53 protein-coding genes (2 of these 53 cut by a window edge) are annotated in these 55,202 nt (G+C 73.2%); 26 read left to right on the plus strand and 27 right to left on the minus strand.

Annotated elements, in window-relative coordinates:
* Window positions 1-79 carry the start of a DedA family protein gene (locus BM076_RS22885; RefSeq protein ID WP_093715542.1) on the minus strand. 668 nt of this gene lie to the left of the window's left edge, so only the first 79 of its 747 coding nucleotides appear in the window; the start codon lies at window positions 77-79; the stop codon falls past the left edge of the window.
* Window positions 80-192: 113 nt separating this feature from the next.
* Between BM076_RS22885 and BM076_RS22890 the strand changes: the two genes are divergently transcribed.
* The gene (locus BM076_RS22890; protein WP_093715543.1) at window positions 193-606 is read left to right on the plus strand and encodes a BlaI/MecI/CopY family transcriptional regulator; all 414 of its coding nucleotides are present in this window, start codon (window positions 193-195) and stop codon (window positions 604-606) included.
* Window positions 603-1,523, plus strand: coding sequence for a M56 family metallopeptidase (locus BM076_RS22895; RefSeq protein WP_093715544.1), 921 nt, complete (start codon window positions 603-605; stop codon window positions 1,521-1,523). The genes BM076_RS22890 and BM076_RS22895 overlap by 4 nt, the downstream gene beginning before the upstream one ends.
* A gap of 216 nt (window positions 1,524-1,739) precedes the next feature.
* On the opposite strand, the gene BM076_RS22900 is transcribed toward BM076_RS22895, so the two are convergent.
* From BM076_RS22900 to BM076_RS22925, 6 genes are all read right to left on the minus strand, one after another.
* Entirely contained in the window at window positions 1,740-2,108 is a 369-nt protein-coding gene (locus BM076_RS22900; RefSeq protein ID WP_093715545.1) for a hypothetical protein, read from the minus strand.
* Entirely contained in the window at window positions 2,105-2,470 is a 366-nt protein-coding gene (locus BM076_RS22905; RefSeq protein ID WP_093715546.1) for a VOC family protein, read from the minus strand. Before BM076_RS22905 ends, BM076_RS22900 begins: the two co-directional genes overlap by 4 nt.
* Before the next feature lie 42 nt (window positions 2,471-2,512).
* Entirely contained in the window at window positions 2,513-7,429 is a 4,917-nt protein-coding gene (locus BM076_RS22910; protein WP_177246563.1) for a DNA repair ATPase, read from the minus strand.
* A 46-nt stretch (window positions 7,430-7,475) separates the two neighbouring features.
* The gene (locus BM076_RS22915) at window positions 7,476-9,635 is read right to left on the minus strand and encodes a hypothetical protein (RefSeq protein ID WP_093715548.1); all 2,160 of its coding nucleotides are present in this window, start codon (window positions 9,633-9,635) and stop codon (window positions 7,476-7,478) included.
* An 89-nt stretch (window positions 9,636-9,724) separates the two neighbouring features.
* On the minus strand, window positions 9,725-10,489 hold the full coding sequence (locus BM076_RS22920) for a hypothetical protein (protein WP_093715549.1): 765 nt from the start codon (window positions 10,487-10,489) through the stop codon (window positions 9,725-9,727).
* Between the two features lie 220 nt (window positions 10,490-10,709).
* Window positions 10,710-11,255: a YceI family protein gene (locus BM076_RS22925; protein WP_093715550.1), complete on the minus strand. Its 546-nt coding sequence runs from the start codon at window positions 11,253-11,255 to the stop codon at window positions 10,710-10,712.
* A gap of 97 nt (window positions 11,256-11,352) precedes the next feature.
* On the opposite strand from BM076_RS22925, the gene BM076_RS22930 reads away from it, so the two are divergent.
* Window positions 11,353-12,018 carry a MarR family winged helix-turn-helix transcriptional regulator gene (locus BM076_RS22930; RefSeq protein WP_093715631.1) on the plus strand — a complete coding sequence of 222 codons (666 nt, stop codon included), beginning with the start codon at window positions 11,353-11,355 and terminating at the stop codon, window positions 12,016-12,018.
* Window positions 12,019-12,136: 118 nt separating this feature from the next.
* Window positions 12,137-12,703 (plus strand): hypothetical protein, encoded by a 567-nt coding sequence (locus BM076_RS22935; RefSeq protein WP_143120614.1) that lies wholly within the window; start codon window positions 12,137-12,139, stop codon window positions 12,701-12,703.
* Here the strand turns inward: BM076_RS22935 and BM076_RS22940 are convergent.
* The 5 genes from BM076_RS22940 to BM076_RS22960 form a co-directional block, all read right to left on the minus strand.
* Complete coding sequence (locus BM076_RS22940) at window positions 12,700-13,809, minus strand: PucR family transcriptional regulator (protein ID WP_407640695.1); 1,110 nt, start codon at window positions 13,807-13,809, stop codon at window positions 12,700-12,702. The genes BM076_RS22935 and BM076_RS22940 overlap by 4 nt on opposite strands.
* A gap of 256 nt (window positions 13,810-14,065) precedes the next feature.
* Window positions 14,066-14,347: a Sec-independent protein translocase subunit TatA gene (gene tatA, locus BM076_RS22945; RefSeq protein WP_093715553.1), complete on the minus strand. Its 282-nt coding sequence runs from the start codon at window positions 14,345-14,347 to the stop codon at window positions 14,066-14,068.
* Between the two features lie 203 nt (window positions 14,348-14,550).
* Window positions 14,551-15,438 carry a hypothetical protein gene (locus BM076_RS22950; RefSeq protein ID WP_093715554.1) on the minus strand — a complete coding sequence of 296 codons (888 nt, stop codon included), beginning with the start codon at window positions 15,436-15,438 and terminating at the stop codon, window positions 14,551-14,553.
* Between the two features lie 94 nt (window positions 15,439-15,532).
* Window positions 15,533-16,042, minus strand: a complete 510-nt coding sequence (locus BM076_RS22955; RefSeq protein ID WP_093715555.1) for a SigE family RNA polymerase sigma factor — start codon at window positions 16,040-16,042, stop codon at window positions 15,533-15,535.
* 87 nt (window positions 16,043-16,129) lie between these two features.
* Window positions 16,130-16,585, minus strand: a complete 456-nt coding sequence (locus BM076_RS22960) for a GtrA domain-containing protein (RefSeq protein WP_093715556.1) — start codon at window positions 16,583-16,585, stop codon at window positions 16,130-16,132.
* 553 nt (window positions 16,586-17,138) lie between these two features.
* Between BM076_RS22960 and BM076_RS22965 the strand changes: the two genes are divergently transcribed.
* Window positions 17,139-19,973, plus strand: coding sequence for an AfsR/SARP family transcriptional regulator (locus tag BM076_RS22965; RefSeq protein WP_093715557.1), 2,835 nt, complete (start codon window positions 17,139-17,141; stop codon window positions 19,971-19,973).
* A 7-nt stretch (window positions 19,974-19,980) separates the two neighbouring features.
* On the opposite strand, the gene BM076_RS22970 is transcribed toward BM076_RS22965, so the two are convergent.
* Window positions 19,981-20,247, minus strand: coding sequence for a DUF6295 family protein (locus BM076_RS22970; protein ID WP_093715558.1), 267 nt, complete (start codon window positions 20,245-20,247; stop codon window positions 19,981-19,983).
* A gap of 4 nt (window positions 20,248-20,251) precedes the next feature.
* The gene (locus BM076_RS22975; protein WP_093715559.1) at window positions 20,252-21,007 is read right to left on the minus strand and encodes a dienelactone hydrolase family protein; all 756 of its coding nucleotides are present in this window, start codon (window positions 21,005-21,007) and stop codon (window positions 20,252-20,254) included.
* Window positions 21,008-21,055: 48 nt separating this feature from the next.
* Between BM076_RS22975 and BM076_RS22980 the strand changes: the two genes are divergently transcribed.
* Together BM076_RS22980 and BM076_RS22985 are read left to right on the plus strand one after the other, a co-directional pair.
* The gene (locus tag BM076_RS22980) at window positions 21,056-21,553 is read left to right on the plus strand and encodes a MarR family winged helix-turn-helix transcriptional regulator (RefSeq protein ID WP_093715560.1); all 498 of its coding nucleotides are present in this window, start codon (window positions 21,056-21,058) and stop codon (window positions 21,551-21,553) included.
* 127 nt (window positions 21,554-21,680) lie between these two features.
* Window positions 21,681-23,339 (plus strand): MFS transporter, encoded by a 1,659-nt coding sequence (locus tag BM076_RS22985; protein WP_093715632.1) that lies wholly within the window; start codon window positions 21,681-21,683, stop codon window positions 23,337-23,339.
* Here the strand turns inward: BM076_RS22985 and BM076_RS22990 are convergent.
* The 3 genes from BM076_RS22990 to BM076_RS23000 all read right to left on the minus strand — a co-directional run bounded on the left by BM076_RS22990 (window position 23,311) and on the right by BM076_RS23000 (window position 25,062).
* Window positions 23,311-23,685: a hypothetical protein gene (locus BM076_RS22990; protein WP_093715561.1), complete on the minus strand. Its 375-nt coding sequence runs from the start codon at window positions 23,683-23,685 to the stop codon at window positions 23,311-23,313. The genes BM076_RS22985 and BM076_RS22990 overlap by 29 nt on opposite strands.
* A gap of 175 nt (window positions 23,686-23,860) precedes the next feature.
* On the minus strand, window positions 23,861-24,478 hold the full coding sequence (locus BM076_RS22995) for a GNAT family N-acetyltransferase (protein WP_218160109.1): 618 nt from the start codon (window positions 24,476-24,478) through the stop codon (window positions 23,861-23,863).
* Between the two features lie 134 nt (window positions 24,479-24,612).
* The gene (locus BM076_RS23000) at window positions 24,613-25,062 is read right to left on the minus strand and encodes an SPW repeat protein (RefSeq protein ID WP_177246564.1); all 450 of its coding nucleotides are present in this window, start codon (window positions 25,060-25,062) and stop codon (window positions 24,613-24,615) included.
* Window positions 25,063-25,395: 333 nt separating this feature from the next.
* Between BM076_RS23000 and BM076_RS23005 the strand changes: the two genes are divergently transcribed.
* The 3 genes from BM076_RS23005 to BM076_RS23015 are packed head-to-tail and all read left to right on the plus strand — an operon-like array spanning window position 25,396 to window position 27,804.
* A complete protein-coding gene (locus tag BM076_RS23005; protein WP_143120615.1) occupies window positions 25,396-25,917 on the plus strand; it encodes a hypothetical protein in 522 nt (173 codons plus the stop codon).
* A gap of 16 nt (window positions 25,918-25,933) precedes the next feature.
* Window positions 25,934-27,118 carry a sensor histidine kinase gene (locus BM076_RS23010; protein WP_093715563.1) on the plus strand — a complete coding sequence of 395 codons (1,185 nt, stop codon included), beginning with the start codon at window positions 25,934-25,936 and terminating at the stop codon, window positions 27,116-27,118.
* A complete protein-coding gene (locus BM076_RS23015; RefSeq protein WP_245796233.1) occupies window positions 27,115-27,804 on the plus strand; it encodes a response regulator in 690 nt (229 codons plus the stop codon). The genes BM076_RS23010 and BM076_RS23015 overlap by 4 nt, the downstream gene beginning before the upstream one ends.
* A gap of 25 nt (window positions 27,805-27,829) precedes the next feature.
* On the opposite strand, the gene BM076_RS23020 is transcribed toward BM076_RS23015, so the two are convergent.
* On the minus strand, window positions 27,830-28,273 hold the full coding sequence (locus BM076_RS23020) for a MarR family winged helix-turn-helix transcriptional regulator (protein ID WP_093715564.1): 444 nt from the start codon (window positions 28,271-28,273) through the stop codon (window positions 27,830-27,832).
* Between the two features lie 291 nt (window positions 28,274-28,564).
* On the opposite strand from BM076_RS23020, the gene BM076_RS23025 reads away from it, so the two are divergent.
* On the plus strand, window positions 28,565-29,845 hold the full coding sequence (locus BM076_RS23025; protein ID WP_093715635.1) for an MFS transporter: 1,281 nt from the start codon (window positions 28,565-28,567) through the stop codon (window positions 29,843-29,845).
* 6 nt (window positions 29,846-29,851) lie between these two features.
* On the opposite strand, the gene BM076_RS23030 is transcribed toward BM076_RS23025, so the two are convergent.
* Window positions 29,852-30,484, minus strand: coding sequence for a dihydrofolate reductase family protein (locus tag BM076_RS23030; RefSeq protein WP_093715565.1), 633 nt, complete (start codon window positions 30,482-30,484; stop codon window positions 29,852-29,854).
* A 132-nt stretch (window positions 30,485-30,616) separates the two neighbouring features.
* Here BM076_RS23030 and BM076_RS23035 point away from each other — a divergent pair, with 132 nt between their 5' ends.
* The gene (locus BM076_RS23035) at window positions 30,617-31,318 is read left to right on the plus strand and encodes a TetR/AcrR family transcriptional regulator (RefSeq protein ID WP_093715566.1); all 702 of its coding nucleotides are present in this window, start codon (window positions 30,617-30,619) and stop codon (window positions 31,316-31,318) included.
* A gap of 28 nt (window positions 31,319-31,346) precedes the next feature.
* On the opposite strand, the gene BM076_RS23040 is transcribed toward BM076_RS23035, so the two are convergent.
* Together BM076_RS23040 and BM076_RS23045 are read right to left on the minus strand one after the other, a co-directional pair.
* Entirely contained in the window at window positions 31,347-32,270 is a 924-nt protein-coding gene (locus BM076_RS23040) for an SDR family NAD(P)-dependent oxidoreductase (protein WP_093715567.1), read from the minus strand.
* 45 nt (window positions 32,271-32,315) lie between these two features.
* Complete coding sequence (locus BM076_RS23045) at window positions 32,316-33,065, minus strand: SDR family oxidoreductase (protein ID WP_093715568.1); 750 nt, start codon at window positions 33,063-33,065, stop codon at window positions 32,316-32,318.
* Between the two features lie 224 nt (window positions 33,066-33,289).
* On the opposite strand from BM076_RS23045, the gene BM076_RS36755 reads away from it, so the two are divergent.
* The 4 genes from BM076_RS36755 to BM076_RS23065 all read left to right on the plus strand — a co-directional run bounded on the left by BM076_RS36755 (window position 33,290) and on the right by BM076_RS23065 (window position 39,162).
* Complete coding sequence (locus tag BM076_RS36755; protein WP_093715569.1) at window positions 33,290-33,742, plus strand: hypothetical protein; 453 nt, start codon at window positions 33,290-33,292, stop codon at window positions 33,740-33,742.
* Between the two features lie 5 nt (window positions 33,743-33,747).
* Window positions 33,748-36,513: a caspase family protein gene (locus tag BM076_RS23055; RefSeq protein ID WP_093715570.1), complete on the plus strand. Its 2,766-nt coding sequence runs from the start codon at window positions 33,748-33,750 to the stop codon at window positions 36,511-36,513.
* Complete coding sequence (locus tag BM076_RS23060) at window positions 36,510-37,922, plus strand: extracellular solute-binding protein (RefSeq protein WP_245796234.1); 1,413 nt, start codon at window positions 36,510-36,512, stop codon at window positions 37,920-37,922. The genes BM076_RS23055 and BM076_RS23060 overlap by 4 nt, the downstream gene beginning before the upstream one ends.
* 112 nt (window positions 37,923-38,034) lie before the next feature.
* A complete protein-coding gene (locus BM076_RS23065; RefSeq protein ID WP_143120616.1) occupies window positions 38,035-39,162 on the plus strand; it encodes an alpha/beta hydrolase in 1,128 nt (375 codons plus the stop codon).
* 7 nt (window positions 39,163-39,169) lie between these two features.
* Here BM076_RS23065 and BM076_RS23070 read toward each other — a convergent pair whose 3' ends face one another.
* From BM076_RS23070 to BM076_RS23080, 3 genes are all read right to left on the minus strand, one after another.
* Entirely contained in the window at window positions 39,170-40,201 is a 1,032-nt protein-coding gene (locus BM076_RS23070) for an SDR family oxidoreductase (protein WP_093715573.1), read from the minus strand.
* Between the two features lie 74 nt (window positions 40,202-40,275).
* Window positions 40,276-40,773, minus strand: a complete 498-nt coding sequence (locus BM076_RS23075; protein WP_093715574.1) for a GNAT family N-acetyltransferase — start codon at window positions 40,771-40,773, stop codon at window positions 40,276-40,278.
* Between the two features lie 22 nt (window positions 40,774-40,795).
* Window positions 40,796-41,560, minus strand: a complete 765-nt coding sequence (locus tag BM076_RS23080; RefSeq protein ID WP_093715575.1) for a TetR/AcrR family transcriptional regulator — start codon at window positions 41,558-41,560, stop codon at window positions 40,796-40,798.
* A gap of 147 nt (window positions 41,561-41,707) precedes the next feature.
* On the opposite strand from BM076_RS23080, the gene BM076_RS23085 reads away from it, so the two are divergent.
* Both BM076_RS23085 and BM076_RS23090 read left to right on the plus strand, forming a co-directional pair.
* Window positions 41,708-42,790: a medium chain dehydrogenase/reductase family protein gene (locus BM076_RS23085; protein WP_093715576.1), complete on the plus strand. Its 1,083-nt coding sequence runs from the start codon at window positions 41,708-41,710 to the stop codon at window positions 42,788-42,790.
* 158 nt (window positions 42,791-42,948) lie between these two features.
* On the plus strand, window positions 42,949-43,584 hold the full coding sequence (locus tag BM076_RS23090; RefSeq protein ID WP_245796235.1) for a CYTH domain-containing protein: 636 nt from the start codon (window positions 42,949-42,951) through the stop codon (window positions 43,582-43,584).
* Between the two features lie 18 nt (window positions 43,585-43,602).
* On the opposite strand, the gene BM076_RS23095 is transcribed toward BM076_RS23090, so the two are convergent.
* Entirely contained in the window at window positions 43,603-44,241 is a 639-nt protein-coding gene (locus BM076_RS23095; protein ID WP_093715577.1) for a TetR/AcrR family transcriptional regulator, read from the minus strand.
* A 149-nt stretch (window positions 44,242-44,390) separates the two neighbouring features.
* Between BM076_RS23095 and BM076_RS23100 the strand changes: the two genes are divergently transcribed.
* The 5 genes from BM076_RS23100 (at window position 44,391) to BM076_RS23120 (ending at window position 49,163) form a co-directional block, all read left to right on the plus strand.
* Window positions 44,391-45,413, plus strand: a complete 1,023-nt coding sequence (locus tag BM076_RS23100) for an aldo/keto reductase (RefSeq protein WP_093715578.1) — start codon at window positions 44,391-44,393, stop codon at window positions 45,411-45,413.
* Window positions 45,414-45,986: 573 nt separating this feature from the next.
* Window positions 45,987-46,634 carry a hypothetical protein gene (locus BM076_RS23105; protein ID WP_143120617.1) on the plus strand — a complete coding sequence of 216 codons (648 nt, stop codon included), beginning with the start codon at window positions 45,987-45,989 and terminating at the stop codon, window positions 46,632-46,634.
* A gap of 125 nt (window positions 46,635-46,759) precedes the next feature.
* Window positions 46,760-47,437: a hypothetical protein gene (locus BM076_RS23110; RefSeq protein WP_143120618.1), complete on the plus strand. Its 678-nt coding sequence runs from the start codon at window positions 46,760-46,762 to the stop codon at window positions 47,435-47,437.
* Window positions 47,434-48,366, plus strand: a complete 933-nt coding sequence (locus tag BM076_RS23115) for an ABC transporter ATP-binding protein (protein ID WP_093715581.1) — start codon at window positions 47,434-47,436, stop codon at window positions 48,364-48,366. The genes BM076_RS23110 and BM076_RS23115 overlap by 4 nt, the downstream gene beginning before the upstream one ends.
* Window positions 48,363-49,163, plus strand: a complete 801-nt coding sequence (locus tag BM076_RS23120; RefSeq protein WP_093715582.1) for a hypothetical protein — start codon at window positions 48,363-48,365, stop codon at window positions 49,161-49,163. Before BM076_RS23115 ends, BM076_RS23120 begins: the two co-directional genes overlap by 4 nt.
* A 124-nt stretch (window positions 49,164-49,287) precedes the next feature.
* Here the strand turns inward: BM076_RS23120 and BM076_RS23125 are convergent, their stop codons facing one another.
* Window positions 49,288-49,758, minus strand: coding sequence for an ATP-binding protein (locus BM076_RS23125; RefSeq protein WP_093715583.1), 471 nt, complete (start codon window positions 49,756-49,758; stop codon window positions 49,288-49,290).
* Between the two features lie 158 nt (window positions 49,759-49,916).
* Between BM076_RS23125 and BM076_RS23130 the strand changes: the two genes are divergently transcribed.
* The 3 genes from BM076_RS23130 to BM076_RS23140 all read left to right on the plus strand — a co-directional run bounded on the left by BM076_RS23130 (window position 49,917) and on the right by BM076_RS23140 (window position 52,079).
* Complete coding sequence (locus BM076_RS23130) at window positions 49,917-50,786, plus strand: helix-turn-helix domain-containing protein (RefSeq protein ID WP_093715584.1); 870 nt, start codon at window positions 49,917-49,919, stop codon at window positions 50,784-50,786.
* Window positions 50,783-51,088: a DUF397 domain-containing protein gene (locus tag BM076_RS23135; RefSeq protein ID WP_093715585.1), complete on the plus strand. Its 306-nt coding sequence runs from the start codon at window positions 50,783-50,785 to the stop codon at window positions 51,086-51,088. Before BM076_RS23130 ends, BM076_RS23135 begins: the two co-directional genes overlap by 4 nt.
* Window positions 51,089-51,176: 88 nt before the next feature.
* Window positions 51,177-52,079, plus strand: a complete 903-nt coding sequence (locus BM076_RS23140; protein ID WP_093715586.1) for a TIGR03619 family F420-dependent LLM class oxidoreductase — start codon at window positions 51,177-51,179, stop codon at window positions 52,077-52,079.
* Window positions 52,080-52,104: 25 nt separating this feature from the next.
* On the opposite strand, the gene BM076_RS36175 is transcribed toward BM076_RS23140, so the two are convergent.
* On the minus strand, window positions 52,105-55,202 hold the 3' portion of the coding sequence (locus BM076_RS36175) for a helix-turn-helix transcriptional regulator (protein ID WP_177246565.1). The gene runs 172 nt beyond the window's last position; only the last 3,098 of its 3,270 coding nucleotides appear in the window; its start codon lies off the right edge, out of view — the gene reads right to left on this strand; it ends in the stop codon at window positions 52,105-52,107.

Here is a 55,202-nt window from a genome sequence, read left to right on the forward strand (position 1 = left end):
GCAGGGAGGTCGCGTCGAGGACGTTGACGGCCTGGTGGACGGCATGGTGCGCGACCGGATCGAACGCGGGCAGGGGCATGGCGGTGGGGCCCTCCCATAATGGGTTCCGGGGTGCCGCGCGGGCACCCGTCCGACTACAGTTGTGTAGTCGGTCTACAGAACTGTAGACGAACGAGCGGGAAGGGGCGTTCCATGACGGAGGCCAATGCGTCGGCCCGCCGGCCTTCGGGTGAACTCGAAGCGAGCGTGCTGGCCGCCCTGTGGGCGGCCGACGGCCGCGCGCTGACCCCGGCCGACGTGCAGCGCGACCTGGGCACCGCCCTCGCCCGCACCACCGTCACCACGATCCTCGCCCGGCTGTACGAGAAGGGGTCCGTCAGCCGCACCCGGGCCGGCCGCGGCTACGCGTACCTGCCGGTCCAGGACTCCCCCGGCCTGGCCGCCCGCCGCATGCGCACCGAACTGGACAAGTCCGGCGAGGACGACCGCGGCACCGTCCTGGCCCGCTTCGTCTCCCAGCTCGGCCCGGACGACGAGCGGCTGCTGCGGGAGCTGCTGGCCGGGGCCGAGGAGGCGCCTCCGGCGGAAGGCGGTGAGGTCTCGTGAACTACACCGTGTGGGTGCCGCTGGTCCTGCCGCTGCTCGCCGTGCCCGCGGCGCGGCGCCTCGCCGAGGCACTGCCGCCGCGGCTCGCGGCCTGGCTGCTCGCCGGGACCGCCGTCGCGCTCGCCGCGTGCAGCACCGTCGCGCTGCTGCTGCTCGCCGGGGCGGGCGCGCTGCGGCTGCCGCCGGTCGCCGCGCTCGGGCACTTCGAACTGCCCGTCGTCGGCGACCAGGTGACGGTCGCCGCCGCGTGCGTGGCTGCGGTGCTGCTCGCCGTCGTCGTCACCGCGCTCGTACGGACCGCGCGCCGGCACCTCGTACTCGCCGCCCGGGCGCGGCGCGATGCCGTCGCCGCCGGGACGGCGGCCGGCGACCTCACCGTGCTCCAGGACCCCGGGCCCGACGCGTACGCCCTGCCCGGGCGGCCCGGGCGGATCGTCGTCACCACCGGCATGCTGCGGGCCCTCGGGGCCGCCGAGCGGGAGGCGCTGCTCGCGCACGAACGCGCGCATCTCGCCGGGCGGCACCACCTCTTCCTCGCCGCCTTCGCGCTCGCCCGGTCCTGCCACCCCGCGCTGCGGGCCCTGCGCGGGCCGCTGTCCTACGCGCTCGAACGGTGGGCCGACGAGGCCGCCGCCGCGGCGGTCGGCGACCGGCGGCTGGCCGCCCGGGCGATCGGACGGGCCGCCCTGGCCTCCCGGCCCGGTGCGCCCCGGCCGCACGCCGCGCTCCCCGCCACCACCGGGCCCGTCCCGCGGCGCGTCGCGGCTCTGCTCACCCTTCCCCCGGCCCGGGCCCCGCGCGCGCCGCGCACCATAGCCCTCGTCCTCGCCTCCTGCCTCACCCTCTCCGCCGCCTGCGCCCTCGAGGCCGCGCACGATCTCCACGGCTCCATCGAACTCGCCCAGGGCGAGCGCTAGGGCGTGTCTTGTGGATCAGGCCGGATCAGGGAGCGGGGTCTGGTGCGTGTGATCGCAAGGCGGAGGAGGGAGGCGACGCGGTGGGGGCACCCCCACGCCGGAGGCTGTGGGGGAGTCGTCGACCGACGACAACGCGGCGAGCGCGCGTGCCAGGGCACGCGACCCCGGCAAGATCCACAAGACACGCCCTAGCCCTCCGGTCAGGGCGACCGTTTTTCAGGACGCGCCCTTTGAACCCGCGGCGGCCTCCAACTCCTCCGCCCGCCGGGCCAGTTCCGCCGCGATGGCGTCCCAGTCGGGGCCGTGCATGAAGAGACTGTGGCCGGCCTCGCGGAGCAGTTCGGGGTCGTCCGGGCGCTGGAGCAGGGCCAGGCGGTAGGCGAGATTGCGGATCCAGACCGGCAGATTGCCGTCGACGAGCTGCGGCGACAGCTCGTGGAGCATCGCGACGATCGCGTCCGCGTCGGCGAAGGTCAGCTCCTCGACGAAGAACTGCTCAAGGTGCTCCGCGTCGCACTCCGGCGTCGGCCGGTACTCGTCCCCGTACACGCACCGGGCGTGCTCGGTCAGCGTGCCGTGCCTCATCCCAACGGCCCGCGCTCGACACAGAATTCGTTGCCCTCCGGATCCGCCATGGTGACCCAGCCCGTGCCGTCGGGGCGGCGGTGGTCGGCGACGACCGTGGCGCCGAGATCGGCGATACGGGCGACCTCGGCGTCGCGCGGGCGGTCCTGGGGCTGGAGGTCGAGGTGGACGCGGTTCTTGACGGTCTTCGCGTCGGGCACGGTGACGAAGAGCAGCGCCGCCCCGTCCGCGCGCACCAGCGCCTCGGGGTCGCCCGGGAAGTCGTCCTCGGCGAGGCTGCCGTCGAGGACGGCGGCCCAGAAGGTGCCGAGACGGTAGGCGTCGGAGCAGTCGATCGTGGTGTGCCGCACGGAGGAAGCCATGCGGCACACCCTCGGCCACCTGGGGCGGCACTGTCCAGCGACTTATTCCCGTCGTTCCCGCAGGCCCGCGCGGAGGGCGGCGAATTGGCGGAGGGCGGATTCGGCGCCCGCGGCGAGGGTTTGGGCCTCGGTGCGGTAGTGGTCGTCGATCAGGGTGTCGAGTTCGGCGGTGGTGAGGGTGGGGTGGATGCGGGCGGCGAGGCGGGTCATCGTGCGGTAGGAGCCCTGGAGGAGGAAGGGGGGTTCGGTGCGGTCGGCGTCGGCGCGGCCCGCGGAGGCGATGTAGGCGGCGTTGACGGCCAGGACCGTGGCGCGGGCGCGCAGCAGGTGGCGCAGGACGGTGGTCATGGCGTCGCGTTCCGCGGCCGGGTAGGGGTGGGTGAGGTCGTCGGGGCGGGCGGTGGGGTCGTCCTCGGCAAGGCGGACGAGGAGTTCGAGGTCGGCGCGGTCGCGGCCGGCGAGCGGGGCCAGGGTCTCGTTGGCGGTGAGGGCGTTCTCGATGTAGCTGAGCGCGAAGAGGGCCTCGCGGCCGGTCAGGACGGAGCCGAGGTTCCAGACGTCGGCGCGGTTGGCGAGCATGTCGGGGACCCGGAAGAGCCGGCCGGACTCGGTGTACGGGTTGCCCGCCATGCAGACGGCGAAGCGCTTGCCGCGCAGGTCGTACGTGCCCGCCGCGCCCTCGACGCGGCGCTGCGCGTCGCAGAGCGTGATGAATTTCTGTAGGAGTTCGGGCGAGGTGTGCTGGATGTCGTCCAGGTGCAGCAGGGCGTTGGAGCCCAGCTCCAGCGCGAAGTTGATCTTCTCGACCTCGCGGCGCGATGTCGCGTCGGGCGCCCGCTCGGGGTCGAGCGAGGTAACGCCGCTGCCGAGCGCGGGCCCGTCCACGGTGACCAGGGCGAGGCCGAGCCGGGCGGCGACGTACTGGATCAGTGAGGTCTTGCCGTAGCCGGGCGGCGACATCAGCATCAACAGGCCGCCGGACGGCCCGAATTGGCGGTCGAGATTGTCGCCGATCAGCGGCAGCAGCACCTCGTCGACCAGCCGGTTGCGGACGAAGCCGGTGAGCGGGCGCGGCCGGTACGCGGCCAGCCCGAGCCGGTCCCGCTCGGCGTCCACCACGGCGGTGCGGTGCCGCTGGTACGTGCGGTACGCGGGCACCTCCTCGGCCCGGAAGCGACGCACCCGCGCCAGGGTCTCGTCCAGGCGTACGGCCATGCGCCGGCCGGTGATCCGCGGGTGGGTGCCGAGCAGTCCGGTCACGGTGGCGCCGACGGCGGCGTCCGAGTCGTACACGGCGAGGTCGGCGCCGCGGACGAACGAGGCGGCGGCCTCGGCGAGTTCGCCGTCGTCCGGCGCCTCGGGCTCCCCCGAGGTGAAGGTGCCCAGCCAGCCGGCGGTGAGCTGCCAGCGCGCGCCCAGGTCGTCGCCGAGCGCCGCCAGGTCGTCCAGGAATTCCTTGTACGGCACGGCCTGCGGCCCCCCGAGCGCCGCGACGAACCGCTCCCGCAGCGCCCGCGCCGCCGCTCCCCCGACGAACCCGGGCCGGTCGGCGGCGAGTTCGGCGACGAGGTAGCCGGCGGCGGCGTCCGCGAGCCCGGAAGGGTCGGCACCGACCGCCGCGCCGGACCCCGCGGACCCGCCGAGGTCAACGCCGCCAAGGCCCACGCCACCGCCGAATCCGGGCGCGTCACCGAGACCCGTCCGTGCCGCGAAGTCCCGTACGCCCGCGCCGATTTCGGCGGTCAGCCCGGCGAGCGCGGACAGCGCGGCCCCGGCCTGACCCGTACGGCCGAAGGCGGTGGCCGCGCGGGTCAGGGAGCGGGCGCGGGTGGTCCAGGCGGCGCGGGCGGACGGGGTGGCGCCGTGGGCCCAGAAGAGCTGGGCGAGGGCGCGCGCGGCGGGCGGGTGGCGGAGCAGGCCGGCCGCCGCGTCCAGGTCGTGGAGCGCGGTGAGCAGCAGGACCGCGTCATGGTCGTGGACGCCGCGCTCGTAGCCCTCGTCGAGCCGGGCCGCGGCGGCGTCCGCGACCCGCGCGGGGATGTCGTCGAGCGGTCCCGAGGCGTCCAGCAGCAGGGTCGCGGCGAGGTATTCGGCGCGGTAGAGGTCGGGCGACTCGGAGACCAGCGGCCGGTCCCAGAAGCGGCGGGTGGCGGCGAAGGCGGGATCGGTGACCGGCGCCAGGTAGTCGGTGCCGGAGACGGTGAAGGCGAGGCCGCCGTCGTGCGGGACGAGCGCGAGGTCCAGCGGCTGGGTGTTGACGGCGAACTTGTGCCTGCCGAGCCGGATGACGGCGCCGCCGGCCTCGTAGAGGTCGAGCCGGTCGCGCAGCGAACGGTCCGCGTCCTGCCGGGCGGCGGCGAGTGCCGCCTCGGCCTCTGCCGCCCGTGCCGGATCGCCCAGCTCTCGCAACTGCCCGGCGATCCGCCGGTGTTGTGCGGCCATCGGGTCGGACGCGAAGTAGGTGTTGACGTCGTCGAGGGTGGCCAGCTCGGCGGCCCGGCGGCGGACCCCGGCCAGGACGCGCTCGGCGGAGGCGGCCAACCGCTGTGCCCGCTGGGCGCGTTCGTCGGCGAGCGCCTGCTTGCGGGCGGCGAAGGTCTGGTGGATCTCCTCGCGGCGCGCGTCGAGCGCGGCCAGCCGTGCCTCGTCGGCGGCGAAGCGGGTGGCCAGGTTCTCGACCGCGACCAGCAGCCGGCCGAGCTGTTCCTCGCACCGCTCGGGGGTGTCGGCGGCGGCCAGGGCCCCGCTGACGCTCTGCGCCAACAGGGTGCTCTCGGCGGCGAATTCGTCGGCGCTCTCGGCGGCGGCCAGCTCCTTGCGGCGGGCGTCGAGGACGGCCCGCGCCTGGTTGACGGCGCCGAGCACATCGGCGACGGCGGCCAGGATCGCGGTGCGGACGGTGGCGTCGGCGATCTCCAGGCCGCCGACGGTCTCGGTGACGGTGCCGAGCCCGGCGGCCTGGTCGTCCAGGGCGGCGCCGATGCCCGCCGCGTCGGCGGCCGAGCCGATGGCGGCGGCCTCGGCCGCGGTGGCGGCGACCCGCTCCCGGTAGGCGTCGAAGGCGTGCGCGTCGGCGAAGTACCCGGCCGCCCGGTTCGCGGCCTGCGCGAGGTCGGCGGTCAGGTCGGCGGCGAGCGTGTCGAGCCGCGCGGTGTCCGCGTACCGCAGCTCCCGCAGGGACATCAACCGGCCCTGCGAGCGGCGCAGTTCGGTGAGCCGCCGCACCCATTCGTCGGCCGAGCGGGCGGTCTCGCCGCGCGCCTGCCGGACCTGGGCGGCGATCCGGGCGGCGGCCTCGTCCACGGCTTCCGCGGCGCGCGCGGTCAGCTCGCGGACCCGGGCGTATTCGGCGAGCACCTGCCGTGCGGTGTCCCGCAGTTCGGTCAGCGGCGGCACCAAGTCACCGCTCTGGGCGGCCACTTCGGCGTCGCCGAGCCAATGGTGCCGGTCCAGCACCCTTTCGCACTCGACGGCCAGCGCCTCGTAGCCGGGCAGGGCGGGCGCGGCCTCCAGGGCGCGCGCGGTGCGGGCGAGCGACAGGGTGTCGGCGACGGCCCGTACGAGGTCGGGGTTGCCGATACGGTCCAGCGGCCCGCCGCCGGCCGGCCGCGCGGCGGCGTACGCGTCGGACTGGAAGGGTGTGCTCCAGCGCTGCACGGCGTGCACGCGGGCGGGTTCGCCGCCGTCGGCCGGGCGCAGCGTCAGCAGGGTGCCGTCCTCGTACAGCGCGCAGCCCTGGACGTGCAGCGGCGCGGCGGCCTCCTTGCGGATCAGGTTGTACGGCAGGAGCAGGCGCCGTCCGTCGGCCGCGGCGTGGAAGACGTACAGCATGTCCTCGCCGGTCGCGGAGCGCACGATCCGCTCGAACTCCAGTGACTCCGGGCCGGTTTCGTACGCGCGGGTCTCGTACGCGCGGATGCCGCCGCCGGCGAGCGCGTAGCCGCCGGGGAAGACCACGCCCTGGTCGTCGGGGAGCCGCAGGCACGCCTGGCCGAGGGCGTCGAGGCGTTCGGCCTCGCCGGTCCTGGTGTTGACCGCGAAGTGCCGGTCGGTGTCCTCGCGGTACGGGCGGATGCGCAGCAGCATCAGCGGGCCGACGGTGGCGTGCGCGACCTCGGCGTCGGCGAGCGCCTGGAGCGCGTCCTCGACGGGCTCCTCGTAACGGGTGTCCCCGGTGGCGAGGGTGAGGGTGCCGCCAGTGGTGGCGACGGTGACGGTGCCGCCGTCGGCGGCGGTCAGCGCGAGGTGCGGGTGCCGGCCCGGCACCTGGTCCTCGCGGGTCGCCGCCGTCCAACTCACCTCGTACGCACCGGCGTCGGCGTCCGCGTCGGCCCACTCCTCGCGCGCGGTCCCCTCGTACGTACAGCTCCCGTCGGCGGCGACCCGCCAACTCACCGCGCGTACGTCGCCGTTGCCGGGCCCGGTCCGGAAGACGGCGAGCAGCCGGCCCTCGGCGACGCGCAGCCGCAGCACCCGCGTCTCGCGGTAGTAGCGGTACAGCTCGCCGAATTCGCGGACGAAGGCGGGGTCGTCGAGCAGGCCGGCCGGCCCGCCCTTCGGGAGGGGGTCCGGGGCGCCCGACCCGGCGTGATCACCGGCCTCGCCCGACCCGACAGTTGCCGCCGGGCGCACCTGGAAGACGTCGCCGACGGAGCCGACCTCCTGCGGGTTGGCCGCGAACAGCAGCCAGGGGCCGACGGCGGCGACGTCCGCCGCGTGGGCGGGACGGGCGGTGCGCAGCCGCTCGGTGCCGTCCAGGCGGAGTTCGGCGGCGCCGAAGACCTCCTGGCGGCGGGAGTTGAGGGTGTCGGCCCGCTCGCCGAGCAGCCGCGCGGCCGCGCCGAGCCGGGCCCGCAGCACCTCGTACGCGTCGCCGTCGATCCCGGCGGCCGGGCCGCCGCCGTCCCCGCCCCCGTCCCCGTTGCCGACCGCCCGCCCGGGCTCCCGCTCCCCGCTCACCCTGCGCCCCTCACCCTCGCCTCGTGCCGTACCGCGTCCTGCCGCGTCACTTCTTGACGAGGCCGTTGACCGATCCGGCCGCCGCCGTAGCGTGCCCGGCACCGACGGACTCGCTCGCCCCGCCGGAAGCACCGGAAGCCGCCTCCGCGAGCGCGCCCACCGGCGCGTCGGCAAGGCCCATCGCCCGCGCCTGGTCCAGGAGTTGGGTGAGGGCGCCGGTCTGCGGGCCGCCCTGGGCGATCAGCCGGGCCAGCACCGCGGACACGCTCAGATTCGCGACGTCGCCGGAGCCGAACGAGGACAGCACGCGCGTCGCGTCCTCGGTGAAGCTGCCGCTGCCGTCCAGCCAGGACCCGGCCAGCGTCTTCACGGTGTCGGAATGGGAGACGAAACCGTCCACGCTGCGGCCCGCGGCGACCGCGCCGAGCAGCTTGTCGAAGAAGACGCTGTCGCCGCCGACGATCTGGATGTCGGCGTGTTCGAGGCCGGTGGCCAGCACCGTCGCCTGCGCCTCCGCGATGGAGCGCTGCGTGTCGAGCCCGGCCAGCCGGATGTCCTTCTCGGCGGCGAGCCGCAGCCGGTACTCCTCGTGGCCGCGCGAGGCGTCGTCCAGCGCCGCCATCGCGGCGGCCTTCTCGGTCAGGCCGGCGGCCTCGGCGCGCAGCTTCTCGCCGATCATCGCCGCGTCGGCCTTGGCCTGCGCGGTGGTGCCCTCGGCGGTGGCCAGCGCCCGCAGCCGGGTGCCCTTGGCCTCCGCCTTGAGCCGGGCGGCGGTGGCGTCGGCCTCGGCGAGGCCGACCTTGGTGATCGCCTCGGCGCTGCGCTCGCGCACCTCGACGTCGGCGAGCCCGGCCGCGGCGGCCTCGGCGCGTACGCCCTCGGCGAGCCGGATCTTGGCCTCGGCGTCGAGCTGCGCGGCCTGCTTGCGGGCCTCGGCCATGGTCAGCGACTCGCGAGCCTTGTGCTGCGCCGCCTGCTCGGCGGCCTCGGCGGCCTTGATGTCCTTGACCAGCCGTTCCTGCGCCTGCGCCTCGGCGGTGATCACCAGTGCCTGGCGCTCCCGCTCGGCCTCCTGCACCAGCCGCAGCGCCTTGATCGACTCCTCCTGCTCGGCCACCGTGCGGTCGACGGCGATCCGCTCCCGTACGACGTCGGCGACCTCGCGGCGCTCGGACTCGACCTCCTTGTCCTTGGAGATCCGGGACAGCTCCGTCTCCCGTTCGCGGGCGATGACTTCGAGGACCCGGTCCTTCTCGATCCGCTCGTTCTCGACCGCGATGACACGCTCGCGGTTCTTCTGGGCGACGGCGATCTCGCGCTGCTGGTTCTCCCGCTGGACGCCGAGCACCTCCTCGGTGCGGATGAACGCGCCCTGGGCGCCGAGCCGTTCCTCCTCCTGGACCCGGGCGGTGGCGGCCTCCTCCTTGGCGCGCAGCGTCTCGACCTCGCGGCGCTGCTTGATCTCGGCCTCGGCCTGGCGGCGCTCCAGCTCCAGGATGGTCTCCCGGGCGTCGACGTTCTGCCGGGTGATCTCCTTCTGCTCGGTGCGCTGGTACTCGTTGGTGCGGACGTGCTCGATCGCGGTGAGTTCGGTGATCTTCCTGATGCCTTGCGCGTCCAGGATGTTGGCCGGGTCGAGCTGCGTCATCGGGGTCTGTTCCAGGAAGTCGATGGCGCAGTCCTCGAGGTGGTAACCGTTGAGGTCGGTGCCGATGACCTGGATGATCCGGTCCCGGAAGTTCTCCCGGTGCGTGTAGAGGTCGACGAAGTCGAGCTGCTTGCCGACGGTCTTGAGCGCCTCGGAGAACTTGGCGCTGAACAGCGCCTGGAGCGTGGTCTGGTGGCTGGCCCGTTCGGTGCCGATGGCCTGCGCGACCTTGATCACGTCCTCCTTCGTCTTGTTGACGCGGACGAAGAAGGTGAGGTGGATGTCGGCGCGGATGTTGTCCTGGCAGATCAGGCCCTCGCGGCCGGTGCGCTGGATCTCGATGGTCTTCACCGAGATGTCCATCAGCTCGGACTGGTGCAGCACGGGCAGCACGACGGCGCCGGTGAAGGTCACGTCGACGTGTTTCGCCTTGGAGATGATCAGCGCCTGGCCCTGCGCGACTTTGCGGAAGAGCCGGCTCACGGTGAACAGCGTGCCGAGGGCGATGAGCAGGAGTACGGCGAAGAGCACGCCGATTCCGATGGCGGTGGCGTCCATGACGGATCCTCAGGTTCTGCGTCGTGACGAAAGTGAAGTGGCCTGCTGGGCAGGGAAATTGACGGTCTGTCAGCGAGAGAAGCAGGGCCTCAGGTGACGGCGGCTTCGAGGCCCGGCAGGGAGGGCGGTTCGAAGGGCGCGACCCAGAAGAACTCGCCGGCCGGCTCGTAGCCGTAGATCAGTGCGGTGCTGCCGGTGGCGTACCGGTCCTCGCCGGTCTGCCGGACCTGGACGACGGCGGTGGAGCCGTCGGGCGCGGTGACCTCGGCCTGGCCGAAGCCGCCGGTGACCCGGCCGGTACGGATCACGCACACCCGTCCGACGAAATCCTCGCGGGACGGCGGGCGTTCGTACGGGAAGAGGCGGCGCAGCGGGCGGACCAGCAGCCAGGTCAGCGACCAGGAGCCGAGCAGCGCCCCGCACAGCACGGCGCAGGAGAGCACCAGCCGTATGACGCCCGGCAGGTCCGCGCCGTCCAGCGCCGCGGCGCCCGCCAGGCTCAGGAACCAGGCGAGGGCGGTGAGCAGCGAGAAGATGACGGTGATCGGTACGCCGTCGAGGCCGAGGGCGGCGAGCAGACCGCCGGAACCCCCGCGCCCGGCGTCCTGCCCGCTCTCCCCGTCGCCCCGGTGATCCCCGTTGCCCCCATGGTCCCCGGTCTCCCCCGTGTGCGCGCTCCCCCCGGAGTGCGCGTCCCCGTATCCCCCCTCGTGCCCGCCGTGGCCGTGGTGGCCGGGCCCGTGCGCGTCGGCTCCGCCGACCAGCACCAGGACCCAGAAGCCGGCCACGACCAGCAGCGCTCCCCCGAACAGCACGGTCGGAAAGCCGAGCGCGACCCGAGTGAACTCCCCCATCCCCCCGCGCCTCCCCCCAGAGTGGCTTTCCGACCGCCACGTCGATCCTGGCAGCCGGGGTACCCGCGGCACATTGCCGGTTCCCGGAAGTCTTTACATCGGCTTTACGGCAGGGTCGTACCGCAACCACAACGCCACCGGCCGTCGTCCGCGCAGGAGTTGCTGCGCGGCCGACGGCCGGTGGCGTGAGAGCACCGGGCCCTTCACGGGGTGAGGGGGCTCAGGCCTGGGTGGCCTCGATCTCCAGGGCGATGCGGATCTTGTCGCTGACCGCGGCACCGGCGGCGCCGCCGGTCACGCCGAACTCGCTGCGGCTGATCTCGGTGGCGGCCGAGAAGCCGGCGATGGCGTGGCCCTCGTAGTGGGTGCCGAAGCCGTTCAGCTCCAGCTTGAGGGTGACGGTCTTGGTCACGCCGTGCAGCGTCAGCTCGCCGTCGACCTCGAACAGCTCGGCGGTCTGCGGGCGGATCGCGGTGGAGGTGAAGGTCATCTCCGGGAACTGCTCGACGTCCAGGAAGTCGGCGCTGCGGACGTGGTTGTCGCGCATCTCGTTGTTGGTGCTCACGGAGGTGGTCTTGATCACCGCTTCGACCTTGGAGTCGAGCGGGTTCTCCGCGGTCTCGATGGTGCCCTCGAAGGTCGCGAAGCTGCCACGGACCTTGGAAACACCCAGGTGACGGACGAAGAACGAGACGTCGGAGTGGACCGCGTCGATCGTCCACTTGCCGGCGACGTATCCGTCGATCACTTCGGTCTGCGAGGACATGGGGAACTCCTTGAGCGGTGAACCGGGGTTTTGGTTGAGCGCTCACCCACCATAACGCCATGGTGTTGAGAGTTCAACCACCCGTATGCTGGAGAGCATGGAGACGGACGACGTGCGCTGGCTGAGTGAGGACGAGCAGGAGATCTGGCGGGCGTATATGACCGCGAACGTGGAGTTCTCGGCGTATATCGACCGCCAGCTCCGGCGGGAGTCCGGCATGCCCATGGCCTACTACGAGATCCTCGTACGGCTGTCGGAGGCGCCCGGGCGCTGCCGGCGGATGAGCGAGCTGGCGGAGGCGTCGCAGTCCTCGCGCAGCCGGCTGTCGCACGCGGTGTCGGCCCTGGAGAAGCAGGGCTGGGTGGTCCGCAGCCCCGCCGACGGCGACCGCCGCGGCTGGGTGGCCACACTCACCGACACCGGCTTCGCGGCGCTGGCCGCCGCTGCCCCCGGCCACGTCACCGCCGTCCGCGAGCACCTCTTCGACGTCCTCACCCCCGCCCAGCTCGCCGTCCTGCGCGACATCGGCCGCGCGATCAGCGCGGGCCTGAAGACCGAATGCGACGAGGCCCGCTCCGAGGAGGACAGCTCCTGCCCCTCGGCGGACGCGGACCCGCCCTCCTGCCCGGCGACAGCGCCGGACACCGCGTGCGACGCCACCGAGCCCGTACGGACGGCCACCCCGCGTAACCGTACGGACCTGGACCTGCCCGAGCCACGCGCGGCACAGACGCCCCCGGCGACGGCCGAGACCCGCGGCTGACCGGAACGCGCCGGAAGCGCCCACCCGCTCCTCGGCAGCGGAAGGAACCGGTCCGGCCGGTCCGGACGTCAGCAGATGACGATCACACTTCTGCCGTACTCGGGGAAGGGACGCGGCCTTGAAGCGACCTGCACGCCTGACGATCCCGCTGAGCGCCGTCGCTGTGCTCGGCCTGCTCGGCTGGGGCGCGGCATCGGTCCTCGGCCCGTCCTCCGGGCTGCCGGACAATCATGTCGCGGCGGCCGATCCACGGGTCTGCCCGGACACCGGCGCCAACAACATCTCCCTGGCCGAGGCGGCCGGCCACTTCGGCCTGGTCGTCCCGGCCGCCGCCGCACACCTCGTCTTCACCGCCTCCAAGGGCGGCCTGCAGGGTGAGACGGACCTGTCGATGCGTTTCACCACGACACCCGCGGACCTCATCGCGTTCCTCGGGAGCAGCCGTCTTGACCCGCCAAGCACCACCGCCAAGGTGACCACGGGCGACTGGGACGTCTACGGTCCCGGAGTCCCGGCCCGGCCCGCAGGGGGCCCGTGCGGCCTGAACCCGCCGGTCGCCCGCACCATGAAGTACAGCGAGGACGGCCCCGACAGCGGCATGCGGTCAAGTCCGCGGACCCTGGCGGTGGACGGCACGACCGATCCGGCACACCCCGTCGTGTGGGTCACCGGCACGGATCTCTAAGCCGGTGTGGACGGCCAGTCCAGGAGGCGGGCGCCCATGGCCGCCGTTTCCAGGGTGTAGCGCTGGAGGGCGTCGTCGGGGTCGAAGCCGGTCAGGGCGGCGATGCGTTCGAGGCGGTAGGACAGGGCGCGGACGCTCAGGTCGAGGCGGCGGGCGGCCTCGGCGTTGACGTAGCCGGAGGCGGCGTACGCGGTGATCGTGTCCAGCAGGGGCTGGGCGCCGCCGCGGGCGTCCTCCAGCGGTCCGAGCACCGTACGCACCAGGTCCGACATCGCGGCGCGGTCGCGCATCAGGACCGGGAAGACCAGCAGGTCGGCGGCGTTCAGCACCGCGGGCTCCAGGGCGAGCCGCTCGGCCAGGTCGAGCGCGCTGAGCGCCTCCTCGTAGGAGCGGACCACGCCCACCGCCCCGCTGTGCGCGCGGCCGACGGCGGTCCGCGGCGCCGCGACGGTCTTCACGAAGGCGTCCAGCACATGCCGCTGGACGCTGGTGGCTATGCACACCAGCTGCCCGTCCTTGGGGGCGATCAGCGCGTCGTGGTCGCCGAAGCGGCCCGCCAGCTCGCGCTCCACCCGGTGCAGCATCGGATGCGTCTCGTCGTACGGATCCTCGCCGACGGCCGCGGCCACCGCCACGATGTGCCGGTCGGCCAGCCGCAGCCCGAAGCCCTCGGCCTGCTCGGCGATCCGGCCCGGGTCGCTGCGGCCGTAGAGCAGGTCGTCCACGAACGCCTTGCGGGCGCCCGCCGCCCGGCGGACCGCGTGGCGCTGCGCCCTGCCGTGCCCGTCGGCGAGCGCCGCGACCCCGGCCTCCAGCGCGGCCAGTACGGCGGCGCCGACCTTGCGCAGTTCGGCGGCGTCGCGCGCGCCGGCGACCCCCGGCAGCGTGGGCCAGGCGTGCCGGGCCGCGCCGAGGTGGCCGCCGATCAGCGCGGACAGCGCGATCCCGGAGTCGGCGGCCTGCTCGCCCAGCGCGCGGCGGCCCTCCCGCTCGGCGCGGCTGAGCACGCGACAGCTGCGGGAGATCTCGGCGAGCGTCTCGGGAAATCCGGCCACGAATTCCGCCGGTACCGCCCCCGCGGCACCCGCCGCACCCGTCGCCACCACTGACTCCCTGCCGTTCGGTCGGACCCGGGCCACCCGTCGTCTTCCGGGTCCCGGACGTCAAGAACGTATCAAGGCTGCCGGATTCCGGAAACGGCGGGCCGCCCACGGGCACGGCCCCCCACGGCCCGGCCCCCGTTTCCGGGCATAACAAAGCCGCGCGCGTACGTGATCACGTACGCGCGCGGCTGTCGACGGCGGTGCGGCGGTGTCCCGCCCCGGGAGGTGCCTGCCGGAGGGGTGCGGTGCCGGCCGGCGGCTACTTGGCGGTGGTCGCCTGCTGCGAGGCCGTCGTGGACTCGTTCGCGGTGACGACGTCGCTCGGCGTGATGGCCTCGGGCGCCGGGGTGGCGCTCGCCTTCGGCTCGGCGCTCGGCGGCGTCGAGTCGTCGCTCTTCATCGCCTTCGCCTCGGACTTCAGGATGCGCATCGACTTCCCGAGCCCACGCGCCGCCTCAGGCAGCTTCTTGGAGCCGAACAGCAGGATGACGACGATCGCCACCACGATCAGGTGCCACGGCTCCAGCCCGTTTCGCAACATGGAGATCCTCGCTTCATTCAGGGGCCAACTACGCCGAATGTTCCAGCTTCGACTGTCGCATTGTCACCCGAAAGCCGTCGCCGACGGTAACCCGGGTACTCAAAGCATGCGCAAAAAGCTTGTGAACGGGAAGACCCCCCTCCCCCCGGTCCTGCCGGGGGGAGGCCGGAACGGGGAGCGGGGGGAGCCGGCGGGGGCCCAGGTCAGGACGTGGCCCACGCGGTGCTCGGCGCCGTCTTGGCGTTCAGGCCCTCCGGTACGGGCAGCGCGTCGATCGCCCGCTGCCAGCGGGGGTCGGTGACGATCCGGCGCAGCTCGGACACCGAAAGCGGCGGGTTCGGCCGGGACACCGGGGCACCCTTCTCCTCCTTCGCGTTCCACTCGCTGACGTCGATCGTGGCGCCGCCCGCCGTGACGAAGGTCGCCATCCACTCCTTCGTGTCCTCGCGGCGGTCCGGGTACTCGTACCCCTTGTAGATCGTCAGGGTGCCGCCGTGCACATGGGTGGTGGTGCACGAGGTGCCGGGCGGATCCTGCTCCGGGCAGTCGGGGGCGGCCTCGCCGTAGCCGACGAGGGCGTCGACCAGACCGGGGCCCTTGCCGTCGTCGAAGACGACCTCGGCCAGCGGCGGCAGTTCGCCGTCGGTGCCGCGGCCCGGCCGCTTGGCGACATGGCCCTTGGGCAGCATCGACACGAACAGGTCGGTGAACTGCTTCGCGGTCAGCACCGGCCGGTGCGGCTTCGCCGACGGGCCGCCGCTCGCGGGCCCGGCCGACACCGCGGGCTTCTCCGGCGCGGCGGCCGTACCGCCGGAGCCGTCGCCCCCGGCGAGCCCGCCGATCAGCGCGCCGCCGACGCCGATCACGGCGAAGGCCGCGACACCCGCGGTGACGGCGGCGTTGCGGCGGCGGCGCAGCCTGCGGCCGTGCACGTGGCCGTCCGCGACCAGGCCGCGCGGGTCGCCCGGCCGGAAGGTGTCGCCGGCCCGGCGCATGGCGGCGCCCAACTCGTCCTCGAAGACGTCCTGTTCGGTGTGCGGGAGTTGCTCCTTTTCTGCTGGTCGTGCGGGTTCCATGGGGTCGATGGGCATGGCGGAACCACCGTCTCGGTAGGCGTGGGTCACAGAGGTGAAAGCAGATGTGAGGGCAGACGTGGGGGCGGACGTGAGGGCGAGCGTGAGGGCGTCAGCGGGCGATCAGTTCGGCGAGGCTGCCGCCGAGGTCCGCCCGGAGCCGGGCGAGGGCGCGTACGGTCCGGGTCCGTATCGCGCCCGGCGTGCTGTGCAGGGCGGCGGCGGTCTCCTCGATGCTGCGGTCCTCCCAGTACCGCAGCACCAGCACCGCCCGGTCCTTCGGCGCGAGCCTGCCGAGGGCGTCGAGCAGTGTGACGCGGAGCGTCGCGTCGTCCCCGCCGCGGGCGGCGCTGTCCGGCAGGACGGCGCTGGGGCGTTCCTTGCTGCTGCGCCGCCGCTGGTGGGTCAGGAAAGCGCGGACCAGCACGGTCTGGGCGTACGCCGCCGGATTGCCGACCTTGGCCATCCGGCCCCACACCACGAACATCCGCCCCAGCGTCTCCTGCACCAGGTCCTCGGCCAGGTGCGTGTCGCCGCTGGCGAGCAGGCAGGCGGACCGGTACAGCGGGGCCGCCCGCACCGCGGCGAAGTCCAGATACGCCTCGGTCTCCCCTTTACGCACCCGCCCGTCCTTCCCCCGCGGCCCGTGCTCTCCACTCTCTTCGACGCGGCGCGGCGCGGGAATGTTACGCGGGCTTCCCGGGGGTGCTCATGCCGCTACGGTCACGCCGTCGCGGGACAGCCGCGGCTGCTCGGGCTCGGCGGCGCGGGGCGTGAAGACCAGCAGGCGCAGCGCGACGAAGCGGGCGATGCCGGCGAGGCCGGACGCGGCCAGGTAGACGGCCTGCGTCAGCAGGGCGCCCGGGTGCGGGTGGGCCTGGTCCAGGCCCAGCACGGCGGCGGTCGTGAACGCGTAGGCCGCGAGCAGGGTCAGGGCGGATTTGCTGTGCACGCGCCAGCCGGCCCAGCCGCCGCCGGCGGCGCCTCTGAACGTGATCCTGTGGTGCAGTTCGGTTGCCGCGAGGGTGGACAGTACGGTGACGATCGCGTTCGCCACCGCGAAATTCATCCGGCCCGCGGCCAGCAGCAGTGCTCCGCTCGACGCGAGGCCGATGCCTCCGCCGCACACCACGAACCTGATGAATGCCCCCGCCGTCTTCTTCATGGGACCACTGTCCCCTGGCCCACTGACACGGCGCCCACATCCCGCTGACACGGCTGCGCCTGGCAGAGGTCAGCGCCCCGTCAGGGGCGCCCCCGACCCGCGCGTGCGGTGGACGTTGCCCCTCCAGGGGCGCTGGGGGCACCCCCAGCGGTAGCTGGGGGAGGAACTGCGCGGCCCGCCCCCACCGGCCGGTGGTCGCACAACAAACAGCGTCTGCCCCGCTGGGGGCGGTTTTTGTCTGAAGGCGCGCGCGGGCTGGGCGCGCAGTTCCCCGCGCCCCTAACGGGGCATCCCTTCTCCGCAGGAGGGGCGCCCTCATCCGCAGAGGTGCGGGTCCGGGGCAGCGGGCCCGGGAAGACGTGACTTACCGTGCTCCGCAAGCGCAGCGTTGGTTCGGGTCCGGCCGCGGCGAGTCGTGCCCCCGTTTGCGGGGGGTGGTGCCCGCCCGCGTCGCCGGGCCGGACCCGGTGGAAGAAGCTTGGGGGGGCGCGCCAACCGGCCGCTAACATGGCCCTAACGCGCCGTTCGGGGGAACGGCCAGAGAGGGCCACGGATGCGGTTCGGGCTGCTCGGAGCGGTGACCGTGAACGGTGGCGGCGTCGGGTCGGCGAAGGCGCGGGCGCTGCTGGCGACACTGCTGAGCACCCCGGGCCGGGTGGTCACGCCGGAAACGCTGAAGGCCGCGATGTGGGGCGAGGACCCGCCGGCCACGGCGACGGCGTCGCTGCACAACCATGTGGCGCGGCTGCGCCGCCTGTTGGCGGAGGACGGCCGGGACGCCTCCCGGCTGCGCGCCGTCCCGCCGGGCTATGTGCTGGAGGTCGCGGCGGGCGAGCTGGACGCCGCCGAATTCGTCCGGCACCACGCGGAGGCGAGGACCGCGCACCGCGCGGAGGACTGGCCCGCGGTGCAGCGGGAGTGCGCGGCGGCACTGGCGCTGTGGCGCGGCGACCCGCTGGCGGACGTACCGGCGCTGAGCGACCCGATGCGCGCGTACGCCGCGCACTTGGCGGAGGCGCGGCTGCAAGCCCTGGAGTGGCGCTTCGACGCGGAGCTGGCGCTGGGCCGGCACCAGGGGATGACGGCGGAGCTGGCCGCGCTGACGGCGGCGCATCCGCTGCGCGAGCCCTTCCACCGGCAGTGGATGCTGGCGCTGCACCGGACGCACCGCCAGGCGGAGGCACTTGCCGCCTTCCACGGTCTGCGGCGCACGCTGGTGGACGAGTTGGGCGTCGAGCCGGGCCCGGCGGTGCAGGCCGCCTACCACGAGGTGCTGGCCGCCGCGCCGGAGGAACCCCAGGAACAGGAACCGGTCAGCCCGCCCGCCCAACTCCCGGCCGACACGGGGGACTTCACCGGTCGCAGTGGCGAACTGGCCGCGCTGCTGGCGGCGATACGGCCGCACGGCCCGGACGCGCCGCGGGTCGCGGTGGTGACGGGCATGGGCGGCATCGGCAAGACGGCGCTCGCGGTGCACGCGGCGCACCTGGCGCGCGCCGACTTCCCCGACGGCGTCCTCTACGTCGATCTGCGCGGTTTCGGCGCGGGGCAACCGCGCCGCCCGCGCGATCTGCTGGCGCGTTTCCTGGGCGATCTGTGCACGCCGGCCGGGTCGGGCACGGGCACCGCGCAGCCGCTGCCGGACGACCAGGACGACCTGTCGTCGCTGCTGCGCCAGGCGCTGCACGGCCGCCGGGTGCTGCTGGTGCTGGACAACGCGGCGGACGCCGCGCAGGTGGTGCCGCTGCTGCCGGGCCGGGGCGACAGCGCGGTGATCGTCACCAGCCGCCGTACGCTGGCCGATCTGCCGGGCGCGGTACGGCTGCCGCTGGAGCCGCTGGGCGCGGAGGAGCAGCACCGGCTGCTGGTCGCGGTGTGCGGGCCGAGCCGGGTGGCGGCCGAACCGGACGCGGCCGCCGGGGTGTTGGCGGCCTGCGGCGGTCTGCCGCTGGCGCTGCGAATAGCCGGCGCGCGGCTGGCGGCCCGCCCCAACTGGCCGCTGACCGCGCTCGCGGAGCGCCTGGACAGCGCGGGCGACCGGCTGCACGCGCTGGCCGCGGGCGGCCTGGCCGTGCAGGACACCTTCGCGATGAGCTATCTGGCGATGCGGGACAGCCCGCAGGCCGCCGACCGCGAGGCGGCCCGCGCCTTCCGGCTGCTGGGCCTGTGGCCCGGTCACCCGCTGGCGCACGCCCCGGCGGCGGCGCTGCTCGGCCGGGAGCCGGCCGCGGCCGAGGATCTGCTCGAAGCCCTCGTCGACACCCACCTGTTGCAGACCCCGCAGCCGGGCCGCTACCGCTTCCACGACCTGCTCGGCGAGTACGCGGCCGGCCGCGCGGCCGAGGAAGTGCCGCCCCGGGTACGGGAGAACGGGCTGCGCCGACTGTTGGTCTGGTACGTGGCCACGGTCGCGGGCACCGCCGAACTGCTCGCCCCCGAGGGCCATCCGATACCGCCGCTGCACGAACAACCCGCCGTGCCGCCACGGGAGTTCAGCAGCGAGGAGGCGGCGCTGCGCTGGTGCGTGAAGGAGCTGCCCGCGATCAAGGAGGCGGTCCGGCAGGCGGCGGCGCACGGCTGGTCGGACGTGGCGTGGCGGCTGGCGGCTGGCCTGTTCGGCTACGCGCAGGCGTACTGGTGGACCGGCGAGTGGGAGACGTGCCTGCTGGACGCGCTGGCCTGCGCGGAGGAGACCGGGGACGTGCAGGGCCGGGCGTGGATGCACAGCCGGCTGGGCGTCTCGTACGGGATGTCGGACCGGGTCGGGCCGTGCCTGGAGCATCTGGAGGTGGCCCGGCTGTACTTCGAGACGGCGGGCGACCTCCAGGGGCAGGCGGCGATCCTGAACAACCTCTCGGGGCTGCACCGCGCGCTCGGCGACAACGCCCGCGCCCTGGAGTACGGCAGGAAGTCCCTCGACCTGCACTACGCGGTGGGCGACGCCGACCGGGTCGCGACCGTGCTGGGCAATCTCGGCGACGCGCATCTGGGCGCGGGCGACTCGGCCGCCGCGATCGCCTGCTACCGGCGGGCGCTGGCGATGTGGCGGGAGCGCGGGGTGCTGACCAGTACGGCGCGCAGCCTGACCAGCCTCGGCGAGGCGCTGCGCACCGTCGGCCGGTACGACGAGGCGGTCGCGGCACTGGAGGAGACGGTGCTGCTGCTGGACCGGATAGGGGACCGCGGCAGCACCGCCGACACCCTGGAGGTGCTGGGCCGTACGCATTACGACCGCGGCGACCTCGCCGCCGCCCGCAAGAGCTGGGAGCGGGCCCTGGAACTGGCCCGCGCCCACTGCCTGGAGGCGAAGGCGGAGGCCGTCCTCGCGGGCCTGGCCCGGCTGGACGCGGACGACGGCACGGCCCCGTACGACAGCACCAAGAACTGACGGAACGTCAGACCGCCATTTCCGCCGGGACGGCGGCCAGCGCGTCCTGGATCGCGGTGACCAGGGCCCGCGCGGAGTCCGCGGTCAGCTCCAGCGCGACCCGGGCCGACGGGCCCCGGTCCGGGGCGGCGAAGTCGATGTTGAGGGTGTGCTCGGCCATGGCGTGCACGGGATGGTCGAAGTAGACGGTCACGTCGGTGACATGGAACCAGGAGCTGCCCGGCCCCTTCGCGCTGCCGTCGATCTCCGCCTTGACGGTGGAGTAGGTGCACATGTGGTCAGCCCTCCAGATGCGTGCCGAAGAAATGCTCGATCCGCTCCCAGCCGTCCTGCACGGCGGGCACGTTGTAGTTGGGGCGGTCGACGGCGAAGAAGCCGTGGCCGGCGCCGCCGTAGCTGTGGAATTCGAAGTCCTTGCCCAGTTCGGTGAGGATGCGTTCCAGCTCCGCGACCTCCGCCGGACTCGGGTGGCTGTCCGCCCCGCCGAACAGGCCGAGCAAGGGGGCGCCCAGGCGCGGGAGTTGGTCGACGAGATTGGTGATCCGCAGCACGAAGCCCTCGGGCACGGTGCCGGTGACGAAGGCGCCGTAGCAGTCGACGGCGGCGTCCACGTCGCTGTTGCAGGCGACCAGGACGGCCTGCCGGCCGCCCGAGCAGTGCCCGATGACGCCGACCTTGCCGTTGGAGGTGGGCAGCGCGCGCAGATACGCGGCGGCGCCCTCCGCGTCGCCGATCAGCCGCTCGTCGGGCACTCCCCCGTTGGCACGGCCGACCGCGGCGGCGTCGTCGGGCGCGGCGCCGGGTGCCTCGCGGTGGAAGAGGTTGGGGCAGACGCAGTCGTACCCCATCTCGGCGAACCGCCGCGCCATCTCCTTCGTCGGCCGGTCGTAGCCGGGCAGGTGGTGGATGAGGACGACGCCGCCGCGGCGGGCGTCGCCCTCGGGGCGGGCGAGATACGCCTCGATCTCGTCGCCGCCGTGGCCGGTGAGGGTGACGGTGGTCGCGGTGAGCGAGCCGGAGGGGGAAACAGTCATGCGCCAGCTATACCATAAGTCTGGACTGATAAGTTTATACTGATCATCATGACGACCAGAACCCCGCCGAGCACGGCCGCGGGCCCCGCGGCGAGCCCGACCGCCGGACCTGTCGCGAGCCCCGCCGCCGCCCGCGTCGCCGCCGACCTGCGCGCGGCCCTCAGCCCCCTGGTGCGGCGGCTGCGCCAGGTGAAGCCGGACGGGGAGCTGACCTTCTCGCAGATCTCGGCGCTGGTCAGGCTCGACCGGGAGGGCCCGGCCACCGCCAGCGAACTGGCCGCGGGTGAGGGCATCCGACCGCAGTCGATGTGCACGATCATCGGCGTCCTCCAGGAGCGCGGTCTGGTGGCCCGCGACCCCGACCCGACCGACGGGCGCCGGATCGTCGTCTCCCTCACCACGGCGGGCCTCGACGGTCTGCACGGCGCGCGCGCCGAGCGCTCCCGCCGCCTGGGCCTGGCCATCGACGAGGAGCTGACCCCGGCCGAGCAGCGGCAACTGGCCGACGCCATCCCCCTGTTGGAGAGGATCACCCGTCGTGTCTGACGACCCTTCCGGGATACCCGCGGCCGGCGACGCGGGCGGTGACCCGACCCCCGCCGACGGGGCCCCCGCCGACGCCGGGCCCGGCGACCGCTACAAGTGGGTCGCGCTGTCCAACACCAGCCTCGGGATGTTCATGGCGACGGTCGACTCCTCGATCGTCATCATCTCGATGCCCGCGATCTTCCGCGGCATCCACCTCGACCCGTTCGCCCCCGGCAACATCAGCTATCTGCTGTGGATGATCATGGGCTACATGCTGGTCACCGCGGTGCTGGTGGTGACCCTCGGGCGGCTGGGCGACATCGTCGGCCGGGTCAGGATCTACAACCTCGGCTTCGTCGTCTTCACCCTCGCCTCCGTCGCGCTCTCCTTCGACCCGGCGTACGGCGGCGCGGGCGCGATGTGGCTGATCTGCTGGCGGATCGTGCAGGCGCTCGGCGGCTCGATGCTGATGGCGAACTCGGCGGCGATCCTCACCGACGCCTTCCCGGCCGAGCAGCGCGGCATGGCGCTGGGCATCAACCAGATCTCGGCGCTGTCCGGCCAGTTCGTCGGCCTGGTGCTGGGCGGGCTGCTGTCGGCGTGGGACTGGCGCGCGGTGTTCTGGGTCAATCTGCCGTTCGGCATCCTCGGCACGGTCTGGGCGTACCGCTCGCTGCGCGAGACCTCCACGCGCCGGCAGGCCCGTATCGACTGGTGGGGCAATATCGCCTTCGCGCTGGGCTGCGGGCTGCTGCTGGTGTCCATCACCTACGGCATCCAGCCGTACGCGGGCCACACCATGGGCTGGCTGAACCCGAAGGTGCTCACCGGGCTGATCGCGGGCGTCGTGCTGCTGCTCGTCTTCGTCCTGGTGGAGACGCGGGTGGCGGAGCCGATGTTCCGGCTCGCGCTGTTCCGCAGCCGGGCCTTCGCCGCCGGGAACGCGGCCTCGCTGCTGGCGTCGGTGGCGCGCGGCGGGCTGCAGTTCATGCTGATCATCTGGTTGCAGGGCATCTGGCTGCCGCTGCACGGCTACGCGTTCGACGACGCGCCGCTGTGGGCCGGGATCTTCCTGCTGCCGCTGACGGCCGGCTTCCTGATCGCCGGGCCGCTGTGCGGATTCCTCTCCGACCGGTACGGCGTACGGGCGTTCACCACCGGCGGGCTGCTGCTGTTCTCGCTCAGCTTCGTCGGTCTGCTCCTGCTGCCGATCACCTTCCCGTACTGGGCGTTCGCGCTGCTGATCATGTGCAACGGGATGGGCTCCGGGATGTTCTCGGCGCCCAACACCTCGGCGATCATGAGCAGTGTGCCCGCCACCGACCGGGGCGCGGCCTCCGGGATGCGGTCGACGTTCCAGAACTCCGGGATGTCGCTGTCGATCGGCATCTTCTTCTCGCTGCTGATCGCGGGCCTGGCCGACCGGCTGCCGAAGGCACTGGACAGCGGGCTGCGCGCGCAGGGCGTCCCCGCGGACGTGGCGCACCACGCGGCCTCGCTGCCGCCGGTGTCGACGGTCTTCTCGGCCTTCCTCGGCTACAACCCGGTGCAGACGCTGCTCGGGCCGAGCGGGGCGCTGGACAAGCTGCCCGCGCACAACCGGGAGGTGCTGACCGGGAAGGAGTTCTTCCCGCACCTGATCTCGGCGCCCTTCCACCACGGCCTGGTGGTGGTCTTCGCGACGGCCGCCGGAATGGGACTGCTGGCCGCCACCGCGTCCCTGCTGCGCGGCGGACCCGCGACGCAGGCGGTGACGGCCATCAAGTCCCCGCGGATTACGGCCGGTTCAGGACGATCGAATTGACCGGCGTCAGGTCGTAGTACCAGTGGTCGTTCATTTCCAGGGTGATCTTGCAGTTGCCGCCGTTGTACGACCAGCACAGCTGCGCGGTCGCGCCGGCGCCGCCGTACTGGTTGTTCAGCACGGTGTGGTAGCCGACTTCGCCGCTCAGGTTGTGGGCGCCGTAGCTGTAGAAGATGTCGGTCGGGTGGCCCTTGGTGTAGTCCGCGTTCTGCGCGTAGATGCAGACCGCGCCGCCCGGGCAGCCGTACGCGGTCTGGTCGTTGGCGTGCGCCGAGCCGGTGCCGGCGGCCGCCACGGCGGCGGTGGCGATGGCGAGCGCGGCGGCTCCCCGCATGATCCTGCGCATGGTGCTGTCCCTCCGTCAGCGGCCGGACCCCCGCCGGCCGTCACGTGCCGGCGACCGGTCCCGCCCGGCCGCCGTCCGTGCCGACGCTAGGGGGCGGCGGGGCGGTCGCGCTCCTGACGAATGACAGGAATGTCGCGCCCGCGGGAACGGGAGCGGTACGCGAACGGTGTACGTGTCACGGCAGGGGCGGCGCCACCGGGACCGGTGCGATCGTGCCGTCCAGGCGGACCTGGAGGGCGGGGTGCCGGGGCGCGGCGAAGCCGAGGTCGGTGTAGAGGTCCGCGCCGTCCGGGGTCGCGTTGAGGTTGATCACCCGGGCCTGGGTCTCCTCCGCGAACCAGTCGAGCACCGCTTCCAGGCAGGCCCGGGCGTAGCCGCGGCGCAGCCGGCGCGGGTCGGTGCAGACGTTGGAGACATGGCCGTGCAGGCCGCTGAGATTGTTCGGGCCCGGCGCGTGCCGGTCGCACGTACCGACCGCGTTGCTGACCACGCCCAGCTCCGGGTCGTCCACCACGAAGGCGGCGAACTCGTCGGTGGCGGCGAGGCGTTCGGCGAACCACGTACGGGCCCGGGCCCGCCAAGGAGCGTCCTGGCCGCCGACCCGGGTGCCCATCGCCTCCAGCATCAGCGCTCTCAGCCGCACCAGGGCCTCGGCGTCGGCGACGGTCGCGCGCCGTACGACGACGCCCGACAGGTCGGGCTCGCCCGTCGCGTCGTGAGCCTCTTCAGCATCGGCCGCGTCGTCCAAGTCGCTTGCGGGGCCGGGGAGTTCACCGTTGGTGCCGATCTTCATACCGCGCATTGTCACTCATGCGGGCGGCGTACGGCATCCCACTTCCGTACCCCCTTCCCCCGAACGGGAAGCGGTGGTACGGGCGGCCTCGACGGTCGTCCGCACCACCGTCCGCGCGGGGGTCGTGCCGTGCGTCAGTGCGCGCGGCTCTTCCGGCCGCCCAGACCCATGCCCATCGTGGCCAGGCCGAGCAGGCAGATCACACCACCGGTGATCGCGTTGTTCGTGATGGTCTTGGTCGTGTCGGCGGAACCCGACACCACCCACGGAGCCACGATCGTCCACGCGCCGATCGCCACGGCGACCCATCCCAGGCCGTGCGTGCGCTCCAGTACCGAGCCGAAGCCCATGGCCAGCACCGCCAGGGCGATACCGGTGATCAGATTGCTCACCCTGAGCGCGTTGAAGCCGTCGAATCCGGCCACCCACGGGGAGATCGCCAGATACAGCCCGGCGAGCAGGCAGAGCCCCTCGATGAGCCCGGCCATCGGCTTGGCCGCCGCTTCCTCGTACCGGCCGCGCAGGGCCATCAGGTCGGGATGATTCTCGATGTGCGTCGTCGAATGAGTCGCATCGGTGGCCATTCCAGCCACCTCCTTCTTTCGTTCTTCGCAGTGCAGTCGCTTCTACCACCGGATGTCCTTCGGGTCTCCGCCCCGAAGCTGCCGCATCCTCACTCAGCGTAAATCCCCCGATACCCCTCAGGCCACTCCGCACCCCGACGAACCTGCCCCAACCCGACAAGAGCTTTCAGTCCGCGGCATCCGGGCGGGCCGTCCCGCCCGGATCACCCCGCCCGGATCACCCCTTGCGTCACCCCGCGGTGTGACGCCCGGCGGTGGGGGCGTACGTAGCGTCGGGGGTCCGGTGGTGGGTGTGGGTGCGGGTGATGGGGACGGTGGGAGGAGGCAGTGGCGGTGGCGGTGGGTGTGGTCGAGGTGGGGGCCGCGGTGGTGATCGTGGGGTATGTGATCGGGCGGCAGGTCAGGGGGGAGGCGCTGCGGGGGCGGCGGGTGGTGCTGCTGCCGGTGGTGCTGACCGTGGTGGGGTTCGGGCGGCTCGGGGACCACGGGCGGCACGTGGCGCCCGCGGACATCGCGCTGCTGGTGATCGGGGGGCTGCTCGCGCTGGGGATCGGGGCGGGGCAGGGGTCGATGATGCGGCTGGAGAGCCGGGACGGCGGGCTGTGGGGGCGGATGCCGGCGCTGGGCCTGTGGCTGTGGGGCGGGCTGATCGTCTCCCGGCTGGTGCTGATGCTCGTCGCGGCCGGTGTGCACGCGCACGTCGCCGCCTCGTCCGCGCCGGTGCTGATGCTGCTCGGCCTCAACCGCCTCGGCCAGGCGGGCGTCATCGCGATGCGCGCGACCGCCCTGGGCATCCCCTTCGCGGCCGAGAGGGACGGCCGCCCCTTCCTCGCCGACCGCCGCAGCCGCGGCTGACGGCTATCGTGCCGACGTGCTTCTCACGGTGTCCTGGCTGCTGCGCTGGGGGGCGTACGTCCTGGCCGGCTGCGAGACCTTCACGCGGATCTCGCTGGGCCCCGCGGCCCGTACGGTCACGATCGTCGCGTACGTGCTCAGCGGCGCGCTGATGGCGCTCTGGTCGGCGGCCGAGCTGCGGGCCGCGCGGCCCGGCGCCGCCCCGTGGCGGAACCCGCTGCTGATGCCCGTCCTGCTCGGCACGATCGCCGTCGCCTCCGGCGCCGCCGCCACCCTGCCGGACGCGGGCACGATGATCGCGATGACCGTGATCGCGGTGCTGAGCGCGGCGAGCGACCACCCGCTGCCGACCGCCTGGTCGGTGACCGGCGCGGGCGTCCTCGCGATCGAGACCGCCCAGCTGATCACCGGCGCCTCCACCGGTATCGCCCTCGGCTACCCGGTGACACTGGTGGTCGGCATGCTGGTGGGCCGCAACCGCCGCTCGGACCGCGTACGGGCCGAGCAGGCGGCCGTCCTGCTGGCCAGGTCGGAGGAGCTGCGCGCGCAGGCGGACGAGTTGCGCGAGCAGCAGCGCCAGGTGGCGGTGCTCGACGAGCGCACACGGATCGCCCGCGAGATCCACGACGTGCTGGCGCACTCACTCGGCGCGCTCGGCATCCAGATCCAGGCGGCCCGCGCGTTGCTGACCGACGACGGCGACGTGGAGCGGGCGGTCGGCGTGCTGGGCGTCGCCCAGCGGATAGCCTCGGACGGCCTGACCGAGACCCGGCGCGCGGTGCACGCGCTGCGCACCGACACCCCGCCGCTGGACGAGGAGCTGGCCCGGATGACCGCCGCCCACCGGCAGCGGCACGGCACCCAGGCGCGGCTGACCGTGCGCGGCACGCCCGTACCGCTGCCCGCCGACCAGACGCTGGCCCTGGTGCGCACCGCCCAGGAGTCGCTGACCAACGCCGCCAAGCACGCCAAGGACCGCCCGGTGACCCTCACCCTCCGCTACGGGGACGACGACGTGACGCTGACGATCCGCAATCCGCTGCCGCCCGCGGACGAGGACGCCGCCCCGGGCTTCTCGACCGTCGACGGCGGCTACGGCCTGACGGGCATGCGCGAACGCCTGCTGCTGCTCGGCGGCGCCCTGACGGCGGGCCCGGCCGGGGACGGCGAGTGGCGCGTCGCCGCCCGGGTGCCGCGGTGAGCGCGACGGGAAGGGACGCGGAGCGGCCGCCGCTGCGGGTGGTCGTCGCGGACGACCAGGCCAGCGTCCGCGAGGGCCTGGTGCTGATGCTGGACCTGCTGCCCGACCTGGACGTGGTGGGCAGCGCGGCCAACGGCGAGGAGGCGCTCGAACAGGTCGCCAGGCACCGCCCGGACGCGATCCTGCTCGACCTGCACATGCCGGTGATGGACGGCACCGAGGCGGCCCGGCGGCTGACCGCCGAGCACCCGGACGTGGCGATCGTGGTCCTGACGACGTACGCGGACGACCGTTCCGTGCTGGACACGCTGCGGGCCGGTGCCCGCAGCTATCTGACGAAGGACGCGGACCGGCTGCACATCGCGCAGACCCTGCACAGCGCGGTCGCCGGGCTCTCCGTCCTGCACCCGCAGGTACGGGCGACGCTGCTGGCCGCCGCGGCGGACCCGCCGCCGGCCGCCGCCTCCGAGGGGAACGAGGCGGCCGAACCGCCGGACGGCCTGACCCGCCGCGAGGCGGAGATCCTGGGCCTGGTCGCCCGCGGCCTGACCAATTCCGAGATCGCGGCGGCCCTCTTCCTCAGCCGGAACACCGTCAAGACGCACATCAACAGGGTGTTCGCGAAGACCGGTTCGCGCGACCGGATCGCGGCGGCGCGCTACGCCCGCGAGCACGGCCTGGGCTGAGGCGCGGACTCCACCGCGCAAGCCCTCAGCGGCGCCCGAGCGCCTCGACCGTCCGCACCAGCGGCACCAGCTCCGGGGTGCGCGCCGCCTCGTCGAGGGCCTCGCGCAGCGCCCGGTCGTTGGTGGGGCGGGCGGCGGTGAGCAGGGTCAGACCGGCCTCGGTGACGTCGGTGTAGATGCCGCGGCGGTCGGTGTCGCAGAGGTAGCGGACCAGCAGGCCGCGGTCCTCCAGTCGGCTGACCAGCCGGGTCGTGGCGCTCTGGCTGAGCACGACCGCGTCGGCGACCTTCTTCATCTGGAGGTGGCCGCCGGGCCCGTCGTGCTGCCTGCTCAGCACGTCGAGCAGCGAGAACTCCCGCACGCTCAGCCCGTGCCCGTCCTGGAGGGCGCGCTCGATGTGCGCCTCGATCCGGCCGTGCAGCAGGGACAGCGCGCACCAGCCCTGGGCCAGCTCCGCGACCGCGGGCATCGCCGTGTCCGATGTCGTATCCGGTGCCGTGCCCGCATCCGTGCCCGGTGCCGTGTCCGATGTCGTATCCGGTGCCGTGCCCGCATCCGTATCCGGTGCCGTATCCGCCGTCGCCACCGTCTCCGTCATCCCGGGCCTCCTCCCGCACGGCCTGCACGCCGCGTCGCGCCTCCCAGGATAGCCCGCTCGCACAATATACGGCGTTTGCATTTAACCCGCGCCTGCAATTATTGTGGCCGCTGGCTAAGTGATGTGACCGATCTGCCGTACGACCTCCGGAAGGTGCTTCCCATGCCGCTCGCGCTGCTCGCCCTGGCCCTCGGGGCCTTCGGCATCGGCACGACCGAATTCGTGATCATCGGGCTGCTGCCCGACATCGCCGGGGACTTCGGGGTGTCCATCCCGACCGCCGGCTTCCTGGTCACCGGCTACGCGCTCGGCGTCGTCGCCGGCGCCCCGCTGATGACCGTGCTCGGCACGAAGATCTCCCGCAAGCGGATGCTGATGCTGCTGATGGGCCTGTTCATCGCCGGGAACGTGCTCTCGGCGCTCGCGCCGACCTTCGCCCTGATGCTCGCGGGCCGGATCGTCGCCTCCCTCGCGCACGGCGCCTTCTTCGGCATCGGCTCGGTCGTCGCGGCCGGCCTGGTGGCCGCCGAGAAGAGGGCCGGGGCCATCGCGATGATGTTCACCGGCCTGACCGTCGCCAATGTGATCGGCGTGCCGCTGGGCACCTTCGTCGGCCAGTCCGCCGGCTGGCGGGTCACCTTCCTGATCGTGGCCGGCTTCGGTGTGCTGGGCCTGGCCGGGATCGCCCGGCTCGTCCCGGAGATCCCGCGCCCTGAAGGCGTACGCCTCAGCCACGAGCTGGCCGCCTTCCGCAACGCGCAGGTGCTGCTCGCCATGGCGATGACGGTGCTCGGCTTCGGCGGCGTCTTCGCCGCGATCACCTACCTCACGCCGATGATGACCAAGGTCACCGGATACGCCGACTCCTCCGTGACCTGGCTGCTGGTGCTGTTCGGTCTCGGCATGGTCGGCGGCAATCTGCTCGGCGGGCGGTACGCCGACCGGCGGCTGATGCCGCTGCTGTACGCCACGCTGGGCGGCCTCGCCGTCGTGCTCGCGCTGTTCACGGTGACCGCGCACGACAAGCCGGCCGCCGCCGTCACCGTCCTCCTGATCGGCGCCCTCGGCTTCGCCACGGTGCCGCCGCTGCAGAAGCGGGTGCTCGACCAGGCGTCGGGCGCGCCGACGCTCGCCTCGGCCGTCAACATCGGCGCCTTCAACCTCGGCAACGCGCTGGCCGCCTGGCTCGGCGGCCTGCTCATCTCCGGCGGCGCCGGATACACCGCGCCCAACTGGCTGGGCGCGGCGCTGGCCGCCTCCGCGCTGGCGCTGGCGCTGACCTCCTCGGCTTTGGACCGGAGGACGGCGAGGGTCGCGCCGTCCACGACCGCGTCCATGTCCCCGACCGCGACGGCGTCTGCGTCTTCGTCTTCGTCTTCGTCCACCGAGGTCGCCAGGTCCGCGGCCCGGGACGTACGGGAGGCGGCCGGCTCCCCGCGGTAGCCGTTCCTACAGTCCCCGGTCCGGCGCGCTCATGTCCCCGGTGCGGACGTCGCCCCCGGCCAGCCCGTACTGCAGGTACACCGTGCCCTTGGGGCTCGCGGCGGGCGGCGCGAGGAGGGTGAGGTTGGACGGGACGGTGCCCTCGGCGAAGACCTTCTTGCCGGCGCCGAGCACGATCGGGTGCAGCCACAGGTGGAGCCGGTCGAAGAGCCGCTCGCGCAGCAGGGTCTGCACCAGGTCGAGGCTGCCGACGACCTTGACGCGCTCGTGCCGGTCGCGGATCTCGCGGATCGCCGCGGGCAGGTCGGGGCCCAGGTGTGTGGACCCGGCCCACGACAGGTCGGGCGTGCCGCGCGAGGCCACGTACTTGGGGATGCTGTTGAAGAGGTCGGCGAAGGCGCCGTCCTCGCCGCCCTTCTGGTGCGGCCAGTAGCCCGCGAAGATGTCGTACGTCCTGCGGCCGAGGAGCAGCGCGTCCGTGCCCGCGTACGCCTCGTCGACCTGGGCGCCGGCGGTCTCGTCCAGCAGCGGCGCCTGCCAGCCGCCGTGCGGGAAGCCCTCCGGATCCTCCTCGGGTCCGCCGGGCGCCTGCCCGACGAGGTCGAGGGTGGCGAACATCTCGATGTCGATGAGGCCCATCGCGTACTCCCGGTGTGTGTCGCTTCTTCGTGTCCTGCTGTCGGTGGGTAGACCGGCGGGCCGCGGCGAACTCATCGCCGCGGCGGCACCCTGTCGCGACGGGCACCGGAACGGGCAGGTAACATCGTTACCGTGGATGTGAGAACACGGATTCTGGAGGCGGCGGCAGGACTGCTCTCGCGGTCGGCCGACGCCGATGTGTCGACCCGCGCCGTCTGCGAGGCCGCGGGCGTCGGCGCCCCGATCCTGTACCGGCACTTCGGCGACAAGGAGGGCCTGCTCTCGGCCGTCGTCGACTTCGGCTTCGAGCGGTATCTGGCCGCCAAGCGCGTGCCGCGGCCGTCCTCCGACCCGGTGGCCGATCTCCGCGAGGGCTGGGACAACCACGTCCGCTTCGCGGTCGAGAATCCGAACTACTACCGGCTGATGTACTCCCCCGGCCTGTCGGTGCCGCCCGCGGCGGCCGCCGAGGCGCAGCGCCTGCTGCACGAGGTGATCGAGCGGATCGCGGCGGCGGGCCGGCTCCGGGTGGCGCCGGAGACGGCGACGCGGATGGTGATGTCGGCGAACGCGGGCGTCGCCCTCTCGCTGATCTCCCGCCCCGCCCTCTACCCGGACCCGGACTTCTCCCCCCGCGTCCGGGACGCCCTCGTCGCCTCGATCACGACCCCCGAGGCCACCGGCACCGCCCGCCCCGCCGACGCCACGCTCCCGACCGCCGCCGCCACCCTCGCCGCCCGCCTCCGCACCACCCCCCCGACCTCCCTCACCCCACCGGAAACCGCCCTGCTCCAGCAGTGGTTGGCCATCCTGGCGGACACGCCGGCCGACTAAGGGCGTCCGCGCGGCGGTCCGGGTGGGATCAGAGGGCGGCCTCTTCTGTCAGGAGGTCGGTGAGGCCGACGCGGCGGAAGAAGTCGACGCGGATGCGGTCGGCGACGGCGGAGACGACCTCGCTGCCGTCCCGGCTGGGGTCGATGTGGGTGCGGAACGGGCGCCGCCCGGCGGGGAGTTCGACGACGCGGGCGATCTCGGCCGCCACGTCGGCGACATCGGCGTCCGGCGGCAGGAGGTCGGCCAGGCGGGTGTTCACCTCGGCCATCAGCGTCTTGTAGTGCGCGTCGTACGCGGCGGCGCGGTCGGTGTCGGCCGGGGCGCCGGCGTGCGCGAAGTGGTTGGTGCCCGAGGTGAAGGCGCCGGGCACCACGATCGAGGTGTCGACGCCGAAGCGGATCACCTCGGCGGCGTAGCTCACCGCGAGCGCGTCCATGGCTGCCTTCGCCGCGAAGTACGGGGCCAGGAAGGGCGGGCAGCCGCCGCGGGTGCTGGAGGAGCCGACCCAGACCAGCAGCCCTTCGCCCCGCTCGCGCAGGTGCGGCAGCGCGGCGCGGTTGACCCGCTGGGTGCCGAGCACATTGGTGTCGTAGACGGCGGCGAGCTGTTCCGGGGTGAACGCCTCGGCGCGGCCGAGCACCATGTGCCCGGCGTTGTGCACGACGACATCGATCCGGCCCTGTTCCGCGACGATCCGGGCGACCGCCGCGTCGGCGGACTCCTGCTCCGACACGTCCAGTTCCACGGCGTGCAGCCGTACGCCGTGCTCGTCGGCGTACGCGGCCAGGCCGGCGGCCGCGGGCGCGTTGCGGCCCGCGGTCTGCCGCATGCCGGCGTAGACGGTGTGCCCGGCCCGTGCGAGGGTGCGGACGGTGAGCGCGCCGAAACCGCTGGACGCGCCGGTGACCAGGATGTTCTTGGGTGCGGTGGATACGGGCGTGGATATCGGCATGGCGAACGGCTCCTTGGCGAGAGGGGGTTGGGGCGGCCGGCGGCCTCAGATGATGCCGCCGTTGGCGCGGACGACCTGGCCGTTGACCCAGTGGCCGGCCGGGGACACGAGGAAGGCGACGACGCCCGCGATGTCGTCGGGCGTGCCGAGCCGCTCCAGCGGCGGCTGCGCGGCCAGCCGCGCGACGGTCTCCTCGTCCTTGCCGTCCAGGAAGAGATCCGTGGCCGTCGGCCCGGGCGCGACCGCGTTGACGTTGATGTTCCGGCCGCGCAGCTCGCGCGCCACGATCAGCGTCATCGCCTCGACGGCACCCTTGCTCGCGGCGTAGGCGGCGTATCCGGGGAAGGCGAGGCCGACGACGGAGCTGGAGAAGGTCAGCACCGAGCCGCCGTCCCGCAGCCGCCGGGCGGCCTGCTGGAGCACCACGAAGGTGCCGCGCACGTTCGTGCGCTGCTGCCGGTCGAAGAGGTCGAGGTCGTAGTCGGCGACCGGCGCCAGGTCCATCCGGCCGGCGGCGTGCACGACGACGTCGACACCGCCGTACGCCGCCTCCGCCGCGTCGAAGACGGCCGCCACGGCCTCCTCGTCGGCGACGTCGGCCTGCGCGGCCAGCGCCCGGCCGCCCTTCGCCTCGATCGCCGCGACGGTCTCCTCGGCCGCCGCGCGCCCGCCCGCGTAGCCGACGACGACCGCGTAGCCGTCGTCCGCCAGCCGCTCGGCGGTGGCGCGCCCGATGCCGCGCGACGCCCCGGTGACGACGGCGACCTTGCCGCCCGTGCTGCTTTCCGTGCTCATGGTGACCTCACTCATGGTGACCCTCCGACGTGGCCGGCGGGAGCGGCGCTCCCGCCGTCGTGTTATCCAAGCTAACACATATTCGTAACGACGTTATTCCGCGCGCCGCGAAGACCGCCGCACGGGCCCCGTGCGCAAGTAGTGACGCAGCGTCAACATCCGTGCCAGAGTGGTGGGTTATGACTGACGGGAACGGGGAGCCCAGCCGGCGGATTCGGATCCGGGTGTCCGGGGACGACACGCGCAATGTCGTGGCACTGCACCGGTGGCTGAGCCTGGAGGAGTGGTTCACCCGGGCCGAGGCGGAGCGGCGGCTGACGGTCGCGTACCGGGAGTACGACGCCGAGGGCCGCGATCCGGCGGAGGAACGCGACGGGCCGCCGATGAGCGGCGGCCTCGTGGAGCTGGTGCTGGTCATCGCCGGCGCCGCGGCCTCCCCGGTCTTCGAGGACCTCTACCGCCAGGTCAAGGTCGCCGTCCGCGCCTGGCGGGACAACACCAGCAGCGACGAGCACCCGGTCGAGGCCGCGGCCACCGCGGACGACGTGCCCGTGGCGGCCGGGGACACCGGGGCGGGTGCCGGGACCGGCGCGGGTGCCGGGACCGCCGGGACCGCGGCAGGCGTCGTCGGCGGCGCCGCCGCACCGGAGGACGACGAGGGCGGAAGGAACCCCTAGCCATCGTGCCCTCCCCTCCCTACGACCCCCGCGGCAAGGCCAATCGCGCGTTGCTGATCGGGGTCTACCGCTATGCCCACTACGACGACCTGCCGGGCGTCCGGCACAATCTCGGCCAGCTCTTCAACACCCTCATGGGCGGCGGCATGTTCGGCGCCGAGGAGATCCGTACGGTCAGTCCCGCGACCCGGCTGGACTTCCTGTCCCACCTGGAGACCTCGGCGGGCGAGGCCCGCGGTCTGTTCCTGCTCTACTTCGCCGGGCACGGCCGTCTCAACCTCTATGGCACCGAACTCTTCCTCGCGGTCGGCGAGTTCCACCGCCTCCCCGGCGACGAACCGGCGTACGCCGAGGCCGTGTCCTGGAACCGCGACGTGCTGCCCAAGCTCCGCGACATCGCCGGCCGCGAACTCGTCGACCGCGTCGTGGTCATCCTCGACTGCTGCAACGCGGGCAACGCGCTGGAGGAGTTCAAGCCCGGCGCCCTGCACCAGGGCAGGGACCGGATCTCGATCCTGACCGCCGTGCAGGTCAACCAGCGCATACCGGCGGGCAGCGGCCACGAGCCGACCCCGTACACCAAGCAGCTGATCCGCCTCCTGCACGACGGGCTGTACGACGGGCGGCCGGGGGCGGGGCCGGGGGTGGCGCCCGGCGCCGAGGACGGTGTCGGGGACGGTGTCGGGGCGGAACAGGCCGCGGAAATACGGCTGGTGCCGCTGGCGGCGGCCCTGCACGATGCGATGCGCGGCGAGACGACCGTGTACGGCACCCCGTGGGAACCGCGGTACCACGCCGCCGAGTCCGAGCAGGACGTGCTCCTCGCCGTCGTGCCGCGGCTGCTGGCCGAGGCCCGCGAGGAGCGGGAGCGGCGGGCGCGCCGCGAGCGCCTGGCCCGGCACACCACCCGGTGGCGCGACGGGTGGCGGGCGCTCGCCCGGCTCCCCCGCAAGGTCCTGGTCCCGCTGCTCGCCGCGCTCGCGGTGCTGCTCGCGGGCGGCGGCTACGGCGGGTACGTGCTGGCCTCCGGCCGTACGACGTGCGCGCCGCCGGTCGAGTTACGGCTGCTCACCGACCCCGACGAGGCGCCGACGCTGCAGAAGGCGGTCGATGAGTACCTGGTCTCCGGCGACAACCACACCGGCGACGGCTGCCGCCGCTCCGGGATCAGCCTGGTGGCGCCGAAGTCCACCGACGCGGTGACCGGATTCCAGCACGCGGCCGACTGGCGCACCCCGCGCTCGTCCGGCGATCTGCGCCCGCAGCGCGACATCGGCGCGCAGCCCGACATCTGGATACCGGGCTCCCGCGTCACCGTGGAGCGCGCCCGGTCCCTGCTGACCGGCCACGACGTGACGCTGACGGAATCCGGCCCGGTCGCGTTCACGCCGCTGGTGCTGGCCGTCCCGGGCGAACTGGCGGTGGCCCCGGCCTCCGCGACCGGCTCGGGGCTCGGCACCCTGCTGGCGCAGCTCAAGCAGAACAACCGGGCCGCGGTGCCGGTGCTGCGCGCCGACCCCGAGTACACCGACTCGGCGCAGCTGGCCACCGTCGGGGTGTACGGGCAGAACACCGGGTCGACGCCGCTGGGCGACGCGGCGGTCGGGCAGTTCGAGCGGCAGGCGGCGCGACTCAGCCCGGCGCCGCGCAGCTCGTACGAGCTGATGTGCGAGCTGGCCGCGGCGGACACCGCGCTCAAGGACACCTCGGCGGTGCTGGTGCCCGAACAGGTGATGGCGCAGTTCAATGTGCACGCCGACGCCAAGGACCGGCTGGGCTGCGACATCGACCGGCTCGGCAAGCGCGGGCCGCAGTATCCGGCGGACGTCGCGATGCTGGACCTGCCGTTCGTGCGGGTGGGGTGGGAGGGTGCGGACCGCGACAGCGGGGTGCGGCAGGACGCGGTCGGCCGCTTCTACGGCTGGCTGACCGGGGCGGCGGGGCAGAAGGTGTTCACCGAGGACGGCTATCGGGGACGGAGCGGGGACGGGGCTTCCGGTACGGCTGTGCCGGGTGCCGCCGGGGCCTCCCCCACGGCCGTCCCCACGGCCGCGGCCTCGCCCGCCGTGCCGCCCGCCGACTCGTGGCTCGTCACGGACGGCGGCGCGCTCGCCGACCCGAAGTCCGGCCGCTACGACACCTCGACGGGCGCGGTGACCGCCGCGCTCAGCCGCTACCGGGGCGCGCTCGGACCCGGCAAGGTGCTGTATCTGCTGGACAGTTCCAGCTCGATGGAGACCAACTGGACCGGTTCCGGGCGGGCGTTGGACCTGCTGTCGCAGTCGCTGGACGCCCTCGGCCCGGACGACCGGTACGGGGTGTGGACGGTCGTCGGCGATCCCCCGACCCCGACCCACCGGCTCGTACCGCTCGACACGCACAAGGACGTCGGCGCGGTCCGCCGGGCCGTCGCCGGGGCGCGGACGGTGGACCGCGAGTCCTTTCCCGGCGCCGCGCTCACCGCCGCGCTGTCGGAACTGACAGGCAGTCATACGTCCTCGGGCGGCGCCCAGTTGATCGTCTACGTCACGGACGACGAGGACGACAACCACCTCAAGGGCCGGGCCCTCGACGACCTGCTGCGGACCGTCGGCGCCGATTCCGTACCCGTGGAGTGGGTGTCGCTGGCCGCGGGCGGCGGCTGCGCGGCGGGCAGGACCGGTGACCGGATCGCGCGGGCCAGCGGCGGGCGCTGCCTGGACGCGTCCAGTACGCAGGTGTCGGAGCTGCGCGACGACGTCGCCCGGGTCGGGACGGGGAACGCCGGGTGAGGCGGACACGACGGGTGGGCCGGGCGCGACGCCGGATCGCGGCGACCGCCGCCTCCTTGTGCCTGCTCGCGCTCGCCCCGGCCGCGTGCACCGGCGGCGGCCCCGGCCACGCCCCGCAGCCCACCACGAGCGGCGGCGGCGAGATCGTGGTGGCCAGCGGCCTGGACGTGACCGGCACCGACGGGGTACGCCAGCAGCTCATCCAGCAGTGGAACAGCACTCCCACGGGCAAGCAGCACCCGGCGCGGCTGGTCGAGTTGCCCGGCAGCGCCGACCAGCAGCGCAGCCAGCTGCTCGGCGCGCTCCAGTCCGGCAGCTCCGCGTACGACGTGGTCAATCTCGACGTCACCTGGGTGCCGGAATTCGCCCAGGCCGGGCTGATCAGCCCGCTCGACCGGCGTCCCGGACTCGACGACGCCGACGTCATCCCGTCCGTGGCCGCCACCGCGCGCTGGAAGGGCCACACCTACGCGGCGCCCTTCAACAGCGATGTGGGGCTGCTCTATTACCGGGTCGACACCCTGGAGGACGTCGGCATCGACCCGTCGAGCTATCCGGGGAAGGCCACCACCTGGACGCAGTTGCAGAGCCTGATCCGGGCCGTCGGCGAGGCGCCCGCGAGCGACCGTCCGCCCGGCTACCAGGCGGGCTGGACCAGCCAGCTCGACGCGTACGAAGGTCTGACGGTCAACGCCGTCGAGGCTTTCGAGTCCAAGGACGTCCGCCTCACCGACGCCGACGGCCGCTACACCGCCACCACGGCCGGCCTCCGCACGGGCCTGACCGAACTCAAGACCCGTGCCGGGAACGACTACACCCTCCCCGCCGCCCTCTCCTCCCGCGAGGCCCAGTCCCTCAGCGACTTCGCCGCCGGCCGCACCGACTTCCTGCGCCACTGGCCGTACGCGTACGGCGCCCTCTTCCAGACCCTGGACGCCTCCCAGCTCGCGGTCGCCCCGCTCCCCGGCAAGGCCGTCCTGGGCGGCCAGGATCTCGCCGTCTCGGCCGGCTCACCCCGCGCGCGGTACGCCCTCGACCTGATCGCGTACCTCACCCGGGCCGAGTCCGAACGCTGCCTGCTGGACGCCGGTTTCGCGGCCACCCGCAAGTCCGCCTACACCGACCCGGCCGTCCGCTGCCGCCTCGCCCCCGCCGCCGGCCCCTCGGTCCCCACCGAGACCCACGACATGCCCCGCGACCCCGACGGCCGCCCCTCCTACGCCGCCCCGATCCTCCTCCCCGCCCTCACCAACGCCGTCCAGCGCCCCCGCACCCCCTACTACGGCGCCTTCACCCAACTCCTCCAGTCCCGCCTCCACGACTGGCTCAGCAACCCCGACCTCACCGACCCCGACCAACTCGCCGACTCCCTCGACACGGCCCTGGCGAAAATCCTCAAGGGCAAATAGCCCCGAGGGGAAAGGCGGTCCGGGGGGCCGGGTCGTACGGGACGCGCCGTCGGCGGGCGGAAGGGCCGGGCGGCGGGACAACGTGGGCGGTGGGTCAGGGTGTTGAGCGGGTATGAGATCTCTTCGAATACGGTCCGCGCTCCGTGCGGTGGTGACGGCCGCGGTGGCGTTGGTGGTGGCCGGTGGGTTGCTCGCGGCGGGGGCGCAGGCGCCGGTGGTGGCGGACGGGGGCGCGGGGGCGCGGGCCGTCGCGACGGCGGAGTACGACCTGGGGGACGCGGCGTTCACCGATCCGGAGTCCGGGACCGTCAGTGAGGTGCGGGCGGTGGTGCACTATCCGCGGCATCTCACGGGGAAGCTTCCGCTGATCGTGATGTCGCACGGGTCGTGGTACGCGTGCGACAGCGAGGACGCCGACACCTGGCCGTGTCCGGCCGGCTCGCGGCCGTACCCGAGTTATCGGGGGTACGACTACCTGGGCGCGGAGCTGGCGGCGCGCGGCTTCGTGGTGGTGTCGCTGAGCGCGGACGGCATCAACATGACGTCGTTCGACTACGGCGACCGGGCCCGGCTGATCAATGAACACCTGCGGCTGTGGCAGGAGTTGGCGGACGGCAAGGGCGGCCCGCTGAAGGGCCGCTTCACCGATCCGGAAACCGGTCGCAAGGTCGCGCCCGCCTTCGCCGGGCACGTCGACATGCACTGGGTCGGCACGCTGGGCCATTCGCGCGGCGGCAAGGGTGTGATGTGGCAGGCGTCGGACAAGCATCGCGCCGAGTGGCCGGCGGGCGTACGCGTCAGGGCCGTCCTGGGCCTGGCGCCGGTGAAGTTCGACGACCCGGAGGGCGACAACAGCGACACCCTGATCACGAAGCTGCCCTTCGCGGTGGTCACCGGAAGCTGCGACGGCGCCGTGCACGAGGCGGGCCAGGAGTATCTGGACGACGTCGCCGGCCGGAACACCCGCACCGACTTCTCCGTCTCCCTCCTGCACGCCAACCACAACTACTACAACACCGCCTGGACCCCGCCCGCCTCCCTCGGCGAGGACGACAGCACGTGCCCCGCACAGGAGTTGACCCCGGCCCACCAGCAGGACGCCCTGACCGCGTACGCCGTCGCCTTCTACCGCTACGAGCTGTACGGCGACCGCTCCGGCCTGCCGACGCTGACCGGCCACCGCCCGCTGCCGGGCGCGACCGGCACCACGCGGGTCGTCCCGGCGGCCGTCCGCCCGTGAAGTCCGTTCAGACCAGGCCGAGTTCGGCCAGGCTGCGGCCGGTGTCGGCGAGCGTGTCGGCCACCGGCCGCGGCTCCCAGCCGAGCACCGTACGGGCCCGCTCGGCGCTGACGTGCCGCACGACCCCGACATTGGCCTCGATCGCGCGCAGCGCTGGCGAGAAGCGGGCGCCGAACCGTACGGCCCGGTCGGAGAGTTGGCGGGTGGGCACCTTGGCGGCGGCCGGTCCGTCGAGGCGTGCGCGCAGCGTCGCCGCGATGTCCCGGTAGGCGATCGCGTCGCCGGCCGCCGCGATGAAGCGGCGGCCGGCGGCCCTGTCGTCGGTCATGGCCCGCAGATGCAGATCGGCGGCGTCGCGGACGTCGACCACGGCGAAGGAGAGATTCGGGACGGCCCGCGTCGAACCGTCCAGCAGCCGCCGGACCATGCCGATCGACGCGGAGAAGTCCGGCCCGAGGACGGGCCCGAAGATGCCGACCGGATTGACGACGGCCAACTCCAGGCCGCCGCCTTCCTTTTCCACGAAGTCCCAGGCGGCCCGCTCGGCGAGCGTCTTGGACGCGATGTACGGGTGGACGCCGGGCCCTTCGGTGTCGGTCCAGTCGTCCTCGGTGAACGGCCGTTCCGTGGGCGGGTGTCCATAGCCGACGGCGGCGAAGGACGAGGTCAGGACGGCCCGTCGGACACCCGCGTCGCGGGCCGCGCGCAGCACGCGCAGGGTGCCCTCGCGCGCCGGTCCGATCACGTCGGCCGGATCGCGCGGCACCTCGGACGGGAACGGCGAGGCGGTGTGCAGGACGGCGTCGCAGTCCGCCACCGCCTGCTCCCAGCCCTCGTCCGCCAGCAGATTCGCCCCCGCGTACGTCACCGACGCGACGGCGTCGTCCGATACGCCCGCCGCCGCGAGCGCGGCCCGTACGCGGCCCGGCCCGTCGGCCGTCCGTACGGTCGTCCGCACCCGGTGGCCCGCCGCCAGCGCCTGCGCGATGCAGCGCGTCGCGAGGAAGCCCGTACCGCCCGTCACCAGAACCGTTCGCATCGCCGCACCCTATGCCAGGGCGGGCGCGGGCCCGGGGCCGGGCCGGGCCCGCGGAAGCAGGGAGACCAGCGGAATCAGCGGAATTCGGCGAGGTCGCGGGCGTAGGTCAGGCCGGGGTGGCCGGAGAGGCGGGTCTCACCGGTCGGGGTGAAGCCGGTACGGGCGAGGACGGCGCGGGAGGCGGCGTTGTCGGCGCGGCTGGCCGCGCGCAGGGTGGCCAGACCGTAACGGGTGGCGGACAGCGGCAGGATCGCGCGGACCGCCCAGGTCGCGAGGCCCTGCCCGGCGGCCCGCTCGGCGACGCGGTAGCCGAGGTCGGCGGCGCCGTCCACGAGGTCGAAGAGATTGATCCGGCCGAGGACCGCGCCGTCCGGCGCGAGCAGGACGTGGAAACGGCAGACGCCCGCGGCCTGTTCGTCGAGATTGGCCCGGACGCGCTCGTCGAAGTGCGCGAAGTACGCGTCGCCGCGGTCGGGGACGCGGGCGGCGAACCACGCCCTGTTGTCCCGTTCGAAGGCGAGCAGGGCGGGCGCGTGCTCCTCGCGCAGGAGCTGGATCTCGGCGGCGGGCATGCCAGGCATGGTGGCGGCAGCGTCAGGCGGGCAGCAAGCTCTTTACCTCGGCGGTGTACAGGCGCTCCGGGTCGAACCCCATCCCCTCGAAGTGCCCGGCCACCTCCAGCGAGAGGACGCCGTGCAGGCGCGTCCAGTACGTGAGCGCGCGGCGCAGCGTACGGGGCGGGGCGGGGTGGTCCCCGGCCCACTGCCGGTGGGCGGCGAGGTGGGTGTGCAGGTCGGTGTCCGGATCGGCGTCCAAGGCGGCGTTCGGATCGGCGTCCGGGTCGGCGTCCGGGTCAGCCCCCGTGGCTCCGGGCGGCGGCCCGTCCGGCACACCGTCGAACGTGTCGAGCAGCACTTCCATGATCTCCGCCGCGATCGCGGTGATCTCCTCGGGCGCGTGGTAGCCGGGCACGGGCGTCCCGTAGATCAGGAAGTACCGCTGCGGATCGGCCAGCGCCCACGCGCGCAGCGCGTCCGCGAGGGCGACGACGCCTCCGGCGCCGGGTTCGGCGGTGGCCGCCGCCGCGCGGAAGGTGTCGGCCAGGCTGCGGTACGCGTCCGCGATCAGTTCGGTGAGGAGGGCGTCGCGGCCGGCGAAATAGCGGTAGAGGGCCGGGCCGCTCAGGCCCATCCGTTTCGCGATGGCGTTCAGCGACAGCGCCGAGGCGCCGGCCGTCGCGATCTGCTGCCGCGCGTGCTGCTTGATCTCGGCGCACACCTGGGCGCGGTACCGCTCGCGCGGGCTCGCGGCCCTGCCCGTACCCGCTCCCACATCTGTGGCCGTACCCGCATCCGTCATCGTCCGTCTCCCGTCCCCTCGGCCGGCCGCACCGCGTTCTATATTCACACGCTCTCGTTAGAGGCTATCACTGACGCTATTGACACTCACTCTCCTGTCTTGTTAGAACTTCTAGCGAAGACGAAAACCCCTAAGCCGGAGGCCGCCATGAACGACATCGAGAACGCCGTCAACGACACGAAGGGCCCGAAGCCCGCCACGGCCGAGACCCTCACCGAGGTCGTCCTGCCCGGCATCGTCGAGCCCGAGGGTCTTGAGGTCCGCGCGGGCGGGGCCGTCCCCGCGCCCGGCCCCGGCCAGGTGCTGCTGCGGATGGAGGCGACCGGCGTCTCCTTCGCGGAGCAGCAGATGCGGCGCGGCCGGTACTACGACCAGCCGCCGTTCCCCTTCGTGCCGGGATACGACCTGGTCGGCACGGTGGCGGCGGTCGGCGAGGGCGTCGCGGAGAGCGTGCTCGGCATCCGGGTGGCCGCGATGGTGAAGGTCGGCGGCTGGTCGAGCCATCTGGTGCTGGACGCGGCCGACACCGTCGAGGTCCCGGCGGGGATCAGCGCGGCCGAGGCCGAGACCGTCGTCGTCAACGGCATCACCGCCTGGCAGATGCTGCACCGCAGGGCCCATGTGCGGGCCGGCCAGACCGTCCTGGTGATGGGCGCGAACGGCGGCGTCGGCACCGTCCTGGCGCAGCTCGCGCAGGCCGCGGGCGCGACGGTGATCGGTACGGCGTCGGCGCGGCACCACGACGCGCTCCGCGAGCGCGGCGTCCTGCCCGTCGACTACCGCTCCGACGACCTCGCCGCGCAGGTCAGGGCGCTGGCGCCGGGCGGCGTGGACGCCGTCTTCGACCACGTCGGCGGCCGGGGCATCGTCGACTCCTGGCGGCTGCTGGCGCGCGGCGGCACCCTCGTCTCGTACGGCACCGCCTCCACCCGCGACGACCAGGGCTCCAAGCAGTGGCCGGTGCTCAAGCTGATCGCGCGCCTGGCGCTGTGGAACGCGCTGCCGAACGGCCGCGGCGCCACGTTCTTCAACATCTGGGCCGGGCGCTCGTTCGCCAAGGACCGTTTCCGGGCTCGGCTGCGCGCCGACCTCACCGAGGTCTTCGCGGCGCTGGGCCGCGGCGAGGTCAGCGCGCACATCGCCGCCGAACTTCCGCTGGCGCGGGCGGCGGAGGCGCTCCGGCTGGCCGAGTCCGGGACGACCGCGGGGAAGATCGTCCTGGTGCCGTGACGGTTCCCGGGCCCCGCGGGCGCCGTACGCCGCGCCCGCACCACCGGACGGCTCCGGCTCAAGCCACGGCGCCGGCCCCGACGTCGGCCCCGGACCCGTTCCGTGCCCCGACCCCGGGCTCGCTCCCGGCCCCGGCCCCGGCTGCGAGACTGGCCCGCATGGTGGATACGCCCAACGCCGCGCAGGACACCGCACAGGACATCGCGCGGGACATGGACCAGGACACCGCGCAGGACACCCCGCCGGACCCGTCGCCGCTCCGGAACCCCGGCAAGTACGCCCGGGTCGAGCGCGAACGGCGGTGGCTGCTGGCCGCGCCGCCCGGCCCGGAGAGCGTGAGCGTCACGCGTACGGTCACCGACCGCTATCTGACCGGCACCCGGCTGCGGCTGCGCCGCGTCGAACTTCCCGACGGGGCGACGGAGTTGAAGCTCACCCAGAAGATCCCCGCGCCCGAGCCGGGCGGCGGCGCCGTACGCGGTCTGATCACCAACACCTACCTCTCGCGGGCCGAATACGACGTGCTGGCCGGGCTCCCGGCGGCCGTCCTGACCAAGACACGGCTCGGCGTCCCGCCGATGGGCGTCGACGTCTTCGACGGCCGGCTGCGCGGACTCGTGCTGGCGGAGGCCGAGTTCGGCACCGACGAGGAGGCGCGCGCGTACGTCCCGCACCTGAGCTGCGTGGCGGAGGTGACGGACGACCCGCGGTTCACCGGCGGCAGCCTGGTCACCGCCGAGCGCCGCGAACTCCTCGCGTGGCTGGCCGAGTTCGGGCTCCGCCCGGCGGAGTAGAAGAGGAGTAGAAGGGGATCACCCCGTCCGCAGGCCGTCGATCAGCAGGTCCACCATGCGCCGGCTGTGCGCGAAGCCGTACGGCCCGTCGGGGTCGGCGCCCGGGACGGCGAGGCAGAGGTTGGCGATGGCGTGGATCAGGTCCGGGGCCGCGATGTCGTCGCGGACGGTGCCGGCCGCGACGCCCGCGTCGAGCAGCGCGGTGAGCGTGGGCGTGAGGGTGTCGAGGAAGTAGCCGGGGAGCGCCTCGTAGGCGGGGTCGCCGGAGTGCAGGGCGGACGCCAACCCCCGCTTGGTACCGAGGAGTTCGGTGTACGCGCGGAGCCAGGCGGCCAGCGCGTCGGCCGGTTCGTGCGCGGCGGCGAGCCGGGGCCCGGCGGCGGCGCAGGCGTCGATGTTGCTCTGGACGACGGCCTTGACGAGGTCGGAGCGGAGCGGGAAGTGCCGGTAGAGGGTGCCGACGCCGAGGCCCGCGAGGTCGGTGATCTGTTTCGCGGGCGCGTCGACGCCGGAGGTGTCGAAGACCTTCTTCGCGGCGGCGAGGAGGGCGGAGACATTGCGCTCGGCGTCCGCACGCCGGCGCTTCGGGGCCGCCCCGGCCTTCGAAGCCGTCCCGGCCTTCGGGGCCGCCGCCTTCTTCGCGTCGGGCTCGGTCACGTGGCGCCTCCTCGGGCTCGGGCGGACAGCGGACCGGCCTCCGTTTGCATAAGCGGAAAGCCTTTCCGTATAGTCGAGTGAAGCGGAAACCTTTTCCGCTTCACTCCAGGGTACGACACCCCCCGCTTCCCGCCTTCCAGGAGGCAGCCATGCAGTACCGCACCCTCGGCCGCACCGGCATCAAGGTCAGCCCGTACGCGCTCGGCACCCTCATGCTCGCCACGTCCATCGGCAACCCCGATCCGGCCGACTCGGTCCGCCTCGTCCACAAGGCGCTCGACGCGGGCATCAATCTCGTCGACACCGCCGACGCGTACGGCGACTCCGAGGAGGTCGTCGGCCGGGCCCTCCAGGGGCGCCGCGACCATGTCGTGCTGGCCACGAAATTCGCGCGGCCGACCGGCGAGGACCCCAACCAGCAGGGCGCGTCCCGCCGTTGGATCATGCGGGCCGTCGAGGATTCGCTGCGCCGGCTGCGGACCGACCACATCGACATCTACCAGGTCCACCGGCTCGACCCGACCACCGACGTCGAGGAGACGCTCTCCGCGCTCACCGATCTGATCCGCAGCGGCAAGGTCCGGACGATCGGCACCTCCGCCGCGCCCGCCTCCGACATCGTCGAGGCCCAGTGGGTCGCCGAGCGGCGCGGCCTGGAGCGCTTCCGCACCGAGCAGCCGCCGTACTCCCTCCTCAACCGCTCCATCGAGCGCGAGGTGCTGCCGGTCACCCAGCGGTACGGCATGGGCACCCTGGTCTGGGGTCCCTTCGCGCAGGGCCTGCTCACCGGCCGCGTCCGCAAGGACGGGCCCAACGACCTGCGCCGCGCCGCCTACGTCAAGCACGTCAGCGACGCACGCCGCATCGACACCGTCGAGAGGCTCGTCCCGCTCGCCGCCGAGGCCGGTCTGCCGATGACCCACCTCGCGATGGCCTTCACCATCGCCCACCCCGGCGTCACCGCCGCCCTCCTCGGCCCCCGCACCGTCGCCCAGCTCGACGACCTCCTCACCGGCCTCGACGTCACCCTCTCCGACGACCTGCTGGACGCGATCGACGCGATCGTCCCCCCGGGCACCGACGTCGGCACTCTCGACCAGGCTTACGTCCCCCCGGCCCTCCAGTCCCCGCACCTCCGCCGCCGCCCGCTGACGGAACGCTCGGCGGCCTGACGGGCAGTCGGCGCGCTCCCGGCCCGGATCACGCGGCGGAGGGCAGGGTTCCAGCCGGACCGAGACCGAACAGATTCGGCCAATCCCACGCCCGCGGCAGGCCGTCCGTCACGGCACGGATAAGAGTGCAGGCAGCAAGCAGTTTTCGCGCCACGAAACGGCATGCGAGCATTAGGAGAACGATCTATTCCGGCTGCGCGCGTTCGGCGCACTTCCACTTCGATTCGCGTTCCGTTTCGGTGCCGCACATGCGAACCGGACCTCGGGACGGGGCGGGACCTCGGCGCCGACGGCTTCCATTTACCGTTCCGCACCACTCCAAGACCATTTGAAGGACGGTCTCATTCCGCCCGCACAATTCCCGGAACGAGATGTCACGGCACTTTTCCATTGCCGCCTCCCCATGCCGAAAGGTAGCGTGAAGCAGTCGATCACCGGGGCCCCGGGAATCGGTGGGGGAAATACGAATGGGGCAATACACACGTCTGAACCCATCGCAACTCACACCACGAGTTAGCAATCGACCCATTGCGGTATTCCCTCCCATGCGCATTCACAGCGAAGGAGGAAATCGTGAAAGAAAAGAAGGTTCTGGCCACTGCGGCGTCCGTTGTCGCGATAACGGCAGGGCTGGTGCTGGCCGGCGGCGCCGGCCCCGCGACGGCACAGACATCGACGTCAACGGTCGCCCCGAGCGCGGCGCCGGCCTCCGCGATGCACGAGGTCACGGTGGAGCGGGTGCTCGACAAGGCGCCGGACAGCAGCGGTCACGTCCGCGTGCAACTGTCCAACGGCGCGACCATATCCATTCTGGCTTCGCACGTGACATCGGCTCGGAATTTCGCGGCGAAGCACGCCAACGTGACTCCGGACGGCACCGTGACTGGAAACTGCGGTTCCTCCTACATCGAGGTCAACTACAAGAGCAACGGCGAGCCCGTCCACATGGACACGGGGTTCACCGTCAACCACGCGGCTGTCGAGTACGACTGGCACGCTCACATCTCCGGCTCGTCCGGGACGGGCTACGACTACGCGTACCACGCCAGCGGCACGCTCGCGGCGCACTCGACCTGGCACGGCCAGCACTCCAGCGGCGACAACTACCCGTCCGGAACGTATGCGGCGTCCGTCAGCGCGTCCGGATCGTGGGCCCTGCTCGACACCGGCAGCATTTGCTACAGCGGCGGCCCGTACGACAGTGCGTATCTGACGAGGTAGAGGCGGTCTGATCGGCGGGTTCCGGCGATTCGCGAATCGCCGGAACCCGCGCCTCCTGTTTTCGCACGAACCATTCAACGGTATCCAGCGACGTCCAGTGGTATAAATGGCGGGGAGGTGCAATCGTGCACGAAACCGGAACAGGTTCGTGGGTGCTCCACGAGCTGCGTCCAAGAGTTCTCCACTTCGCCCTGCATCTGCGCGACCGGGCCGGTCTGCCGGTTCCGGCAGACCCGGAGTTCCCTCCCGTCAGCACGGAACACCGCATTCCGATGACCTTGCCCCCCGGCACGGACCGCGAAGCCCTGGCGAGCGACTGGGCGATCTGGTGGCGCCGGCTCGTCCGGCACGAAATGAATGCCGCTTCCGGGGTACTGCCGACCGGAGGCCTTGCGGTCTACACGGATGACATGGATGTTACGAATTCGGTCGTACGACAGGCCGAGGAAGTATTCGATCCGCCAGGCTTCGCCTCGCTGTCCGATCTGCCGGGCTTGCGCGCACTGGCGGCGGCACATCACGCCTCGGATACTGCCCACCGGGCGACCCCGAGCCAGGTACGGCGGCCGGCGCTCGACCAGGCACTCGTTCGCCGTGTCGCCGAAGAGGCCGCTGCCGGCCAAGGTGTGCCAGTCGGGCGCCTCAGCGCGCGTATCGCCGTCCTCGAAGTCCTCGGCACATGGTCCTACCCGGCGGGTCCGGGCAACATGCTGTGCTCGTCGGCCGCGGTGGTCGATCCCGTCGCGAGCGCGCGTCTGCTATGGCGTGCCTTCGTCTCCGGGCTCACGGGCGAACAGGCGTGATCAAGGTCTCCGGCCTTTCAAAGGACTACGGCAGACGTCCTGTGGTCGATCATCTCGACTTCACCGCGCCCAGCGGCCGGATCACCGGCTTTCTGGGGGCCAACGGAGCCGGGAAATCAACGACCTTGCACATGATCGTCGGGCTGATCCGGCCGTCGTCCGGGACAGCTCATATCGACGGCATGGCCTATCACGAACTTCTGGTTCCACCGCGCGCGGTCGGGGTGCTGCTCGACCAGCCGTCCGTTCATCCGCGCATGACTGCCGGCCAGCACCTGAACGTGCTCGCGGTGCGCAGCGGCGTACCACGCCACCGGGTGCGCGAAGTGCTGGAGACCGTGGGCCTCGCGGACGCCGGCAACAAGCCGGTGAGCCGGTTCTCTTTCGGCATGCACCGCAGACTGGGCCTCGCGTGCGCGCTCTTGGGCGACCCGGGCACACTGATCCTCGACGAACCCGCCAACGGGCTGGATCCCCAGGGCATCGTCTGGTTGCGCGACTTGCTGGCTAAATTGGCCGAACAGGGCCGTACGGTGCTTCTCTCCTCCCATCTCCTGGGAGAGGTCCAGGCGCTGGCCCACCGCGTCGTGGTTCTCGACAGGGGACGGCTCGTGGCCGAGGACGACGTCCCAGCGCTGTTGGACAGAGCGTCCGCCCGGCGTCCGGTGCGCGTTGCTTCCCCCGCGATCCAAGATCTGGCTGGAGAATTGCGCCGGCTGGGCGCGACCGTGGCTGTCACCGATGGCCGGCATGCCGTCGTCAACGGCCTGACAGCGGCGCAAATTGGTGACGCCGCGGCCGTGGCGGGCATCGCGGTACACGAGCTGTACGCAGAGCGGCCCGACCTGGAGGCGGTGTTCATGACTCTCACCGAAGGTGCGGAAGCGCCCGCGGGCCGTACCCCACCCTCTTCCGTAGGAAGCCTATGACCGAGCAGCGGACGGCCTCCGAGCCGACAAGCGGCCACGCGCGACGATTGGTCGCCTCGGAAGCGCTGAAACTCTCCTACACCACAACAGCTTGGCGAGCGCTGGCCGTGATGGGCGCTCTCCTCCTCGTCATCGCCTCCCTCGTCGCCTCCAGCCGGGCATCCGCCGCTGTCCATGTCGGCTCCGGACGCGGTGACGCCGTCGATTCCGTCACCAGCGGGCTGTTCCTCGCCCAACTGCCCGCCGGCGTTCTCGGTGTGCTGACGGTCGCGGGAGAGTTCTCGACCGGCGCTCTGCGCAGCTCGCTTCTGGCAACGCCGCGGCGTACACATCTGCTCGCGGCCAAGACCTTCGTGATCCTTGTCGTCGTCCTGGTGGCAGCGGAGGCCGCAGCCTTCGCCGCCTTCGCCGTGGGCGGCTACGAACTGCGCAACACCGTGGGAGAAGCGGGTGTCGGCAGCATCGGTGTGGTTCGCTGCGTCGCCTGCAGCGGCTTGTATCTGGCCGCGATGGCCTTGCTCGGGCTCGCCATCGGTGGAATCTGCCGTTCCAGAACGGCCGGCGTCATAGGACTGCTGATCGCCGTCAGCGTTCTGCCGACATTCGTCAACTTCCTTCCCCCGAAGGCTGATGCACAGGTGACTCGCTACCTGCCCACCGAGCTGGGCATGGATATGGTGCGGCTCGGCTCCGACCACGGCGACTTCGGGCCCCTCCCGGGCGCGCTTCTGCTGGGCTGCTGGATCTTCCTGACAATGACCGCCGCCGCAGCAAGGCTGAAATCAGCCGATGTGTGACCGGCGGAGTCCCATCCCATCCGCACTCTTGTCCGAGGAGACGCTATCCGCCAGTCATCGGCCCCTGTCGGCCTCATCGTTGTCATCTTCGTGGCGATCATCGCCGTCTACGCCGTCTTCAGACTCATACGCCGACGCCGCTGAGGGGGACGGGAGGCATGAGGGACAGGTCGGCGCGGATGGTTTTGCCGATGGGGTCGCGCGGGAGGACGGTCCAGGCGGTCGCGAGGGCGTCGACCAGGAGGAGGCCGCGGCCGGAGTCGGCGAGAGGGGACGGGGTGGTGGGGAGGGTGGCCGGGGGGCGGCGTTCGGCGCGGGCGTCGGAGACCTCGATACGGAGCAGGCTCGCGGTCAGCTGGAGGCGGAGTTCGAAGTCGCGGCCGGGGACATGGCCGTGGGTCACCGCGTTGGCGGCCAGCTCCGCGATCAGCAGCAGCGCGGTGTCCGCCAGGTCCGTACCGTGGGAAATCCCCCACCCGTGGAGTTCGTTCGCCGCCAAGTGCCGGGCCAGCCGCGCACCGCGCCGCGTGGCGCTGAACCGCTGGGTGAACTCACGTTCGGTCACGGGCAGTTCGTGCATCGGAGGAGCTGTCATGCTCCCCAATCTGGCCCCGCCCCGACCCCCGCCACCAGCCCCGCACCGCGTACGCTGCGCCAGCGTACGCGCACGAACCGTAGACAGTACCTGTCACCGGCTGTGAGCATGTCCCGACTGGATGTGGTCAACCGGGCGGGCGCGGGAGGTGGCCAACGATGGCCCACGGCACGGACGATGCGGACGACGGCGGCACGACCCCGGCCGGCGGCGAACCCGAGACCTCGGACAGCTTGCGCACCTTCGGCGCTTTTGTCCAGGGCTTGCGGGAGTTCCGCGGCCTCGGCCGTGAGGAGTTCGCCTCCCGCGTGGGGTTCTCCAAGCACACGATCGCCTCGATCGAACAGGGTCGGCGTATGCCCGACGTTGACTTCGTCGAGCGCGCCGAACCTGTGCTCGGGGACACCGGCGCTTTACGTCGCGCCTTCGAACATGTCGGGCGCCAGCCCGGGTTGGCCTCCTGGTTCCGCCAGTGGGCCCGCCTGGAACGGTCCGCCATCAGCCTCTACAACTACGAGTGCCGTCTCGTACCAGGGCTGTTGCAAACCGAGGCGTACGCCCGCGCCGCGTCCGAAGACGTCCCGCCGCTCGTCAGCGAGGCGGCGATCACCGAACGCGTCACCGCGCGGCTGGCACGGCAGGCGCTGCTGTCCACGGACCGCGAGCCGCCATGCGCCTTCAGCTTCATCCTTGAGCAGGCCGTACTGGAACGGCACACCGGCGGCGAGGACGTCACCCGCGAGCTGCTCGATCACCTGCTGGATCGAACTGCCCTGCGCTGGAACGTCGTCCTACAGATCATGCCACTGCGGCAGCCGACTCACGCGGGCGTTGACGGGCCGATCGCCCTGCTGGAGACACCCGCGAACCGGTGGTTCGCGTACTCCGAGGGCCAGGAGAACGGACGCCTCATCGCGGAGGCGAAATCCATCAGTACGCTCCAGCAGCGTTATGCAAAACTACGCTCGCAGGCTCTCACCCCCGACGACACTCGGGACCTGCTGGAGCGAATGCGAGGAGCCCTATGAGCACGTCCGAACTGGCCTGGTTCAAGAGCAGCTACAGCGGTTCACAGGGCGACAACTGCATCGAAGTAGCCGCCTCTTGGCGTAAGTCCAGTCACAGCAGCGGCAGCCAAGGCGACTGCATCGAGGTATCCGCCCCCTGGCACAAGTCCAGCCACAGCAGTGGCTCCGGCGACAACTGCGTCGAGGTCGCCACCTGCCCCTACACCGTCCACGTCCGGGACAGCAAGGACAAGGAAGGGCCCCAGCTGGCCTTCTCCCCCGCCCAGTGGGCCGACTTCCTGAGCTTCGCCCAGGCCCTCTGAGGTAAGCGCGCCGCAGGCGGGGCAGGCGGACTTCTGGACACCGTTCGGCCGGTCGGCGGCCGGATGGGCCGGAGTCGAGGAGGATGCCGTGAAGGTCGGATTCGCGCTGCCGCAGTTCAACAAGCAGGCTTTCGAGGTCGCGCGGACGGTGGAGTTCGCGCGGGAGATCGAGGCGGCGGGCGGCGCGAGTCTGTGGGTCGGCGACAGAAATCTGGCGGCGGTCCATCCGCGGATCGGGTACGGCGGGCGGGGCAACACGATACCGCCGGAGCTGAATCCGGCGGCGGACCCGTTCGTGCTGCTGGGTGTGGCGGCGAGTGCCACCGAGCGCGTGCTGCTCGGCAGTCATGTGCTGGTGGCGCCGCTGTACACGCCGGTCCAACTGGCCAGGTCACTCACGACCGTTGACCTGATCAGCGGCGGACGGCTGCTGGCGGGCTTCGGGGTGGGGTGGTCGCCGGAGGAGTACGAGGCGGCCGGACTGGACTTCACCGCGCGCGGGGCGCGGATGGACGAGCTGCTGGACGCGCTCGACGCGATCTGGACGCGGGACCCGGCCGAGTACCGGGGCGAGCAGCTGACCGTACCGCTGCACCACGCGCCGCTGAAGCCCGCGCGGCGGCCCCGGCCGCCGGTGTATCTCGGCGCGCACTCCGAGCGGGCGCTGCGGCGGATCGGCGAACGCGCCGACGGGTGGCTGCCGTTGTGCGTGGTGCCGAGCTTCGTGGACGTGGACGGGCTCGTCGCGCAACGGGATGCGGTGGCCGAGGCGGCGCGGAAGGCGGGGCGCGACCCGGAGACGATCGACTCCGTGCTGCGCGTCAACATCGACGCGGGCACGTCCACCGAGGAAGTGGTGTCCGCCATCAGGACGATGGGCGAACGCGTCGGCATCGAGCACGTGATGGTCGACACGATGTACAGCGACGAGAGCGTGGACCAGGCGCTGGACCGCGCCGGTCGCATCCTGGACGGCGTACGGCAGGGCTGAACGGCGGCTGTCCGCCCGCCCGTTGCTACGGCAGGACGCTCGGGGCCAGGCCCGCACGCGCGTAGACCAGTGCCGCTTCTGTGCGGTTGCGGACGCCCAGCTTCTCCAGGATGTGGGAGACGTGGACGGCGACCGTGCGGTCGCTGATGTAGAGGGAGCGGCCGATCTGGCGGTTGCTGCGGCCGTCGGAGAGCAGCGCGAGGACCTGGGTCTCGCGTTCTGTGAGGTCGAAGCGGGCGGCGGCGTTCGGCGCCGTCGGAGCCGGTGGGGCCGGTGGCCGGGTGAGCCGGCTGCGGGCGGCGAGTGCGTGCGCGAGGCGCACCAGCGGTTCCGCGGCCAGGGGTTCGGCCAGCGCCAGGCAGGCGGCCAGGGCGCGGCCCGCCTGTTCGCGGCGGCTCGCGCGGATCGCGCTCCCGGCTTCGCGCAGGCGGGCGTACGCCTCACGGTACGGCTGGTCGGCCGCGCGCCACACGTCGGCGACCTGGCGCCAGGTCGCGCGGTCGTCGGTGCCGCCGCCGCGGGAGTGCTCGGCGGCGGCGAGGGCGCCGAACGCGGCGACGACCGGTTCGCCGCCGTGGCGGGCGGCGATGGCCGCGGCGCGGTCCGCGAAGGCGGCGGCGTCGGTGTGCCAGGCGAGGGGCAGGCCGCGGGGGCGGAGCGGTTCCGGCAGCAGGGCCAGTTCCGCGGCGAGGCGGGCGCCCGCGGCGAGCAGCCGGATCTCCTCCTCGGCGAGGGCGCCGCCGCTGCCGACGGCGCACAGGCCCCGCAGGACGTGGTCCGCGGCCGTGGACAGTTCGGCCGCGCCCGTACCGGCCCCCGACTCGGCCGTGTCCAGGGCTTGTTCGGCCAGGCAGGCGTGGAAGGGGCCGCGCAGCCGGGGGTCGTCGGGGGACGCGGCGAGTACGGCGGTGAGTTCGGCGGCGGTCCGCGGGTCGCCGCGGGCCACGGCCAACTCCAGTTGCAGCAGGTGCAGATAGCGGACGATGTGGGCGGAGGACTGGCCGACGAGTTCGGCCAGCAGCTCGTCGGCCTCCGGCCAGCGGCCGGTGGCGACCAGTACGGCGGCGGTGTTGAAGTCCAGCACGGCGGTCATCGGGGGCGGTGCGCCCAGTTCGCCCGCCGCGCGGCGTCCGGCCAGGGCCACCTCGCGCGCCTCCGCGAAGCGGCCCCCCGTACAGAGCAGGTACATGTGGTTGCTCGCCGCCCGCAGCACGTCCTCGACGGAGTCCGTGGCACCGGCCAACTCCCGTGCTCTGCCCAGTGCTTCGAGGCCGCCGGCCAGGTCGCCGCGTTGCGCGCGGACCACGCCGAGGGTGGTGAGGGCGTGGGCGTGCTCGGCGAGCGCGCCCGTCCGCTCGGCCATCCGTAACGCCCGCTGGGCGAGCGGCAGCGCTCCGTCCGGGTCCCCGAGCCGTACGCGCATGTCCGCGGCGGCGGCCAGCACCCGTGCTTCCAGGGCTGACGCCCGCTCTCCGGTGAGCAGTTCCAGTGCCTCGCCCAGTGCCGCGACCGCCCCGCGCGGATCTCCGGCGTCCCGCCGGTACGCCGCCAGCCGTTCCAACAGGCGTGCCCGCTCGGCGCGTTCCGTGTGGCCGAGCCCGGCGACCGGCCCGGCCGCGCCCGTCCGGCCGGGCGCGGCCGTCGTCCCGGGCGCCGCCCGTCCGTCCGAGCCGCCCGGGCAGGCCGGACCACTTCGACCGGCCGAGCCCGAACCGCCCGAGCCGCGCACGGTCGCCTGCGCCGTCGGACGTACGGGGGACGGCGCGCACGAGGACGCGGCACCGCCGCCGGTCGGCCCGGCGGTCGGCTCAGCGGTCGGCGACAGCGCCCGCAGGATGTGTTCGGTCGCGCGCTGGGGGTCGCCGGCGTGGGCGGCGGCGCGGGCCGCCTCAGGCCACAGGGCGGCGGCCACCGCTACGGGAAGGTGGTCGGCGAGTTCGACGGCGAGGGAGTAGAGGCCGTGGGCCTCGGGATGGGCACGGGCGGCCGCGGCGCGGCGGGCCGCGGTGAGGGCCGCCGTGGCGGCGAGCGCCGGGCAGTCGGCCAGGTGCCAGTGCCGGGCGAGCAGCGCGGGGTCGCGGTCGCGGTGGCGGGAGAGGGCGGCGGCGTATCTGCGGTGGAGGCGGCGGCGCTCGCCGGGGAGGAGGTCGGCGTAGAGGATCTGCCGGATCAGGCCGTGCGGGAGGGCGTAGCCGTCATCGGCGGTGGTGACGAGGAGCCGCTGGTCGACGGCTTTCCTGACCGCGGCGAGCAGCACGGGCTCGGGCAACGGCACCACGGCGGCCAGCAGGTCGTGGGGCACGCCGCCGTCGGTGACGGAGAGTTGGTCGATCACCTGGCGGACGTCGGCGTCGACGCAGCTCACCCGGGCGAGCACGATCTCGGCGATGGAGGCGGGCGGCCAGGGCCGCCCGGAGCGGGCCAACTCCTCGGCGTACAGCGGATTTCCCTCGGCCGCGGCGACGGCGGCGGCCACGTCGGCGGGGTCGGAGCCGGGCGACAGCAGCGCGGCGACGAGTTCCGCCACCTCGGCGTCGGCGAGGGCGGTCAGCCGCAGCCGGGTGACGCGCGGACATCGCAGCAGCTCCGCGAACCAGCGCCGCGCGTCCGCGGCCAGCTCCGCCTCCCGTACGGTGGCGACGATCAGCACGTGCTGGCGGCGCAGCCGTACCGCGAGGAACGCGAGCAGGTCGCGGGTCGAGGCGTCGGCCCAGTGCAGGTCCTCCAGGACCAGCACCAGCGGAATGCGGGCCGACAGGTCCGCGAGGAGCGCGAGCATCCGCTCGAACAGCCGTTGCCGGGTGGCCGGATGCGAGACGGCGTCCTCCAACGGCCCGCACCCCGCCGCTTCCCCCGCCCGGCCCGGCCCCGGGGTGCCGTCCTCGCGGCCGGCGCGTGCCGGGTCGCCCGGGCGAGCCGGTTGGTCCCGCTCGCCGGGACGGACCGCATCGCCGGACGCCGAGGACCGCCCGGGGCGGGGCGGAGTGGTCGGGGTCGTCGGGTCGGGTGCCGCGCCGGAGGCGAAGAGGCAGGGGGTCCGGTCGCGGAGTGCCGCGACGAACGGGCCGTAGGCCAGCGTCGTTCCGCTCAGCGGGACCGAGGCGCCGAGGCGCAGGCGGGCGC

The sequence above is a fragment of the Actinacidiphila alni genome, from assembly GCF_900112845.1.
Taxonomy (GTDB): Bacteria; Actinomycetota; Actinomycetes; order Streptomycetales; family Streptomycetaceae; genus Actinacidiphila; species Actinacidiphila alni.

What these genes read in the sequence shown, in the direction of transcription:
- BM076_RS22890 (WP_093715543.1), top strand. Translation starts at nt 193, where the DNA reads ATGACGGAGGCCAATGCGTCGGCCCGCCGGCCTTCGGGTGAACTCGAA.
- BM076_RS22900 (WP_093715545.1), bottom strand. Translation starts at nt 2,108, where the DNA reads ATGAGGCACGGCACGCTGACCGAGCACGCCCGGTGCGTGTACGGGGAC.
- BM076_RS22905 (WP_093715546.1), bottom strand. Translation starts at nt 2,470, where the DNA reads ATGGCTTCCTCCGTGCGGCACACCACGATCGACTGCTCCGACGCCTAC.
- BM076_RS22915 (WP_093715548.1), bottom strand. Translation starts at nt 9,635, where the DNA reads ATGGACGCCACCGCCATCGGAATCGGCGTGCTCTTCGCCGTACTCCTG.
- BM076_RS22920 (WP_093715549.1), bottom strand. Translation starts at nt 10,489, where the DNA reads ATGGGGGAGTTCACTCGGGTCGCGCTCGGCTTTCCGACCGTGCTGTTC.
- BM076_RS22925 (WP_093715550.1), bottom strand. Translation starts at nt 11,255, where the DNA reads ATGTCCTCGCAGACCGAAGTGATCGACGGATACGTCGCCGGCAAGTGG.
- BM076_RS22930 (WP_093715631.1), top strand. Translation starts at nt 11,353, where the DNA reads ATGGAGACGGACGACGTGCGCTGGCTGAGTGAGGACGAGCAGGAGATC.
- tatA (WP_093715553.1), bottom strand. Translation starts at nt 14,347, where the DNA reads ATGTTGCGAAACGGGCTGGAGCCGTGGCACCTGATCGTGGTGGCGATC.
- BM076_RS22950 (WP_093715554.1), bottom strand. Translation starts at nt 15,438, where the DNA reads ATGCCCATCGACCCCATGGAACCCGCACGACCAGCAGAAAAGGAGCAA.
- BM076_RS22960 (WP_093715556.1), bottom strand. Translation starts at nt 16,585, where the DNA reads ATGAAGAAGACGGCGGGGGCATTCATCAGGTTCGTGGTGTGCGGCGGA.
- BM076_RS22965 (WP_093715557.1), top strand. Translation starts at nt 17,139, where the DNA reads ATGCGGTTCGGGCTGCTCGGAGCGGTGACCGTGAACGGTGGCGGCGTC.
- BM076_RS22970 (WP_093715558.1), bottom strand. Translation starts at nt 20,247, where the DNA reads ATGTGCACCTACTCCACCGTCAAGGCGGAGATCGACGGCAGCGCGAAG.
- BM076_RS22975 (WP_093715559.1), bottom strand. Translation starts at nt 21,007, where the DNA reads ATGACTGTTTCCCCCTCCGGCTCGCTCACCGCGACCACCGTCACCCTC.
- BM076_RS22980 (WP_093715560.1), top strand. Translation starts at nt 21,056, where the DNA reads ATGACGACCAGAACCCCGCCGAGCACGGCCGCGGGCCCCGCGGCGAGC.
- BM076_RS22985 (WP_093715632.1), top strand. Translation starts at nt 21,681, where the DNA reads ATGTTCATGGCGACGGTCGACTCCTCGATCGTCATCATCTCGATGCCC.
- BM076_RS22990 (WP_093715561.1), bottom strand. Translation starts at nt 23,685, where the DNA reads ATGCGCAGGATCATGCGGGGAGCCGCCGCGCTCGCCATCGCCACCGCC.
- BM076_RS22995 (WP_218160109.1), bottom strand. Translation starts at nt 24,478, where the DNA reads ATGAAGATCGGCACCAACGGTGAACTCCCCGGCCCCGCAAGCGACTTG.
- BM076_RS23000 (WP_177246564.1), bottom strand. Translation starts at nt 25,062, where the DNA reads ATGGCCACCGATGCGACTCATTCGACGACGCACATCGAGAATCATCCC.
- BM076_RS23020 (WP_093715564.1), bottom strand. Translation starts at nt 28,273, where the DNA reads ATGCCCGCGGTCGCGGAGCTGGCCCAGGGCTGGTGCGCGCTGTCCCTG.
- BM076_RS23025 (WP_093715635.1), top strand. Translation starts at nt 28,565, where the DNA reads ATGCCGCTCGCGCTGCTCGCCCTGGCCCTCGGGGCCTTCGGCATCGGC.
- BM076_RS23030 (WP_093715565.1), bottom strand. Translation starts at nt 30,484, where the DNA reads ATGGGCCTCATCGACATCGAGATGTTCGCCACCCTCGACCTCGTCGGG.
- BM076_RS23040 (WP_093715567.1), bottom strand. Translation starts at nt 32,270, where the DNA reads ATGCCGATATCCACGCCCGTATCCACCGCACCCAAGAACATCCTGGTC.
- BM076_RS23045 (WP_093715568.1), bottom strand. Translation starts at nt 33,065, where the DNA reads ATGAGCACGGAAAGCAGCACGGGCGGCAAGGTCGCCGTCGTCACCGGG.
- BM076_RS23065 (WP_143120616.1), top strand. Translation starts at nt 38,035, where the DNA reads ATGAGATCTCTTCGAATACGGTCCGCGCTCCGTGCGGTGGTGACGGCC.
- BM076_RS23070 (WP_093715573.1), bottom strand. Translation starts at nt 40,201, where the DNA reads ATGCGAACGGTTCTGGTGACGGGCGGTACGGGCTTCCTCGCGACGCGC.
- BM076_RS23075 (WP_093715574.1), bottom strand. Translation starts at nt 40,773, where the DNA reads ATGCCCGCCGCCGAGATCCAGCTCCTGCGCGAGGAGCACGCGCCCGCC.
- BM076_RS23080 (WP_093715575.1), bottom strand. Translation starts at nt 41,560, where the DNA reads ATGACGGATGCGGGTACGGCCACAGATGTGGGAGCGGGTACGGGCAGG.
- BM076_RS23085 (WP_093715576.1), top strand. Translation starts at nt 41,708, where the DNA reads ATGAACGACATCGAGAACGCCGTCAACGACACGAAGGGCCCGAAGCCC.
- BM076_RS23090 (WP_245796235.1), top strand. Translation starts at nt 42,949, where the DNA reads ATGGTGGATACGCCCAACGCCGCGCAGGACACCGCACAGGACATCGCG.
- BM076_RS23100 (WP_093715578.1), top strand. Translation starts at nt 44,391, where the DNA reads ATGCAGTACCGCACCCTCGGCCGCACCGGCATCAAGGTCAGCCCGTAC.
- BM076_RS23120 (WP_093715582.1), top strand. Translation starts at nt 48,363, where the DNA reads ATGACCGAGCAGCGGACGGCCTCCGAGCCGACAAGCGGCCACGCGCGA.
- BM076_RS23125 (WP_093715583.1), bottom strand. Translation starts at nt 49,758, where the DNA reads ATGACAGCTCCTCCGATGCACGAACTGCCCGTGACCGAACGTGAGTTC.
- BM076_RS23130 (WP_093715584.1), top strand. Translation starts at nt 49,917, where the DNA reads ATGGCCCACGGCACGGACGATGCGGACGACGGCGGCACGACCCCGGCC.
- BM076_RS23135 (WP_093715585.1), top strand. Translation starts at nt 50,783, where the DNA reads ATGAGCACGTCCGAACTGGCCTGGTTCAAGAGCAGCTACAGCGGTTCA.